This window comes from Pseudoflavonifractor sp. 60 (genome assembly GCF_009911645.1).
Classification (GTDB): Bacteria; Bacillota; Clostridia; order Oscillospirales; family Oscillospiraceae; genus Lawsonibacter.
This window is the reverse complement of record NZ_QWKI01000096.1, coordinates 1-46,952: the sequence shown is the minus strand read 5'-3', so window position 1 is coordinate 46,952 and position 46,952 is coordinate 1. Positions and strand designations below refer to the sequence as shown.

Genomic DNA, 46,952 nt, shown 5'->3' with positions numbered 1-46,952 from the left:
GTAATGCAGCCTCTTATAGCAGTGGCCATAGCGGCCATGGGAGAAAGCAAATAGGTGTGGCTGCCCTTGCCCACCTTACCGATAAAGTTGCGGTTGTTGGTGGCCACACCCACATCTCCAGCGGGGAGAGCCCCGTAGTGTTCAGCGGTACACAGGGCACAGGTGGGATTGGTGAACACCACACCAGCGGCCAGGAAGTCGAAGACCAGCCCCTCCTTTACGCATTGCATCTGCACCTCGGTAGTGCTTGGGGTAATGATAGTCCGGCAGGTAGGGCTCACCGTACCGCCGCCGGCCATCAGCACGGTATGGGCGGCCTTGATATCCTCGTAGCGGCCGTTGGAGCAGGAGCCGATATGTACCTGATCCACATGGGTCCCGGCTACCTCGGTGACCGGCTTGACATTGTCCGGGGCGTCGGGGCAGGAGGCCATGGGTGTCAGGTCGCTGACATCGTACTTCAGCACCTTGCAGTACTCCGCGTCCGGGTCGGCGGACAGGGCCTTCACCCGTTCCAGCACCTCATTGCCGGCCCGCTCCACTAGCCAGTCCAGTACTTCGCCGCTGGGCATGATGAGGGGGACCTTTCCGCTCATCTCGGTGACCATGGAGCACAGGGTGATCCGCTCGGCCAGGGAGGCGCTGTCGATGGTCTCGCCGGCAAACTCCACCGCCAGGTAGTCCATGCCGCCGGCCCCCAGGTCGCCCACGATCCTGGTCAGCAGGTCCCGCATACAGACGCCCTTCTGAAACTTGCCGGTTACCACGATCTTCATGGTCTCGGGAACTCGGAACCAGCTGGTGCCGTTGATATAGGCGGCGGCCACGTCGGAGTTGCCCACGCCGGTGGCGAAAGCGCCCACCGCGCCCAGAAGGTTCATGTGGCTGTCCGTCCCCAGCACCACATCGCCCGGCTTAATCAATCCTGCCTCCAGCATAACGTGCTGGCCGATGCCGTGGTTGATGTCGAAGACATGCTTGATTCCCTGGCGCTTGGCAAACTCCCGGATGATTTTCTGGTTGTTGGACACTTTCTCCGAATGGGAGGGGGCCTGAAGGTCAAAGGTATAGGCCACCTTGTCCGGATCCCAGACCTTGGCGTCCATCCCCATCTCCTTCTCGAACTGTAGCACGCAGTTGGCCCCGCCGAAGTCCCGGGCGGAGGCCAGGTCCACCTTGCACCAGACCCGTTCCCCCACCTGGACCGAGCGGCTGGCAGCCCGCTCCATAATTTTTACGATCGCTGTCTTCCCCATAATCATTCTCCTTTGTTTCGTCGTTTTAGAAAATTTTTAGGTTTGTACATGGTCAGCTTTCGTTCTTTTGCTCATATCAAAATATACTCTCATTATCCGCAATAGAAAAGCACTATATTTTTATATATATGAACATTTTAGTTGCAGAAAATCAGTGTTCAGCCCGCAACAATCAGTTGCAGGTTTTCGCAATATCTATGCTTTTCACGGACAATGCGAAATGATACAATGAAGGTATTATTTTAGCAGAAAGAGGTGCTTTTTATGGACTGTACAACCGTTTCTCTTCCGTTTGAAATGCCTGCTGACGCCTGTAACGTTCATCTGCACATCATTGATCCCGCCTTTCCTAATGACGGCAAGGCCGCCAGCCAGATCGGGACTGTGGAAACCTATCAGGCTCTGGTCAACAAGCTCCGCTTGCCTCGGGCTGTTTTTGTCCAGGCCAAGCCCTTTGCACTGGACAACGCCTGTCTGCTGGATGCTATCCAAAAATTCGGGCCGGACAACGCCCGCGGTATTGCGGTGGTAAACAACACCATTTCCGACCAGGGGCTGGAGCAGTTGCACAACGGCGGCGTCCGGGGCTTGCGCTTCAGCGTATGGAATCCTGACAACGCCGTGGTCTCCTTTGACGATTGCGCCCCCCTGAGCGAGCGGGTCAAGCACTTGGACTGGAACATGCAGCTGCACATGGGCGCCGCACAGCTGGTAAAGTGGGCCGATATCATCCGCAGGTTGGATTGCAAGGTGGTCATTGACCACATGGGCCGCCTGGACCCGGCGCTGGGCGTCAAGGACCCGGCCTACCCCTTCATCCAGGAGATGATCGACAAGGGCAATACCTGGGTCAAGCTGTCAGGCCCCTATCTCAACACCAAAACCGGCGAGCCCTGGGAGGACGCCACCCGGACCGCTGTCGCTATCGCCGAGTTTGCCCCTGAGCGGGTGGTGTGGGGCAGCGACTTCCCCCATGTTACCGAGAAGATCAAACCGGACGAGGTGGTCCTTACCGAAATGATTGCTACATGGCTTCCCACAAAAAAAGCCCGCCAACTGGCGCTGGCGGACAATCCGAAAGAACTGTATGGCTTTGTGTAAGAGGTCCCCGCTATGAGAGAAGAATATCGTGTGGCGCAACTCCAGCTGCAATATCCCCAGGATAAGGAACTTCTGGCTGCTTTTCTGGCGAAGAATCAACTGACCTATGAGGCGGATATCCGGGCCGCGTTCGGCGTTTTTGATGAAAATGACACACTGGTAGCCTGCGGCTGCGCCGCCGGTTCTCTTCTGAAATGCTTTGCGGTGGAGCCCAGTCTTCGGGGACAGAATATCCTGGGACTGCTGGTTTCCGCATTGGTTCAGAACCGCTTTGCCACTGGATTCTATGAGCTGTTCATTATCACTCGGGCCAAAAATGAGGCTATGTTTTCCAACTGCGGTTTCTCTCCCGTTGTGCGCACGGAACAACTTGTCCTTTTGGAGAACAGGCCCAATGGCCCCCAGGTCTTCACTGCTCCTATGCGGCAGCCCGGGGATGAGGAAAAAACAGCCGGCGCGATCGTAATGAACTGCAACCCCTTTACCCTTGGACACCGGGCGCTGGCGGAGTATGCCGCGTCTCACTGTGATATCCTGTACCTGTTTGTGGTAGAGGAGAATCGATCTGACTTCCCCACGGACGTCCGCCTGCGCCTTGTCCGCGAGGGAACTGCCCATCTGTCCAATGTACGGGTCCACCTCAGCGGACACTACATGATCTCCTCCGCCACCTTTCCCACCTACTTCCTGAAGGCTGGAGAGGATGCCGCCGCGTTGCAGAGTGAGTTGGACGTCACGCTTTTTGCGCAGTGTATCGCTCCCCCACTCCATATCACAAAACGCTTTGCGGGACAGGAACCCTTGGATCCAACCACAAATCGCTATAATCAGGCGATGAAACGGATATTGCCTCAATACGGCGTTGAGTTTTGTGAGATTCCTCGTATTTGTTTCGGAGAAGATGTGATCAGCGCTTCTCGGGTCCGTCGGCTTCTGCGGGAAAAGGGTGTATGTGAGGAGGTCCTGTCTCTGGTGCCTGAGACGACCGGAGCTTATTTGAAAACGGCATTTTAGGGGGCGCGATATGGAGCTTGAACGCATTTTTGACGGCACGGTTCTCACGGCGGAAGAAGTCCTGCAAAGTCGGACAGATCGGCGTCAACGCCAGCGGGAATTCCTGAAGCTGGGACATCCCTGCCTGATCAGCTTCACCATGAACATTCCAGGAGCTGTTAAACAGTTTTCTTTGGCTCATGCGGCCTTTCAGGTGGGACTTGAGCTTCTCCGGCAGGAATTGTGCGGTCATATCATTGACCAAAATCTGACAGAAAGCACTTCCGGAAACGAGGCACTGATCTGTGTAGATCTCCCCCCAAAACAGGTCAAGCAGTGTACCGTCGCGCTGGAAGAATATCACCCCCTTGGTCGTCTTTTTGACATCGACGTGTTAGACCATGAAGGCGTCTCGATTTCCAGGATCGCTTTAGGACTACCTCTACGCCGTTGCTTGTTGTGCGGCAAAAATGCAAAGCTGTGCGGTCGCAGTCAGGCTCATTCTCTGGAAGCAGTCCGTTTTGTTGTCGCCCAACTTCTCACAGACTTTTTTTGCAATCAAGCCGCAGACCGCTGTGCCGCGTGCGCTACTCGTGCTTTGCTCTATGAGGTATCCACTACACCCAAGCCTGGGTTGGTGGATCGAGCAAACTCCGGGTCCCACAAAGATATGAACTTCTTTACCTTTTTAGACAGCAGTGCAGCGCTGTCTCCCTGGTTTCGGGAGTTTTTCTGTATTGGATGGGCCAATGCCAGACAACAGGCATCAACATTATTCTTCCGCCTGCGTCTTGCAGGAAAACAGGCTGAACAAGCTATGTTCTCTGCAACAAAAGGCGTTAACACCCACAAAGGCCTGATTTTTTCTTTGGGAATATTATGCGGCGCACTTGGAGCTGTACATTCTGAAAACCCATTTCCGCTCCCAAGGGAACGCGTATTCCAGTTGTGTCAGGAGCTGGGGCAATGTGCTCTTTCCGACTTCAATGCCAACAACATACCAGAATCAAATGGTTTGTGGTGCTTCCGTATCCACCAGGTTGCCGGAGTACGGGGAGAGGCAGCACAGGGATTCCCAACCATAAGGAATATCGGCCTTCCCAGCTTACGCCGCCGGACCGCGCAAGGTTTCTCACTGAACGACGCTGGCGCAATGACCCTGATCGCCTTGCTGGCAAATACCACAGATACGAATATGATCCATCGCGGCGGAGTGAAAACGGCCCGAAAATGTCAGAACCAGGCTCAAGAATTGCTGAACCAAATAGACAAAGACGATCTCTATCCCCGGCTGAGTGCTCTGGATCAGCAGTATATCAAAGAAAACCTCAGTCCTGGCGGCTGTGCCGACTTATTGGCACTGAGCCTTATGATATTTTTCTTAGAACAGGAGGGATACCTTTCCTTATAAGCCCAAAATGTTAAGCTCACCGCAGTCTTTTCAGTGCTTCACAGTTAACGTTCTTATTTTTTGAAAGGGGGAAATAAAATGAAGAAAACCTGTCAATGTAAAGAAATAAAGGACCCGCGGGAGCAAAAATTGACAGAATGGATCATCCAGCACAAACAGGAACCTGGCGTTGCATTACCAGCACTTCAAAAGGCCCAAGAACTCTACGGCTTCCTGCCCGTGGAGGCCCAGCGAATCGTGGCGGGGGAGTTGGACAAGCCCCTGAGCGAGATCTACGGCATCGCCACCTTCTACTCCATGTTCAGTCTCACCCCCAAGGGCCGCAACCACATCAGCGTCTGCCTGGGTACCGCCTGCTATGTAAAGGGCGGCGGACACATCTATGAGCTGCTCCAGCAGAAGCTGGGCATTGAGGGCGGTGGCTGTACCCCCGACGGGCGGTTCAGCCTGGACGCCTGCCGGTGCCTGGGCTGCTGTGGTATGGCCCCGGTGATCATGGTGAACAGCGACGTGTACGGAAGCCTCACCGGAGACGAACTGGACGCGATTCTGGACAAGTATCAGTAGGAGGGCGGAAGAATGGATGAAAAGGGAATGGTTCAAAATTTTGATATGCTGCGGGCGGTCAAAGAGCGGGCTCTGCCCCGGCTGGACCCGGAGGTGGGCGGAAGTCCTCGGGTGGTGGTGGGCCTGGCCACCTGCGGCGTAGCTGCCGGGGCCCAAAGCGTCTACGATGCCATTGCAGCCGAGCTGGAGAAGCAGGGGCTGACAGACGTGCTGCTGGTCCGGACCGGCTGCGTCGGTATCTGTCAGTTTGAGCCGGTGGTGGAGGTCCATCTGCCCCATCAGGGCAAGACGACCTATGTGCGCATGACCCCGGAAAAGGCGGTGCGGATGGTAGACCAGCACCTTCTGGGCGGCAACGCCATCGCCGAGTACACCATCGGCGCCAGGCAGTAAGGGGGGAGAAGCATGTATCGCGGATATATCATGGTCTGCTCTGGCCCCAACTGCGGCGTTACCTCGGGCCGTCTGGCGGACGAATTTGAGGTGCAGATCAAGCTGGCCGGTCTGCGCAAGGAAATTCAGGTCATCCGGGGCGGCTGCCTGGGGCTGTGCGGCTCCGGGCCAAACGTTATTATTTTCCCCGAGGGAACCATCTACAGCCACGTCCAAAATGAGGACGCGGCCCGGATCGTCAGCGAGCACCTGCTCAAGGGCGGTCGGGTGGAAGACCTGCTTTACGACGAGAATCAGGCCGCTGGCGCGGTCCGGAGCCTGGAGGAGACGGACTTCTTCCAGAAACAGACCCGTATCGCCCTGCGCAACTGCGGCGTGATCGACCCTCAGAGTATCGAGGAGTACATCGCCCGGGACGGCTATGCCGCTCTGTACAAAGCGTTAACTGATATGACCCCGGACGATGTGATTGAAACCATTCTGGCCAGCGGACTGCGGGGCCGGGGCGGTGCGGGTTTTCCCACGGGCCTGAAGTGGAAATTTGCCAGTGGAAATCGGGGGAAGGTGCAGAAATATGTCTGCTGCAACGCGGACGAGGGCGATCCGGGGGCCTTTATGGACCGCAGTGTCCTGGAGGGCGACCCCCACAGCGTTATAGAGGCTATGGCCATTGCCGCCTATGCCATCGGCGCGGACAAGGGCTATGTGTATGTACGGGCGGAATACCCTGTGGCGGTAAAGCACTTGGGCATAGCCATCCGGCAGGCCGAGGAGCGCGGCCTGCTGGGCAGACATATTTTCAGCACCAACTTTTCCTTTGACCTGGAGATCAAGCTGGGTGCGGGTGCCTTCGTCTGCGGCGAGGAGACCGCCCTCATGACCTCCAGCAAGCGGGGCGAGCCCCACCCCCGCCCGCCCTTCCCGGCGGTAAAGGGGCTGTTTGAGAGCCCCACCATTCTGAACAACGTGGAGACCTATGCCAACATCTGTCCCATCATCCTCAACGGGGCGGAGTGGTTTGCCGCCATCGGCAGCGAGAAGAGCAAGGGCACCAAGGTATTCGCCCTGGGAGGCAAGATCAGGAACACCGGCCTGGTGGAGGTCCCCATGGGCACCACCCTGCGGGAGATCGTGGAGGACATCGGCGGCGGCATCCCCAAGGGGAAAAAGTTCAAGGCCGCCCAGACCGGCGGCCCCTCCGGCGGCTGTATCCCCGCCTCTCTCATCGACACCCCTATCGACTACGACAACCTCATCTCCATCGGTACCATGATGGGCTCCGGAGGGCTCATCGTCATGGATGAGGACACCTGTATGGTGGATATCGCCAAATTCTTCCTGGAGTTCACGGTGGATGAGAGCTGCGGCAAGTGTACCCCCTGCCGGGTGGGTACCAAGCGTCTGCTGGAGCTGCTGAACAAGATCACTGAGGGGCGGGGCACCATGGAGGACCTGGAGCGCATCGAGGAGCTGGCCGCCTTTATCAAGGAGAACAGCCTGTGCGGGCTGGGGCAGAGCGCCTGCATCAACTGCGGCCAGTGCATCGTGGCCTGTCCCACCGGGGCCATCACCACCGTGGTGGAGACCGACGAGGTGTGGGCCGCCATCGACAACCCCCAGAAGCACGTCATCATCCAGACCGCCCCCAGCGTCCGGGCCACTCTGGGCGAGTCCTTCGGGATGCCCGCCGGCACCAATGTGGAGGGCAAAATGGCCGCCGCCCCGCGGCGTCTGGGCTTCGACGGGGTGTACGACACCGACTTCGGTGCCGACATGACCATCATGGAGGAGGCCACCGAGTTTATGGAGCGGCTGAAAACCAGGGAGAACCTGCCCATCATCACCAGCTGCTGTCCCGGCTGGGTAAAGTACTGTGAGGAGTTCTACCCGGAGTTCCTGCCCAACCTATCCTCCTGCAAGAGCCCCCAGCAGATGTTCGGCGCTCTGGCCAAGACCTACTACGCCGAAAAGAAGGGCCTGGACCCCAGGGATATCGTCTGTATCTCCGTCATGCCCTGCACGGCCAAGAAGTTTGAGCTCAAACGGGACCACGAGTGCGCCGCCGGGGAGGGCATCCCCGATGTGGACATCGCCCTGACCACCCGGGCTCTGGGCAACATGATTAAGCGGGCCGGCCTGCTCTTCGAGCAAATGCCCGATGAGGCGTTTGACCCGGCCCTGGGCATCGCCAGCGGCGCGGGACACCTGTTCGGCGTCACAGGCGGAGTGATGGAAGCCGCTCTGCGCACCGCCGCTGAGACCCTCACCGGCAAGGAACTGGCCGACCCGGTGTTCCAGGCAGTCCGGGGCACGGACAGGGGCATCAAGGAGGCGGAGTACGAAATCGGCGGGGCGCTGGTCCGGGTGTGCTGCGCCAGCGGGATCAAAAATGCCTCCCAGGTGTTGGACGCGGTAAAATTCGGAGAGAAACACTATGACTTCATCGAGATCATGGCCTGTCCCGGTGGGTGCGTCAACGGCGGCGGACAGCCCTCCCAGCCGGCGGATATGCGCAACTTCACCGATTTGAAGGGGCTGCGGGCCAAGGCCCTCTACGACGAGGACGAGAGCATGACCCTGCGGAAGAGTCACGACAACCCGCTGGTAAAACAGGTGTATGAGGAGTATCTGGGCAGACCTGGCAGTGAAAAGGCCCATAAAATTCTCCATACCAGCTATATGGTGCGCAATTATGAATATTAAGAACATAGAGCAGTTAAAGGGTCTTAGTGTTCAGGATAAGCTGATTCGTGCGGCGGAAGTAATCGAGATGACACTTGGTATAATCATTTTGGTTTATTGCTTAATTTCCACCATCGGAATGATATTTGGTGTCAATGTGAAAAGTTTATTCCATAGTACCGCTTACTTACAATATCAGCTGTCCAATGTTTGTCTTATTATTATCGGAATTGAACTGATTATGATGATTACAAGCCACTCTGTTGATTCTGTGGTAGATGTAATACTTCTTGCGGTTTCCCGGCAGATGATTGTGGAGCACACTGCACCGCTAGAAAATCTGTTGACTGTCATTTCTGTCGGCCTGCTGTTCCTAATCCGCAAGTACCTGTATCTCTCTAAAGCAGATAAAAGTGATTTGCTTAGTTAGGGCTTTGTGCCAGAATAGGTGGTTTCTCGCTGAAACATTTACAAAATCTTGCAATTACGCTGATTTTTTGATCCTTTTGTGGTACAATAGATGAAATAAGGAGGTAAGCTTATGTTTTATAGCAAACTCCCCATCATGTTTCTATCTGAAATGGTCAGCAGCAAGCAGGATTCTACCAACGGTCGGATCGCCGCTTATATCTTGGAACACTTGGATGAAATCAAAAATGACTCAATTCGGGACTTGGCCGCAAAGACCTATGTGTCAATCAGCTCTATCAGCCGATTTTGCAGAGATATTGGACTAAGCGACTACACGGAGTTGAAGGAACTGATCGCATCTACCTCATTGAATTTCGAGGTGTGCTCACAGGCCACGACACCGCAGGGACAGAAAGAGGACTACATAGCGGCAGTGCAAGAAAGCCTGGAGAAAGTCCGAAGCAGTTTAGATATGGAGCTGTTGTACCGGCTGGCACAAGATATTTACGTCTACAAGAACGTTGCTATTTTTGGTATGCTAAAGGCCGAGACAGTGGCGATGAACCTACAGAGCGACCTGACTATGCTCGGGAAGGTTTCAACAACAAAGGTTCGTTTTTCTGAGCAGATTGACTATCTTTCTGCGGCAGACGCTGATGATCTCATTATCATTTTCAGCTTTACAGGAATCTACTATGATTATGGAATGCCTCAAAGCCATCTTAAGCGGCAAAGCAAACGACCAAAAATTTATTTTATCACCAGTGATATAGAGGCAAAACAAAGCGGCACCCATGACCAGGTGATTTGGTTTGATTCCAAGCAAGACCAGGCGTCTCACCCCTATCAACTCCAGCTGATCGGTGGGCTGATTGCCCAATGCTACGCCCATCTGCTCCAGCAAACGCAGGAACAATAGAACAGATAGAAATAAGGGTCCCGCTCCAACAGAAACCGGAGCGGGACTTTTCTTTATAATGGAAATGAGCAGTTACTTTAAGTTTAGGGCCACCTTGATCTTGCTGATAATGTGCGCGCCGATATTTCGGGCGGCATCTGTTGTTTGAGCACCCAAGTGAGGAGAGACAACAAAGTTGTCGCACTCGAACAGAGGGGAGTCGAAGCCCGCACCCTCAGTCAGCCCGCCGGCGGCCAGCTCGTTGGCCATGACGTCGGTGGCGAAGCCGCCCAGCTTGCCCGATTTCAGAGCCTCGTACATGTCTTCCTCATTGACAATGCCGCCCCGGGCCATGTTCAGCACCACCGCACCGTCCTTCATGGTGGCGATGGACTTGGCGTTGAACAGGTTTTTGGTCTCGGGAGTGAGGGGCATGTGGATGGTGACGAAGTCGGAAACCTTCAGCAGCTCCTCCACGGACACGCCCTTGGTGGCCTCCTGGTCAAAGATATACTCAGGGAGGTAGGGGTCGTAAGCGACCACATACATCTGGAATGCGTGGGCTAATTTGGCCACACGCTGACCCACACGGCCAAAGCCCAGAATGCCCAGAGTCTTGCCCCGCAGCTCCCGGCCCATGAACTTGTATTTATCCCAGTTCTTACCCACCTTTACATCGTTGCAGGCGTCGATGGTGTGGCGGGAGATATCCAGCATCTTGGAAATGGTCAACTCGGCCACGGCATTGTCGTTGAGGCCGGGAGCGTTGAAGACCTGGATTCCATTGGCCTTGGCGGTATCCATGTCGATGTGGTTCAGACCCACGGAGCACACGCCGATGACCTTCAGTTTCTCTGCGGCGTCCAGGATGGTCTTATTGATAGCAGGGTCCACCCGCATAATAAGGACCTCGTAGTCACCGATCATACCAGCCAATTCCTCCTGAGTGGGGAGGATCTTGGTGTCCACCTCCATATACTTTCCCAGTTCTTCAGCGATGGCAGGGGATACGACATCTATGATAAGACATTTCATAGGTAAATACACTCCTTACATAACAAAGTAGTTATTTAACAGTTTGCTCCAGCACAAGCCGGAGCAAGCTGTTTCTTAGAAGATTAGTAACGCTCAGGCTGCTTTTTCTTGTCGTTTACCTTATAGACCGTGACGCCGATCACAACAAGGAGCAAGGCGCCCGTAATGATATCTGCCGCGATGCAGCCGGCTTCCCAGGGGGCCAGGCCATACTTAATGACAGAGCCAGGTGCCACGCCGTTCATGGCATTGGAATTGGCGACCATATAGCACATATCTTTCGTGGCCTTCTGGAGGTACTTCACTGTGGTGGCACTGGGATTGTCCTGATCTACAAAATCTTTCCGGTTGGACTGGAGAATAGCGGTACCACCGTTGCGAATCAACTGATCCGGGTACATAAAATCGTGGAGAGCGTAGTCAGTCAGGGCAGTGCCGTGGAGGCCCCACTCGTCCCGGAGAATGGTTTGGAGCAGAGCATTGTTGCCGCCGGACCAAGTATTGCCCACGCAGTTGAATGCGGCCATTACACCGCTGGCAGCGCGGAAGTTTTCGATGGTGTGTACCTGGCCTTCGCTGTCCAGATAGGTCAAATCAGTGGTAGCTTCTTTAATTGCGATTTCGAATGCTTTCAGGTAAATCTCGCGCATGGACTGCTCGGTGGCCCAGGTCATCAGAATCCACTCTGGATTCTGGTAGCGATCCATAGACTCGTGCATATGGGTACCACAGTTCCAGGAACGAGCGAATGCCTCCTGGTCATTCATTGCAAAGTGCTTGATGTAGCAGAACACGCCATAATCGGCTGCCCCGGAAACCTCACAGGCACACAGCTTGCCGGCCAGGAACGGATCTTCGGAGAAATACTCAAAGTTACGTCCGCTGAAGGGGCTGCGATGGGTATTCAGACCGGGGGCGTACCAACCAGACATATCGTTGACAGCACCTTCTTTACCCACGGCCTGGCCAATCTCCTCCAACAGGTCTTCATTCCAGGTGCAGGCCAGCAGTACCTCGCAGGGGAAAGCGGTCATGTAGTAGGTGTCGATTCGAGCGTTCTCCTCCCCAAGAGCCTGGTGACGGAATGCCTGCGGGCCGTCGTTGTCCAAAGTAGAGGGCTTGCCATATTCAGGGAACGCTTCTGTCTGGAAGCCAGCCTTTCCCAAAAGCAGGGCCATTTCAGCGGGGGTCCACTGCTGGATGTAAGCATCCCAGGCGGGATCATCAAAGTCCACTCCCCGCAGGTCAATCAACTGGAGTCCGGAATTCACACCCGTGGCAGGCATATCAATATCCTCGTCGTGAAGCAGAGTCGCTTCTCTGGTGGAGTAGTCGTTATCAATCAGGATAGCTTCCAGTTCATCGGGCATCACACAGTCCTCGGGAGTAGGAGAGGTGGGCCAGGAGGCCTCAAAGCCAGCGGTGCGGTTCATAGTTTTGTCGCCATTGGCAACTTTCAAATTGCTGCCGGTCAGTTCCCGCTCAAAGGCATTAACAGCGGTAGTATAGCCAGTACCCTCACTGTTGTGAGCATAGCGTTCACTGTCCCGAGGGCCATCGTTCGCATCGTTGTAAATAATTGTCTTGCTGACGGCATTTGCCTGCGCAAAGATCACAGCGTTATCGCTACCGGATAGAGCCTGGGAATCGGCGGGTGTGGCATAGGCCCAGGCGTGACTGCCATAAACAGTCTCGTCCACAGTGCCCAGGTAGAAGGTATAGTCGCCCGCATCCAAAACATAACAGCAATTCACGGTGTCGTCATAGGAGGCGATGTCTTCCTGATCCACAGTAATGGTCATTGTTTCACTCTTACCAGGCTCCAGAATCTGTGTCTTGTCGAAGCCACACAGAATTACCTTTGCTTTCTCGATACCATTTTCATAGTAGGGAGCCTCCACATAGAGTTCCACGACATCCTTACCAGCAACAGAGCCAGTGTTGGTAACCTCCACATTAAAGGTAAATGTTCCGTCCTTGTATTCTGCCTGAGTAATTGCTTGGGAGAATGTAGTGTAGGACAGGCCATAGCCGAAGGGATAAATCACGCCATTGGTACGATTGTAGTAGGGATCGTTTTCCGGAGTCTGGGTACCAAAGTATCCATCTGCTGCCGCTGTCTCATAGAAACGGTAGCCCATATAGATACCTTCTTCATAACCTACAAACATGATGGGCCGTTCCTTAGCGCCATCAAGATAGGGGATCATGGTGTCGTACTGATTGTCGAACTCTCCATCAGCATCATAATAGACATCGCTGCCAAAGTTCATCATCACGGGGGAGGTAAGCAGATCGGCGGGATAAATATCTGCCAGACGGCCGGAGGGATTCACCGTGCCGCACAGCACATCGCCAATCGCATAAAAACCGTGCTGGCCAGGGCCGCCAACAAAAAGAATGGCGTCTACCATCGGATCATCCTGGAGATTGCCCAGCTCCATGGTATTGTTGGCGTTGATAATGACAACGATTTTACCGTCCTGTCCACGAAGTTCCTTCGCCTTGGCCAGTGCCGCCTCCTCTTCATCTGTGAGTTCCAGGTAGTGTTTATCGGGGTTGACGCCGTACTTATTGACACTGCCACCCTCTTTGGTCATAACACGGGGAGCGTCATGGTACTCACCTCCGCCCCGGCCCAGCCAAAGGATCTGTACCTTATTTTCGGAAGCATTAGAGCGGTCGCAGGCCTCTTCAATTTCCTGGGCATTGAGCTCGGGAACATCCCAGGATGCCCGGAACGTGTTGGTCATAGAAGGACGCTGGGGCTCAGTGTTGGTGTCATGATCTTCGGGATAACCGTTGGCCTTTGTGATTTGCCAATCGGTGTAATGGACCTTGGACCAGTCCATATAATAGTCGGAAAGTTCCTGGTTGATCAGAATATTGGAAGCAGCCAGAGCCTCTGTGGGAGAAACAAGATCATTGGATCCCACGGCACCAGAACCGGAGCCGCCTAAACTGGGATAGTAGAAAGACCAACCAAGTCCATTGACTGTAAGGGTATTGTTGCTGGAGAGGGGTGAGCCGTTGTTGGTCAGAGGAAGGGTGTTATTTTGGTTTTTCAGAAGGACAATGCCCTCACCCTCGGCTCGGCGGGCTACTTCCTGGCCATCCAGAGCGGTCTGCTCTTTGGGCATGCCCGCCGCATTCAGCTTGTAGTAATCGGTATCCCAGTTTTCTGTGCCAGTTGCGGGAGTAATGGAAATTTGGGCACTGCCAAATACCGCATCCATGACAGTACTCCAATACTGCATGACTCCGGTGGCTACAAGGGACAGCACCAGCAGGATACTACACAGAGGGATAAAGATGCCGCCGAATTTTTTGGGACTCATTTTCTTTTTCATGGTTCTGCTCCTCCTGTTGATATAGATTTAGGTGTTCGTCCGTCATTCTGTCCAGCAGCGGGACCGGTCCGCCGCTGCTTGACAGCCTTTGCACGAAAATAACAAAAGATCAGCATAAAAACAATAGATTTCCAAAAAATGAAACAAAAGCTCTGTTTCAAATTTTGAAACGGCCAAACTGTTTCAAGATTTGAAAATCCGTTGACCAAACGCCAATATTCTGGCAATATCGGGGCAGATAATTCGGAAAAACAACCAAATCAAATTTAGTAACAGAAAGGAAGCGAATATCATGGTCAAAAGAGTAATGGTTATCCTTGCGGACGGCTTTGAGGAGGGCGAAACCACGACCATTATCGACGTCCTGCGAAGGGCTGATTTTGAAACCGACGGCGTGAGCATCAATGGCGGGGAGATTGTCACCGGCACCCACGGTATGCGTCTGTTTGCGGACCGGGTAATGGGAGATAAGACGGAGGGGTTCTACGACTATGACATGATTGTCCTGCCCGGGGGCTGGGGCGCCGCGGACAATATGGCGGCCGACCAGCAACTGACTCAGCTCCTGCAATGGTATGATGCCCAGCCCGAGAAATATGTGGCCGCTATGTGCGCCGCTCCCGGCGTGCTGGCCAAGGCGGGTATCACAAAGGGCCGCAGAGTTACCTCCTACCCAGGTCCCAAGCTGGAACCGCTCTTTACCGAGGCCAACTATGTCACAGACACGGTAACCTTTGACGACCACATGGTCACCAGTAGGGGCCCCGCCACCGTGCTGCCTTTCGCCTTTGCCCTGGTGGATGTTCTGGGCGGCGACAGCGCGTTTATCAAAGAGCGTTTCCTTTACAATGCGCTGAAGGACTGGCCTGACCGGGTTTGATCTACTTCCCGTACTAATTTGAAATTGAAAATAAAGGAGATACTCGCTATGACAACACAAGTCGCGATACTGCTTGTTATTCTCTTAGCCATGTCGATCTGTTTTTTTACGGAATTACTGCCGATTTCGTTTACAGCCCTCATGGTTCCCGTCATGCTTCAGGCGACGGGTATCCTCACAGCCTCACAGGCATGGGCAGGCTTTGCAAACACCACGATCATCACATGGTACGGACTGTTTATTATTGGCGGTGCCTTTACAAAAACCTCTTTTACAAAAAAGATCAGAACCCTTGTCAATCGCTATGCGAAGGGCAGTTCAGTGCGTGTCACACTGATTGTTCTGCTCGCCTGCTCTGTCATTGGCATGATGACCAGCGCCGGCGGTACGATCGCACTGCTGAGTCCGCTACTGCTGGAGATCTGCAAAGATACTGGCATGGATGCCAAAAGGCTGCTTAAGCCCACGGCAGATGTGTGCAACTGGGCCTCGGTTCAGATGTTTCCCATCGGCGGTTCTATCGCCTACCTGATGTGGTTCAATTCCTATCTGGAGCAAGTCGGGACCGATCTGCGCTACGGCCCGTTCGACTTCACATTTATCAAGTTCCCTATGTGGCTGGTTCTGGTCGCTTACTATTTGTTTATGAGCCGCGGTCAGAAGCTCAAGAGCAATGCCGCTGTAGAAGAATTGAAGGATGACGCTCAGCCGTCACGTTACACACCCCAGCAGGAAAAGATCATTGTCGGGATTTTTTTTGTAAATGTTATTTTAATGGTCGTTGTTAGCATGACAAAGATCGTCGAGCCCTATCTGGTCAGCCTGTTCTTTGCGGCAGTGGTAGTCGGCATGGGATACCTCAACGAGAAAGAAGCATTCCAATCGATCAGCTGGCAAACGGTATTTCTGGTCGCCGGTACACTGCCCTTGGGGACGGCAATCAATTCCTCCGGCATGAGCGACTGGATCGTAAGCTTGGTGCAGTCCATGTTCCCGTCTCTGACGAATCCGGTCGTGCTTGCGACAGCTTTTGCGGTTCTCAGTATGGTCGTCACCCAGTTTATGAGCAACCTGGCTGTGTGGGCGGTGTTTGGTCCGATCGCCGCATCAATGGCCGTGTCACTGGGGATGGATCCCCGGCTCGTCCTTGCAGGCGTGGGCGTAGGCTCGGTGATCTGCTTCGCGACTCCGATGGCCGCTCCCGCACCCGCCTACGCTTATTCCGCCGCCGGTTTTACCATGAAAGAATACTTAAAAATGGGCTGGTTCCCCTGTGTGCTTATGACGATCGTTTTTGTCCTCTGGGCTCCACTTGTACTCAATTGGCTGTACTGATTTGATTGATTTGGGAGGACAGCAAAACATATTTCTGCCATAAAGCAAATAAAGGGATACAATGGACGGTTCGCCGCCGTTGTATCCCTTTGGGGTTAGAAGCGTCTATACTGCCCAGAAAAATCCGACAACATTTCATTTTGAGCACACAGAGAAAGTGGGGATGCAATATGGTTGATGAAAAGGCGGAAATCAAGTGGTACTCCTGGGTGGCCTTAGCCATTTTGATTCTGATGGTCTCGGGTCTGTTTAAGAATTCCGAGAGTCCTTTAAGGGCAATCGATTTTACCAACCTGACAGGCGCTTTCGGCGGAATTGCTGACGAAAAGAACTTTCTCGGTTCCGGTGGCACTGGCGCCAGAGACGGTTTCCTCCAGGCCCTGAATATTGCTCCTGTGGTTATTCTTTTTTGTGGAATTATGGACGTGTGTCAGGAGTTTGGAGTCATGGCTGCCTCCAGCAAACTGTTTCGGTTTGTCCTCAAGCCACTAATGGGTATTCCTGGCTCCGCCGGTCTGGCGCTGGTGGTTTCCTTCACCAGCGTGGATGTGGGTGCTGTTATGACACATGAGCTACTGGATAATGGTGCCATCAATGAGGATGAGACAGCCATTTTCGTCGCCTATCAAAACGCCGGCTCTGCGCTTATCGCCAACCTGATGACCACTGGTGCAGCCCTGATGACCGTCATTCCCTACTCCTTTGGATTTATGTTCATGATCTGCATGATTTGCAAGATCATAGGCGCTAATATTACCCGTGCGCTTGTTGCAATGTCAAGGAAAAGAGGCTGAGAACTTATGGCGGAGAAAAATTCAACGGTCCAAAAGAAGGGCCTGATAGAAGTCTTTACAGCAGGCTGTAGACGCGGCTTCAATATGTCCGTCAACTCTATCATGCCCGCTTTAGTCCTGGGCTATGTGATAATCCAGTTTCTGCAGCTCTCCGGGCTTATGGATGTCATCAGCACGGTGTTCCGTCCCTTTATGGGCATATTGGGCCTTCCCGGAGAGGCCGTAACCGTTTTGGTTGCCGCTTTTCTGGCTAAAGCCTCCGGTTGCGCTATGGCTGCCCTGATGTACTCCGAGGGTATCCTAACCCTGGGCCACTGCTCGATCCTGATGCCCGCCTGTATGCTGATGGGTACCCTGATCGGCGGCTATGCCCGTATCATCATCGTGTCCGGAGCCAACAGGAAGTGGCATACTTTCCTTTTTCTGCTTCCCCTTCTGGATGCGGCGATTGCCATGATTATCATGCGCTTTGTTGTCGCTACGGCGGGAATCTGAAAGCACAGATTGCTCCATACAAAAAACGGATGACCCAACATAACAAACAGAGGAATGGCTCGCCTGACAGGGCAGGCTACCCCTGTGTATAGAAAGAGGATGAGATTGTGAAGCATCAGGAAATTGTTTCCCAAATGACGCTGGAGGAAAAATGCTTTTTACTCTCTGGTAAGGACTTCTGGCAGACCAGGAGCGTGGAACGGCTGGGCATCCATAACATGGTGCTTTCAGACGGCCCTCATGGGGTGCGCCGGCAGGCCGGCTCCGGGGATCAGCTGGGGCTGAATCCCTCCCTGCCCGCCACCTGCTTCCCCACCGCCGCCACTATCGCCAACTCCTGGGACCCAGACCTGGGAGAGAAGATCGGTGAGTGCCTGGGTGAGGAGGCCGCTTCTCAGGGCGTAGGTGTCCTCCTGGGTCCTGGACTCAACATCAAACGCAGCCCCCTGTGCGGCCGGAACTTCGAGTATTTCTCCGAGGACCCCTACCTGGCCGGTAAGATGGCCGCCGGGTACATCCGGGGTATCCAGAAAAACGGCGTGGCCGCCTGTCCCAAGCACTTTGCCTGCAATTCCCAGGAGCTGCGCCGCATGGCCTCCGATTCAGTGGTGGACGAGCGGACCCTGCGGGAACTCTACCTCACCGGCTTTGAGATTGCTGTGAAAGAGGGGAAGGCGAAGTCCCTCATGTCCTCCTACAATCGGGTAAATGGCACCTACGCCAACGAGAACTACCATCTCTTGCAGGAGATCCTTCGAGATGAATGGGGCTTCGATGGCTTTGTAGTCTCAGACTGGGGCGGCTCCAACGAGCACATTGAGGGTGTCCGGGCGGGCTCCCACCTGGAGATGCCCACCACCGGCGGCGACTCCGACCTGGAGCTGGTTCAGGCCGTAAAGGACGGGAAAATCAGCGAGGAAATTATCAACCAGAGAGTGGATGAAATTCTGGACGTGATCCTGCCTGTTACTGCCGCCATCGTCCCGCTGGAGGGCAAGCCCTTCGATATCGAGGTCCACCACAAGATGGCCGCGAAAGCCGCCGGGGAGTCCATTGTCCTGCTGAAAAACGAGGGGAACATCCTGCCGTTGAAGAAATGCACAAAAGTCGCCGTCATCGGTGAGTTTGCCCAGAAAGCCCGATATCAGGGGGCGGGCTCCTCGGTGGTCAACGCCACGAAGGTGGACAACGCAATAGATGTAATTGGCAATTTCGACCTAGACGTGGTCGGCTTTGAGGCCGGTTACCCCCGTAGCGGCGAAGGGGACCCCACCATGCAGGTCAAGGCTGTAGAACTGGCAAAGAAAGCTGATATTATCCTGCTCTACATCGGCCTGGATGAGATCAGCGAGTCCGAGGGTCTGGACCGGCCCCACATGAAGCTGCCCCAGAGCCAGGTGGACTTGATTGAAGCTGTCGCTGCTGTTAACCCCAATGTGGTGACGGTGATGTCCGCCGGGTCAGCGGTGGAAATGTCCTGGCTGGACAAGTGTAAAGCCGTCATTCACGGTTATCTCTGCGGCCAGGCAGGGGCTGGGGCCATGCTCCAGGCTATCCTAGGCGAGATCAATCCCTCGGGCAAGCTGGCTGAGAGCTACCCCGTTAAGTATGAGGATGTATCCTCCGCCACCTATTTCCCCTCCAAGCAGCGAACGGCGGAGTACCGGGAGGGGCTCTATGTCGGTTACCGTTACTATGAAACGGCCAATGTCCCCGTCCTGTTCCCCTTCGGCTACGGCCTGAGCTACACCACCTTCGAGTACAGCAACCTCATTGTCACTGACAAAGAAGCGACATTCACCCTCAAGAATACCGGATCAATAGATGGTGCAGAGGTGGCTCAGCTCTATATCTCTAAGCTGTCCAGCGAGGTGTTCCGTCCTGCCAAGGAGCTGAAGGGTTTCCAAAAGGTATTTCTCAAGGCCGGTGAGAGCAAAACCGTCACTATTTCCCTGGACGACAAGGCATTCCGGTACTTCAACGTCAACACAAACAAATTTGAGGTGGAGGGTGGCGAGTATCAGGTGCTTATCGGCGCGTCTGTGACAGATATCAAGCTGTCCGGAAATGTGACCGTGGCGGGCACCAACGCCCCCAATCCCTCCGACAAAAAAATTCTCGCCGACTATTATACTGGTAATATCAAAGTCATCCCTGATGTGGAATTTGAAAATCTGCTTGGCCACCCCATCCCGGACGGAAGCTGGAGCGGCACCCTCACCATGAATGACGCCCTGTGCCAGATGTACTATGCCAAGAGCGGCCTGGCCCGGGTTGTCTGTCGGCGGCTGACCAGTATGATCAACAAGAGTATGGAGAAGGGCAAGCCCAATCTGAATCTGATGTTCAACTACAACATGCCCTTCCGAGGGATCGCTAAGATGACCGGCGGCATGTGTACCATGGAGATGGCTGAGGGCATCCTCATCATCGTCAATGGACACTTTTTCAAGGGCCTTGGACAGATCATCGGTGGCTTTTTCCGGGCCGGCAAGAAGCGCAAGGCCGCCAGCTCCCCCAACTACCGGATGGAGTACATGGCGGACTACAAAGAAGATAGATTCGAGAACAAATAAGGAGGTGCGGGAATGAATTTTATGAATCGTTTTGCGGAAAAGCACCCCAAGGCAGCGGAATGGATCCGCAAAGGCGGATTATTCCTCATTTTCAGTTGGGCAGTCACGGCACTGAAAGCAGTCATACTTATGTTCTTGCCCACTTTGTTCCACGGCATGGTGGGCGACAGGGAGTGGCTGTTCCCCGGCATCCCGGTGGAGCTGTTTGGGGTCGACTTCAAGTTGTCCATCATCGGCAACGCCCTTGAGGTTGGCACAGACGGTGCTTACTTGGTTAACAGTGGTCTGGCTTTTACCCTGGCCAACCTGACCGCTATCTTTTTCGGCGAGTGCATTAACTTTCCCCTCCAGCGCAATGTGACCTTTAAGAGCCACGGCCCCCTGGCTTCTCAAATTGGGCTGCACCTGCTGGCTACCATCGCGGTGTTCCTGGTGATGAATCTGTTTACCTGCGTGTGGAATCCCGTCACCGTAGCGCTCATCTCCAACGAGGCTGTACGCAACACGGTAAGCAGCATTGTTACCACTGTGGTCACTGGCGGCGTGGCTATGGTTATCATCTTTGCCGTAGACAACAAAATATTTGCTCCCAACTTCGGGAAGAAATGAGGAAGAATCCCTACACTCTACTGTGGAAAGAACAGAAGCTGAACGTGACTGTTACACCCAAGATAGTACAAATCACCGGAGAGAAGCAATAGGAACCTGTGACTTTGGAGGTCTGGAGGCGGGAATATGATTTTCGAGAGGAACTGATTGCTGTAAACAAAAACATTTGACTCAACGGGGGTGATCCATATAAAAAGACAGATATTAGTGGTAAATGAGGATTTGGCTGTAGGCCGGACTATATGTGACAGTATGGAGGATGAGGTTACAACTGTATGCTACATGACATCAGCAATGGAAGCCCTGGCCGACTACATAAAAAATGAGTATTGCCTTGTTATTCTGGATGTTCAGATCACAGATACGAATAGCGTGGAATTGCTCCGAACCATAAGGAACACAAAGCATACACCGATTTTAGTGCTGACTGATCCATTAACCTCAGGGGATATCGTCACTCTTTTCCATGCCGGGGCAGACGCCTGTCTGGAAAAGCCCCTAAACATAGAGGTCTGCGCCGCACAGGCAAACGCTATGATCAAACTTTATATTGAGTCGGATATCAACCATAATCAGTATAAACCAGTCGTCCATGGCTCGGAATTTATGATAAGTCCTCGATACCGGCAGGTCATGATTGATGGAAAACCACTGGCATTGACCAGAAGAGAGTTCGATTTACTCCATTGTCTTGCCAGTTCCCCGAAGCAAGTATTCACTTGCGAACAGTTATACAATCATGTCTGGGGAGATGATTCAGTGGTTGCGGTAGACGATATCGTAAAATCACAGATCAAAAGGTTGCGAAAAAAATTATCGCAAATCGGGAAAGATTACATACAGACTGAGTGGGGCGTAGGATATAAATTTGTTTTATCAGATTGCTAAGCACCACCCGAACTGGACAGCCGGCAGGATGCCGCATATTGTGGCAAATTCTGTCGGCTGTTTTTTGTAAATTGTGTCGAAAAAAGCAGAACGATGCCCGATTTTTGCCCTAGTTATGCCACGGGGGTGCCACTTTTACAGTCTATACTTCTGTCCAGTGGCAGTCCAGAAAAAAGAGTGATATTTGGCAAAAGAATAAACCACCCTTTGGCAGACGGCAGTGAATACTGCCACAGTTCCTTTTGGTAAGAGGAGACAAGCCGTCTGTGTGCCAGCCGTAAACGGAAGGAGTTCCTATGCGATGGACGATCCATCGTATTGAGGATATCTGCCGGTATGACGCGCCAGGACACACCGCTTACTTGAACGTATTTAGGCGCCCTTGTCTCGGTTTCTCCCGCAGGAACAAAAGAGAGCCGGTTAAAAAACCGACAGAACCTCCGCCTGCCCGATCAGTCACATCGGTGAAATACCCCAATGCGTACCAAGCGGCCGAGTATCCACGATTCTGTGGAGTCGGCCGCTCTTTTTCTACCTGTGGGTATTACCCCGGATGCCGTTCCCCTCCAATCAAAATTTCTCGTTTGCCCAGTGTAACGATAAACTTTGATTGGAAAGGAAATCTTATAATGGTTAACGATATGAAACTCCGTGTGACCTATCTCTTGGAAACCTACCAGGAGCGCCAGCGCAAAATCGCCCTGCCGCACTATGAATTGGATCACCCTGCCCATGCGTCTGAGACTGAGATGATCAGCGCGATGGCTCTGGGACATGGTGATGGCAGCGGCGGCGGACATATGGATGGCCGTATCTCCGACAAGACCCTCTACATCGCTCTCAACTACCAGAGCAAGGCCAACAAACTGAACGCTGATATCAAGGAGGAAATCGTGGTACAGTTGGTAGAGCTGGAGCAAGAACAGCGGCGCCTGGAATACTATGTTTCTCTGTTGGAAAAGCGGCAGGCCGAAGTAATCAGGCTCATCCATTTTGAAGGCCACACTCAGAATGAAGTGGCCACGGAATTGGCGGTAGTCCCCCGTACTGTGCGGCGGATCAGAAACGAGGCCTTGGACAAACTTGTTGATATGTTTTCCTTTGCAAAGGACTTTGCGGAGTAATGTAATCAGTTGTATACCCAGGCGTTGACGATGTCCGCAAATTGTCCGCATGATGGTACTTGCTTTGTCCAATCATTCTGTGCTATTATTAAGCTACCAAAAAAGAAGGCACTCCAGACGATCTGGGGTGCCTTCCCTTTATTGTATCTTGGGGGAATATTTGTGAAAAGTCAAACAAAGGAGCGGATGTTTTCTGAATATCCCGATGTTGTCAATGTCAAGCAGATGTGTGAAATGCTCGGTGGGATTGGGATGAAAACAGCGTATGGTCTTCTTCAGAGCGGCGAAATTCGCTACATAAAGATTGGAAAGTCGTTCAAGATTCCGAAAGTCAGCATTGTCGAATATCTGCTTGGCTAAAAAGTTTCGGCGCTGAGATATAAAAATAAAGTTTTCGGGGTGGTTGGAGAGAACAGCTAGGCATGGTATAATTGTACTGTCATTGGCAGGAAATACTATGCCGCTGCTCGTAAGGAGGCGTTCAATCTATGGTAGCGGGCCACCTGCAAATCAAAAAAGACTATTACTACATGGTACTCAACCTAAAGGATGAACAGGGACGCAGAAAATCAAAATGGCTTCCAACAGGTATCCAGGCAGTCGGGAAGAAAAAGGAAAAGAGAGCCCAGGATATGCTGCTGGAGACCCGCTGCAGTTACAAAGAGCCTGTGATCCGCTCTGCGGAACTGGAATCTGCCCGAATGAGCAACACAATTCTGTTTGCTGACTATATGCTGAACTGGTTGTCTATCATCAAAAACTCTGTGGAGGAAGTTACTTATGCGGGATACGAAGGTGTTGTAACCAAGCGGATCGTCCCATATTTCCGTAAAATGGGCGTGACATTGGGAAATCTGACCGCGCTGGATATTGAGCGATTCTACGAATACTGCTTCGACACTCTGGGAATCAAGGGGAGTACAGTACAGCATTACCACGCAAATCTTCATAAGGCATTAAAGTATGCTGTTAAACATAACCTGATTGATTCCAACCCAATGGAAAAAGTGGAGCGGCCCAAAAGTCAAAAGTTTGTCGGCTCATTCTACTCAGTTACTGAATTAGAGCAGCTTTTTCAAGTAGCAAAGGGCGACACAGTAGAGTTTCCTATCCTGATGGCAGCGTTTTATGGATTGCGCCGCAGCGAGATCATGGGCCTACGCTGGCAGGCTATCGACTTTGTGGGGAATACGATCATGATTGACCACACGGTTGTCCAGTTTCGCTCAAAAGGTAAGACCAGGGTTGTTCAGAAGGACCGGACAAAGAATGTGTCCAGCTGTCGATCCCTTCCTCTTGTTCCCCAGTATCGGGAGTTGTTGCTCCGGATGAAGGAACGACAGGAACAGTGCCGGAAACTGTGTGGAAACTGCTACATTGAAAGCGACTACATCTACGTCAATGACCTGGGTGCTCCCTACCAGCCCAATTTTGTCTCCCAGCATTTTAGGACGCTCCTGGAGAAAAACCGGCTTCGGGTCATTCGCTTTCATGATCTTCGCCACACTTGTGCCTCGTTACTGCTAAAAAACGGGGTATCTATGAAGGAGATTCAAGAGTGGCTGGGTCACAGCAACTTCTCTACGACAGCTAACACCTATGCACACCTGGATACGGCCGCAAAAAACACATCCGCAGCGAAGATGGACAAGGCAATTAGCATTGCTCCTGGGATTCAAGCCAGCCCATGGTAACAGGAGAGAACTCAGGAGAGAACTGGCCGAAAGCAAAGAAAAAACCGGGCCTCTCAAAACTGAGAAACCCAGTCATTCCAAGTGGTGCAGTTAAGCAATCCATATCCGAACCGGATTTTTCCGCAGCAGGGGAGGATTTGAGGTCATCAAATGTAATCGTGTCTGTCCCCTCCTTGTAGTTGAAGGTAATCACCATCTTGTCATCGTAGAGGAAAATCGCGTTGACGAACGTGTCAATCAACATTTTCCGATGGGACTTCTGCCGCGCGTCCAGCTTGCGGAAACGATGAAGCCAGAAGGTCATAAACTCAGCGCTGACCTTGGGCTTCGCCAGCTTCTCGCAGGCGATCTTTGTTTCCAGTTCTTCCTTCGTGGCCTCCAGTTCCTCCAGACGACCCTTCGTGGACTTGGTAAGGATACCCTGTTGGATGGCGTTGAGCAAATTCTGGATACCCTAGTCTGCCTCCCGCAGCTGCTGCTCGTACAGTGGCAGATTGACATTCTCCTGCTCCTGCAATTCCATGAGCATAGCGACAATGGCTTCGATGGCGCTATCGTCCATCACCATCTTCATGGTTTCGCTGACCACCAAATCCTCGATCCAGTCTTTCTTGACGGACTTTTTGTGGCAGTTCGTCCGCTTCTTTTTAACAGACACGCACTTGTAATAGCGGTGGGTAGTCCCGGTATGACTGGTGCCGCTTTCGCCGCAGAGGTAGGCCCCACAGTAGCCACAGAACAGCTTCGTTGTCAGAAGATAATCTTCCTCTGCCTTATGCCGGGCAGGGGCTTTTTTGTTCTTTGCCAAACGCTCCTGCACTCGCTCAAAGAGGTCTTGGGGAACAATGGCGGGGATGCCATCCGGCACAACAATGTCCCGGTAGGTATACTCCCCGATGTAACGGCGGTTGTTCAGAAGGTGCTGGACGCTGTTGTAGGTCAGCGGCTGGCCCCTTGTATTCTTCACACCCTGCTCGTTCAGATAGTCCCGAATTTCCTTCATAGTCGCACCCTCAGCGTACTGCTTGAAAGCCTCCAAAACAAAGGGAGCGGTCAGCGGGTCAAGCTGGAAATACTGCTCGCTGTCAATCATGTATCCGATGGGCAACGTCCCGCCGTTGTACTTAGATTTCAGAGCATTCTCGGTCATGCCCCGGACTACCTTTTCGGAGAGATCAGCAGAGTAATATTCGGCATACCCTTCCAGAACACTTTCCAGAATGATGCCCTCGGCTCCATCGGAGATCACCCCAGTGGCGGATACCACCTTGACCCCGTTCTTTTTCAGTGTGGCCTTGTATCGGGCGCTGTCATAGCGGTTCCGGGCAAACCTGTCTAGTTTCCAGACAATCACCATGTCAAAGAGCCGCTTGCCGCTGTCCCTTATCATATTCTGAAACTCCGGGCGGTTGTCGGTCTTGGCGGAGAAAGCCCGGTCAATGTAATGACGCAGGACGGTGATGCCGTTCTTCTCGGCAAAGGCGGTACACTCTCTGATCTGCCCTTCGATGCTTTCTTCACGCTGATTGTCGCTGGAGTACCGGGCGTAAATGACGGCTTTCATCCTCTCGCCTCCCCCAGCATTTCAAAGACTGTTTGCTTCAATTTTTCGTTCATGGCCGACCCAGGTTCGAAGCACATCTCCACAAATTTTTGCATTTCCGGGTCACTGGTAAGATCAGGTCTGTATTTGTATAGCTTACCCTGTGGTTCATCGCACCGCCCGAAAATGTAGTCCAACGATACATCGAAATAATCTGCGTAGCCTCGTAAAACCGAGAATGGTGCCGCCGTCTGCCCATGCTCATAACGATTGATTGCAGGTTGGCTTGCTCCCAACAGTTCTGCCATTTTTGCCTGTGTCAAATGAGCTTTCTCCCGTAAAAATTTAAGCCGCTGTCCAACTAAGACCATCTTTACCCTCCCCTTAAAGTTGATAAACATATCATAATTCAGAAAAGGGATTTTGTCAACTCTGTATTTGAATTTCATTGTTAAAAAGCGTCCCGCCAAGGGGACGCGCAGCCGCACAATTTATTGTGCGTTCCGGGGTTTGGGGCTGGCCCCAACAAGCGGCAAGCAGGCGTGTGGTCACACACGCCCTGCTTGCCAGTTTGCAAAGTGGGTACCACTTTGCCCTGCTTGCCGGTTTTGTTCACAGACAGTCAGAAATCATTTTTAGCGCAATCGGTTTTGCGTATTTGATCTGCATATCACTTATAAAAATTGTTCCGCCAGTTTTGTGCCTTGCCCACATCGCAGGATAGATATTGAGTTTCTTTTTTACTGATGAGCCTTTAACCCAGATGTTATCATTATCCATAAATAATTGTATACCAGATAGACGAAGGATTTGCGCCATAGGCATAATCAATCGGCTTTGCTCCTGGACAGAAAAGGTTTGAGTCCGAATATTTTCTTCTCCCCAATCCAATATACTTAGGGCTGCATTCCTATCCAAAACACTATGAACATACTGATTGCGATAGTGTTTCAGACATTTATAGCAAGCATTGTCACAAGAGCAATTTGTTAATAATTCTCGCGCTTTTTTTAGTAGTTGAGGAATAGAGTTCTCCATACTGACCGCATAACCAGCTCCGCTAGAAAGGCTGTCATACAGATAAATATCTATAAAATCGCCGGTATCACTCTCACGAATACGATAGCCAGTGACTAGCTCTGTAAATTCGATATCCATCTCTTGACAGGCTGACAAGCGTAAGGCTTCAGCCAAAGACTGCCCTGCACGATTGATCCACGACCCGCCTTGTGTATCTACATCAACCAGATTGCGATCCAGTCGAAATTCCAAGACCAACATGTCAGTTACAAAATCATATCCTAAATTCACATTGAGTGCATCCGTATGTTTGCACCGCGCTTTATTGAAGCGTGAGCGGTAGGGACGCATTAGATTTTTAAGTACACTCTCATCATCTCCGGGCATTGCCGCTCCACAGTCACAGCATACCATAAAGCCTTTGCCGCCAATTCCTTTATTGAGCATAATGATCCTCTGGTTAGGCCGGACAGCCATTCGTATATTGGCGCATCCATCTACACTGGATACATCATCGGCTTCTGGTAATGTTGAGTAAAGCGGTTGCTGTGCAGCGGTATACTCTTCATCTAATTGAGCAGTTTCTATAGATGTGGCATTCCTAGGCGCAAACCCCCATGGCCGAAGCATAGGAAGCATAGCACGTAAAGAAGAATTTCCGCAGAAGGGACAAGAATTATAGTTATCTTCACTCAGTCCAAACCAACCGCATCGATCACATGCCAGGATGCTTTTTCGATAATTTGCATCTTGAATAAACGCTCTTGCTGGTGAGGCAGCTGTCCGTTCGCTGCGCTCCGTACCAGGATAGAAAAGACCTCCAATCTGATAGGTTGTCTTATCAACAACAATAGACCGACCAGGAGCATATTCACCAATCGCAACATCCAATCCTCGTTCGACTTGATATCTGATCTTTCCGTTTGTTCCTGAAATGTATGTACTTACAACATTTTTGGGGAATGAGTATGTTGGAATAATCCCCTCCTCATAGAGGGCGTCTAAAAGTGTTTTTTGTCCAGAACTGTTGCTGTTATCTGCATCGAAAAGTTCAGGATGGTCATCCCGTTTTTTCTTTAATTCTCCAAGCGCTTTTTGCAGAGCAGGTTTATATGTTTTCAAAGTTGCTGTTGCATGTGCTGGAACAAGAATATCATCATTGGCAATGGTAAAAGAATTTAAGTATTCAAAGAATGGGGCAAGATGCTCATCCAAAAACACTGCTGCCGGGATTGCATCCAGGCTAAAAGATTTTAACCGAAGGTAGGATTGCATTGCAACCATACCAAGGTGTCTTTGAACAATTTTCTCGCTATTGATATCCACCCATGGTCTGCGGGGATCGCCGCGAAACATAGGGACAGGATTAGAAAAGTACAACGAGTCGTGGGGACCATCTTCACAAAATGTAACAATAGTTGATAAACTTGAACCACGGCGGCCAGCACGCTGCTGGTAGTTTTCCCTCATGGGAGGAATATTGCGAAGGCCAACAGCAACGAGAGAGCCAATGTCAATGCCAACTTCCATTGTAGTTGTGCTGCTCAAGATATCAACAGGTGTTTCACCAGCTTGGAGAAAATCTTGAAACCGTAGCTCGTATTGCTCAGTTTTGGACCAAAGTTCATCGCGCTGATCTTTATGAGATAGCTGTGCAGTGTGTTCTTCTGTGTCAATCACCCGAATAGGTTCGCCTTGCAGAGCATCATCAATTGGTTTGCGCCAAAAGTCCAGTGCGTTAATTTCATCCTGTGTTAAGGGATGGATATGCTCATGTCCGCAGCTGGGACATCTGCTTTTCAATAGATATGGGGTCAGTTCTGAACAACGCTCACAGCGATACCACGTATGGCTCAAATCAAAGCACGGCTTAACTCGTGACAAATCAATATAATACTTCTCGTTAGCAGATTGGCCCTCATCCATGAAGGTTTCCCGCAAAATGCGAGTCCATTTCTGAACAATTACATCGTTATCACTCCACCCCAGGACATCTTTTATAACCGTAGAAAACTTCCAGTCCTTCTGCATTCCATACCCGGCATAATTGGGACGTACTTTTAATCTGATATCATCAGAAATCGTATGGCCTAAAACAACAGAAGTATCACAGGCAGAAAGAACCCAGGCATTGAAAATTTCCATAAATTCATCTTCGCTTACTTCTATGCCGTCATCCTCTAATGCATCAATAGCCTCCCACTTTTTTGTGTTGATTGGCTCAATCCAACTAAGCGCAGCGTCAATCAGTGTATTGTATCCCCCGCAATAAAATCGCAGTAACTGTTCCTTCATCTGGTTGGGTGCATTATCCATTGTCCTAGGCGAATAAGCAAAGCCTCGACGTTTACTTCTTTGGTAGCTTTTGAGTTCAGCTGAACCATCCTCCAACAGTTTTGTCCTTTGCTGATCGTGAAAAATTTGGACGTGATGCTCTGCTGCGGACATGGCAAAAAATCCATACAGCGCATTAAGTGATTGCTCAGTAGGTTCCTGCTCCATCTTCTGAATAGCAAGTATCGCTAACTGTCTTGCCGCTGTCATATCGGATGCTTCAGACATATCTCTAGCTAATTTGGCGGCCCGCTGGCGGCTATCAGAAAACAACAGCACTTTCCGTCCCTCGTTGGGCAGTCGTTCTGGATCGTTTGATTTTTCTGGGACAGCCGGTTGTGAATCAAACTGTGCCTTAATTAGATTGAAGAATGATTGATTGCCACGAGTGCTGAAAGACGTCAATTGAGTTTTAGAAAATTCACACATACAATGGGGACAGGTAGAAAAGGTCAAAATACTTGAGGACTTTCCTGTTTTTTTAAGATTTTTTTCAGGGAAGGAGTAATATAGTGTCCTAACCCCTGGTGTTCCAGATAGAGAATCATCTCCAAAATCAACAAATCCACTTTGTACGTCCATGTAGCAAGGGAGGATTTTGTTTTCACCTTTGCTCTTGGGTAAGGAGTCCTTTTCCGATGGAATGAACAAATGAATTTCCTTAACTTCATCATCATTTACACGGCCAGAATAGTGCCATAAATATGTGCGTTTATGTTGCTCAAAGTCCTTACTTAAAACATATCCTTTAAAGTAAATAGCACCACAACGTCGATCATTATATAATTCATAAACAGAACTGCCACATTCACAACATACCATTCGACCGTCAGAAAAATAAATTTCGCCTAATGTCAGTCCATTGGCTGTATGGGAGTGGCTACAATCAGAATTTGTACATGCGTAGACACCCTTAATCCCTCGAAATAGCATGTGCATACGTGCAGGGAAAAGAACACTGCCGTTGCTGCTTCTGGCTAATGGAGCAATCGCCAGCATTACTTCAACGGCGTGAAGTGCATCGTCCAAAGCCACGGCAGGAAAAATAGTTTCTGCCAATTCTTGCAATGATACAGCGGTCCCCCGGCACTGTTGAAACATCAGGCCAAAAGGAGTATACTCGGCAAGATGGTCGTAAAGCCATTGATATGCGTTTTCTGAGGAAGAAAATGGTGCATCACTGCCAAATATGTCAGCCCAAAAGGCATTGATTGCATTTAATCGTGCAGGGTCATCACCTTCAAACTGCTCAGGCATGGCTTGAGAAAATTTAGCAAGAGGAATATCAGTTGTGTTCGTTGTTTCAATTTCCTCGCGCTCACCTCTCAGGTATATAAACGGACGAATGTCATCAGAAGCAGTAAGCGTGTTGGCAAATAGATGTACAGCTTGTTTATCTGCTTCATCATTGTTGGGCATACTTGCAGTAGTTAGGATAAATTGCACACGATTGCGGTCAATGCCAAGGCGATGAAACAACCGGCGAATTAAAAGCGAAACTTCCCCACCGGAAGAACCGCGATACATATGTGCTTCATCAATAATGAATAGAAGTTTGTTTGCTGGATCAGCGTTGAGCCAATCCTTCGTATCCGCCCATATCTTATTTTCTCTGGGTCGCAAAAGCATATATTCCAGCATTGAGTAGTTTGTAATTAGGATATCCGGACAAAATTGCTGCATTTCAAAGCGTGTTACTAACTCAGCATCTTCTTCGTCTGGAATGTGCTTACTATTATGCAGCTTTTCAAGAAAAGCCGGGTAATTCTCTTTGGCTGGAAATTTTCCATCTGCAATCAATTTTCGGAGGAAAACTTGCTTCTCTTCGGTTTCTGGATTGAGCATATCGGCATATTTCTCTTCAAGCTGCCGATCATCGTCACGTCTAGGCTCTTTACCGGCATATGGCGTTCTCCCTGTGTACATTCCAAACTGTGGACGCCTTACATTTTGACCGCATATGTTTCTAAAAATACGTATAAATTTATGCTCTGGATCGCCAATCAAACGGCGCAAACGGCTGATTTGATCTGAAACAAGGGCGTTCATGGGGTACATAACAATCGCCCTTACGCCTCGCATCTGCCAGCTTTCTGGCTGATTGCGCGCTTCAGATGCAAGCTTTGCCATCAGCGGCCACATAAAACATTCGGTTTTGCCTGATCCTGTGCCAGTTGACACAAACAAATCGTTTCCACCATATGCTTCTTCCAGTGCGGACACCTGATGACAAAAAGGCGCTGGATACACGCCCAGTTTAGCTTCAGAGAGTGCCTGAAAATAGTCTTTTATCCATTGAGGTAATTTGGAGGAGTTTTGGATACCATCGGGGGCAGTCTTATACGCTGGAGAGGACTCAATATATGGTCTCTGGTAGAGAACTCCCTCTTGGTCAAGCTGTCCTTCCATAGCTGAAAGAAGGATAGGCGTCTTTCCGAAATATTGTGATTTGATATAATTTGATAACGCCTCTCGCAACTGAATATGAACTGAATTTGCACCAGTTGCCATATTGATTATTCCTCCTCAAATTGATATCCGATAGCTTCCAAATGTTGCCGAAATGCCAGATATACCGGCGCAGACATTCTCCTGGAAAAAACCTGCGACGAGGTATAATATTCGTTGGGCCAGCTATAGAGCTTGAAAAAATCCTCTTCTGTTGGGGGCAGCCGGTAGCCTAATCGAACTTGTATAGTCATCCCGTCTGACTTCACGCGGATAGATGGTAACACTGCATAATAGTCAAGAAGAGCTGCAGCAATCCGGCGGTATTCGCTGAAGTCGTTGGGGATGTTAAGGCTGCTGGAACGAATATCTCTAATTCGCCATTCTGGTAAATTTTTTTGCAATACTCTGCTTTGTCTGGACTGATAGAAAGAATATAGCTTATTGGGACTTCCATATCTCATCAGAGAAATTCTTCCATCTTTATGGGGTGTTTCCTGCCAATATCCTTTGGAAAAAGGCGGCTCTAATCGAAGAAATTCTGCATCTGAAGGCCACTCGATTTCTGTCCAGTTATCATCGTGTAATAATTCTTTCAAATATTCGCTTAATGTCTGTGTTTGCAAACCAAACATTTCGGCCATTGAAAGAGCGTTTTCCGCTTTTGCCGTTTTGGGGTGGAGGGAATAAAATCCCAGTCCGCTCATAGAAAATTTTGCATTTGGGGATACCCCACGATACAAGCTAACATTTTCAGATACAGACTGCATGAAAGAAGCTGGAGAAATCTTGTAGGGGGAGTGATAAATATGGCCTGTGCGCAAATAAACAGCGTAAATATCTTCTATCAAGTCATTTTGATTAGCAGGAAACAAGCTGAGTGTTTGCGGGTAAACAGTAGTATACGCTGTAAAAATCTGTTCTGCTCTTTGCTTGAAATGTTGAGGAGAAACAAAATTTTTGCTCTCATCATGGTCCCATAGTGAAGCAAGCGCCATTTTTCCGGCCAAACTGTAAATGGCATGACAAATCCAAGCGTCATCGTCACTCTTTGCAATATGTAGCTGTTGTCCAATCGTGGCAATAAGGTGGTCTTTCATCTGCATTAAACTTCACCCAAGTAATGCTTAATTTCGGCTTTTACAGTATTTGAAATATTCTTCTCGGTATCAAGAATTTCTCCAAGGAAATCCTTTTGTCCAGTTAAAACAGCAAAGGGCAGTATTGCAAATAGGAACTCTAAATCTTTATTCCTCAAATCAATCATAACCGATGCGTTAGATAAAACCATATGCAAGCGGCTTGCTGCTAACTTACTCACTCCTAGTTGCTGCAATACCTTGGTTCTGTTGAAGGAAGTTTTTTGAAGTTTGTATTGGAAAAACTTCTTCGAGTGCATACCAGGGATAAATTGATTGGTTGGCTTTGTTTCAACAAAGTGTTCTGTGAATAGAGGCAGTGCATAATTGTAGAGTCCTTTCGGCTCAATCAGTAAATCTTCTGTATAGGGACGTGTCCAAATAATAAACTTGTTCAAACGCATCAGCGATTGAAGGAGATTGTCATCCCAATCTTTTCCGAAGACGTTTTGGACAACGATCACGGTATCATCACTGGTTTCTAAGTGTTTGATGATGTCTGTATCACATCGACCATCCAGTGCTAAGATACCGGCATGGCGTCCGGCAACAGATAACGAAACCGCATCTGCAAATTCATGTGCATAAGGCCCCGCTATGAGCAGAGGGATATTTTGAACATAGGCCGCATAAAGGAATGCGGAAAGCAGTTTATTCAAAGCTCTGCTTTCATCAGAGGCAAAGGACATGAAACTTAAATTTCCTTGCAAAAGAGCAAGTTCATCCTTCCAACTCTCACAAATTTCTGGTTCATCTTCTTCAGATACAGAAGTTCCCATTTTATAATGACACAGCGAACTTACAGTTGAGGCCGCAACAGTGGATTGCGGCAAAAACATCGACAGCTCAGCAATAAAACCTGCCGCATCCTCTTGTGCATCAGCTATTTTCTTTTGTACGGCCTGCAATGTATCATTTCCCAACGCCTCATAGTGAGCAATGTCAGACTTCAATTTTTCCAACCGCGATTGTGCGGAAGTAATCTGGTCTTGGAAATTCTTTAATTCTCGCTCAATCTGTGATTTCTTTTCTTCAGCTTCCTGCAATTCAGACTGTGCTAATGAAAGTTCAATTTGATGACTTTGCTTCCATTGTTCAGCGGCAATTTCTTCGCACTGAGATCGCAGGCCATCGTGGTATGTTACGATTTGAGAGAGTATTTCTAAGTCAATATCGCCTTGGTCGATTAAATCATTTGCGTGTGCACAGAATTCTGAAACTGCTTGCTTCGCTTGTTCTAAAGAACATGCTGCTTTTATCGACACTTCTTCGTATATTGACTCGGAACAGACCCGCTCTAAAAGCAGTTGACAATCTTTCCATTCTCTTCTTGTACGGTTCAAAGTTTCCCTATATGTAGGCCAGGTGATTTTGGATAGAATAATTGAACGAATTATGTCATCAACACTATTGATCGATACATAACATTCAGGGCTTTCCACATGAAGAGACTTTAGGAACTGAACGGGGATAGTTGAACAAATAAAAATATCCTGATCAGTAAATGTATACTGAGGAAGGGAACATATACTATCCCTGATTGTTACTGAGCTTCCAGAAAAAATCAGGTCATTTTTGGTGCATAGCAACCCACAAAAATATTTCAAAGAACCCATTTTTTTCCTGAGGCAAAAAAACAGGTCACAGTTGAAGGGCGATTCTACTTGAATTCCAGCCATTAATTTTTCGAGAATATATTCAATGGTTTTTGCCTCTGGAATAGTGATAACCCGAACTGGATAACTGTCTGGAACGTAGTACGATTCAATAAAGTCAACACTGGAATCATTTTTGCTGGGAGAAGTGAACCAATCCCAAATGCCGATTTCGCCTTTTTGGGTAGGGCCATCGTTCCAGAAGATACGAACCCGATTTTCAAAATACTTTGTGGGCCGTTCCGACTTGCGCGGTGATACCAATTTCTCGTCTTCTACATCAGCAATTCTACTTAACCAAGGGTTCCCCTTTTGATCGAGTTCGCCAGAAATATAGCATATGATGTAAAGTCCATACGGTCAGCAAACATTTTCAGTTTCTCCTTTCCATCGTTTCTGCGTATCTAATAAGAAGGTTATACGCTGTGCGAGGCAATGCTCCTTTGTGGATTGCTTTATATATCCAATGCTTTGTTTTAGGATAGTTTCTCAGCTTTTCCGCAATGGCTCCAAATGAATGCGAAACGGAAATTGGGGTGTCATGGCAAGCACTCAGTTTTTCAATCAACTCTTGATCTGCAATGCGACTATCACAAGATAGAGTTTCTTTTTGAAAAGTAACTGTGCGAACGCAATCACAGCCCTGATAAATTTTTATCTCCATGCCAAGAGAAATGGGATATACAGTCGTTGCGCCTTCCCCGGCAAGCAGAAGTTCCTTTTGAACTTTCCCATTTTGTAAAAGGATGACCTTTCCATCGAAAGGAGCTGAAATAGAAACACCTTTCTTTTTGGGAATGTTGGTGTAAAGGTCTTGCTCTAGTATGTTTTCCTCAAAATCTTTAACTGTTACTAAGGGAACCGTCCCACGCATATTCAAGTCTTGCTGAAGTAAATATGAAAAGCCCAATGCACCAGAAACACCTAAAGACAATAACTGTTCTCTGCTAGATGCAAATATTTTGACTAATCTCCCGTCTTCGATAGGTTCAGATTTTGGTGCGGGATATTCAGATGTGATAGGATAGGACTTCAAATCTGCATAAGTCCCGGCCAGGTAGAAGAATATCTCTTCTTGATCGTGGTAAATGAAATATGGGTCCGCCACATAGGCAGGCCAAATAGGATAAAAATCTAACGGAGTTTCACTGAGAAAAATTGACCGTTGTAAGAAAAATTGGGCGGCTCGCTCAGAAAAACGCTGGCTGCTGATTTCATAAAGATACCACCACTCAAATGTCCCTACCTGAAAACGCCTGACTTCTTTTACATTGATATCAGTAAAATTCCATTAGAGAACATTTAGCAGATACCCCCATATCCAGAGATATGAGGGTATCTCAATATTACCCGGCCCGATATTTTTCTATTACCGCCTTTATCTTCTCCCTGGCCCGAATGACCGAGTGCATGATTGATTGCGGCCTACAATGCTCCATCTCTCCAATCTGACGGTAATTGAAGTCATACTCATGGTAGAGCAGGAATCGCCGTCGCTGGATTTCAGGGAGGGCGGCAATAGCTTTGTTGATTAGTTCCCGCTGTTCTGCGTCAAAGATCAACTCCTCAACGCTTTTGGGCACTCTGAACGCCCGCTTATAGAGCGTTTCATCCCACAAATCTGACGCTTCCTGGTGCCGCCAATCGGATTGCTGGAGGTTACGGTTTTTGCGCTCCATCTGCCGAAATTCTATATAGAACGCTTCCGATACCTCCAAATTGTAAAACTCGCCTTGCCCATCCGTAAAGCTAATAAAATATGCCGTTTTACCATCGCCACGGACTTCTGTCCGAAGCGTGTAGACCTTATCCATGAACGTCATACGCCCGTCCTCCTACGAAAAAGCTGGGTGAGAGGACTTGACCTCTCACCCAGCAGCCCGTGGGGACGTGCAATTCTGGAGCTACCTTTGAAATTTCTTCAATTTCTTTTTCAGTACAGCTATCCGCTTATAAATGGCATCCGTGGTCAGGTGAACAAGTACAGCTATTTCATTGGTAGAATACCCGTTCATTTTTAAAACAGAGATTTGCAAGGTGAGCTTGTCCACTGTCAGCAGGGTTTTAAGCAATTCCGCATTTTCAATATCGTTCAGCAGATTTTCCACTGTATAAATCTCGGGTGGCGTTTCGTTCCCGGTGACACTATCAAGATATGTACCCGTGTCCTGCAACTTCTCATAAAAGCGCCTGTCTGAATTGAACATAGCCCTGTCCCAAAGATGGAGCTGTTCAATCGTGCTTTCATCCATGCCGCAGGCCCGCAGTACCTTTTCTTCAGCCAGTTTCCAACGCTGCCATTTGCGTTCTTCCTTGCCATGATTGTATGACATGGCCGTTTCCTCCCATCTGAATTTTTTTGAAATTCAGATGGGAGGGCTGCGGCAACCCGCTGAAAAACAACTAACTGCACCTATCTTCAGAGGGAAGATAGGTGCAGTTGTTTCACCAGAGGTATCAATGTGATTTGACAGTTCATAGCTATGATCCGAATGCTCTCTCGTATCGGTCAGGGTTTTTTTGATAAATCAATCCTCATTGGGTATGGCGGAAACATTCTTTGCTCCACAGCGGCTACCTCCTAAGAGCCGCCAGCAGTAATTCAATAAATAGACGGCGGCACTTGTCAAAGTACCGCCGCCATGTGGAACCTATATAAAGCCAATATGGAACCTGTGTGAAACGGGAATTTTTGTTACTCCCTTGGTGTGACTACAATGCCGTCAGCATTATCCGGGTCTTTGAAACTGTATGTGTAGCCGTCTGGCAGGGAAACACTGTCAGAGTTGTCCTCGGCACCCGGCTTTGTTTCGGCGTCAACATCAATATCCGTATCATCAATTTCTATGGAGTTTCCCACGTTCGTGTCCTGATCGACATCCTTTTTCTGATTGGTACAGCCGGTGAACAGCGAGAAACAGATCAGCACGCACGCCAAAATAGCAGTAATTTTCTTCATCACATTTCCCTCTCTTTCAAATGTCCCCTTTTGATTTCCAGCACCACATCCGCCTGTTTTGCCACCTCGCCAGAGTGGGTCACGACCACCACGCACTTCCCGAACGTATGGGCGCTCTCTTTCAAAATTGCCGTGATTTCCTCGGCCGTGTCGGCGTCCAAGTTCCCGGTCGGCTCGTCCGCCAGAATGACTGGGGCATTGGAGGCCAGCGCCCGCGCAATCGCCACCCGCTGCTGCTGTCCGCCGGACAGTTTCAGCACATTCCGGGTGATCTCGTCCTGCTCCAGCCCCAACCGCTCCAAAATAGGGGCGGCGTCCAGCTTGGCGGTAAGCCGTACATTCTCGATGGGCGTCATGTAGTCGATCAGGTTATAGCTTTGGAAAATCAGCGAGATATGGTTCCTGCGGTGGTGTTCCAGGCCCTTTGTCGTAATGTCCTCACCGTCAAACAAAACGCTTCCCTGCGTTGGCACATCCAGCCCGCCCAGCAGGGACAGCAGCGTGGTCTTGCCCGACCCGGACGGGCCGAGGATGGCGTACAGCTTCCCGGTTTCCAGTTCCGCGCTGACGTTCTGCAAAACCGCCTTGCCCTTTTTGTAGGCGTAAGAAACATTTTTTAATTCCAGTTTAGGCATGATCGTACCTCCTTTAGCTCATTTTGGACAGGATTTCGCGGGGTTTCAGCCGCATGACCGTGATGGACGATGCGCTGACGGCCACAATGATAATAGCAAGGCCAATCAAATAGAGTTGGGCGAGGTTATCCAGCCCAACGGACACTTGGATGCTGTTCTCCGTAGGCAGGGGCTTTTCAATCAGATTGTCCGCACCCACATCAACCGCAGCGGCGGCAACTACAACATCATTATCGTCCTCCGGCTCGGTCTGCATACTCTGCTCCAACAGGTGGTTGCCGATCTGCCCCGCTATGGCGTTGCTGGTGAAGTAGGACAGGCCAAAGGCGAGGACGGCAATCAGCAGCACCTCAATCAAATACTGCCCGATGATGGCCGATTTCCTGATACCCACGGACAGGAATACGCCGATTTCGTGAATACGGGTCTTTGTCCAAAGGGTCAATATCAGGGCCAGAATGATGGCGCTGACAACGATGATCACCACCAGCAGGGCCACGACCAATTCATTCAGCGTAGCCAACGGAGCGGCGGCGTTTTCGTAGGTTTCATTGTCCACCTCCACGGTAAAGGCTTTCCAGTCGATTCCCGGCAGGGCCTTGACTTCGGCCACCACCCGCGCCATGTCCTGCGGGTCGTCTATGGTAACGTGGAGTGCGGAAAAGCCGTAGTTGATTTCTCCGCCGTCAAATTCTTTTGAGGACTGCAAATCTACAAATACACGGTTCTGGATTTTGTCGTAGGTGGTGACAGTTTCCCCAAACTGCTCCACCGCATGAGGGATAAACAGTCCAATAATTTGTACCCTGATTTCCGGCCCGGTAAAGCCCTGATCTTCCACGCTGTAACTGTGGGCGGTGAGGTAGTCCCCGATCTTCAACTCGTTCCGCTCCGCCAAGTCCTGGCTGATGATTGCCACATGGGTATCATCGGTGGAAATATGCCGCCCCTCTGTCAGCGTCAGTGTGCCAGTGGTGAAAAGTTCATCGTCCTCCGTGTTGCAGACGCCCAGCGTCTTTGTGTAGCCCTGATACTTCGCATCGGTTGAGATCGTTCCAGGGAACAGGGAAAGCCCGTCAAATGGGAGAAGATTGTCCTGCCTTGCGCTGCAATACTTGACCCCGGAAACGCCTTTGATGGCGGCGATGTTCTCCGGGGTAAATTGTACGGTGGAATACATAAGAAAGCTGCTTGATGTTTTGCCGGTTTCCGCGTCCACTTCGTCTTTGACGGGTTCTTTCACGACATAGGGGCTATTGCTCCAATCTACAAAAACATCAAATTTGCCGCCCAAACTCTGCCGCAGGTCAAGCTGCGCGGCCTCCGACGCCTTCCAGATAGAAAGGCCCGTCAGGACAAAGGTTGCCATAATCAGCAGGATGGCGAACAGGAGAATGGTTTTCCCCCGTTTTCGCGTGACGTATAAAAACGCCCTTTTGAAAATGCTCACGGTTGATACCTCCATATCGTTATGCTGTTCTTCCGAACGCACTCGCAGAATAGCATCCCAATGTGGAATGGGTATGAAACGTATATGGAATTTGAGCAGAAATGAAAAACTCCCCGGCTGGGGAGTTTTCCACATTTCACATTTATAGTTGAATGGTAAAACACATCCCAGGCGGGGACTTCATGGGAGCAAAGGAATAGGGGATGTTCATAGAGGTCAAGAGCGTGTCCACGATATAGAGGCCCAGGCCGTTGCCGCCGCTCTCCCGGCTCCGGGAGAAGTCTGGACGGTAGAATGGTTCAAACAGGCGGCGGATTTCATCGTCAGGGATAGGGACACATTCGTTTTCAATGATTAGACGGTTTTCATCCATATAGACAGCAACGGTTTTCCCGGCCTCCGTATAAGCGACAGCATTTGCGAGGACATTAGACACCGCCTTACTGAACGGACCAACAGGCAGTACAGCGGGAAATTGTTCCGGCAGGTCAAGAGAGAACGTAATTTGATGTGCCGCCGCAATCAGTTGATATGGTTCACACAGTTCCGCCAGCAGTTCAGACACATCAACCTGTTTTGTCGGTTCGGCGGTCAAATTCAGCTTGGAGGTTTCCAGAATTTCATGTATCATCCCGGAAAGCTGCTCGACCATTTCCTTGCACTCCGGGAGATAGGCAGCGTAGTCCTGATACTTTCCAACGCCTAAAATCATGTTTTCCAGTGTGACGTTCAATGCGGTCACAGGTGTTTTCAGTTCATGAGACGCCGCCCGCAGGAAGTCCACCTTGGCCCGCTCCATATCTCGCACAGCGTCCTTTTCCCGCTCTAAATGTTCAATGGTGGAAAGAAGATTGGAATATAGGTCGTTGACATTCTGCGCCAGCGTACCAATTTCGTCCTTTGCATGAATAGGACAATTCGCCCCGTGGTCTAATTTCATCATCTGCTCGGTTGACGCAGAAATTTTCTTGATAGGGTCGGCAATCGCCTTGGAAAATAGGAGTGAGCAGACAACGGAGATCAGCAGGGAACAGCTTAACGAGATGGGCAGGGCTTTTTCTACTGCCTCGGTCACAAACTGCTCCTGTCTGATGCTGACAACAACATCATCTTGGGCACTCAATGCAAGCTGCATCTGTGGGGCAAGCAGATAGATCAGCCCATGCGTGACAACAACGACAAAGAGCATGATGCTCATGGTATAGAGAAATATTTTCGGAAACAGTTTTAATCGTTTCATGGCTGTACCTCGTATTTGTAGCCGATGCCCTTGACTGTCACGATACAGTCAAGCCGCAGCTTCTTCCGCAGATTTTTGATGTAGGTGTCTACGGTTCGGTCAATGATTGGATAGTCAGCGCCCCACAGCTCGTCCAAAATCTGCGAACGGGTCAGCACCAGCCCCCTATGCTCCACCAGCAGCCGGAGCAGATCAATCTCCTTGGGCATGATGTCGATTTTCCCGGCGCTGTCGCTGGCGGTATAGCCAGAGAAGTCAACAGTCACGTCGCCAAAGGCGATCGTTTGGGGTAACGGGGCCTGCCCGCTCCGCCGCAGGAGGGCGGTGATCCGCCTCCCCAGCAATACCATAGAAAAGGGCTTTGTCATGTAATCGTCGGCCTGCTCGTCAAAGCTCCTGACTTGGGTGTACTCGTCCTCAATGGCCGTAAGCATCAAAACGGGTGTCGTGCTTGTCCGCCGTATCTCATGCAAAATGGACAGACCGCTGACATGGGGCAGCATGATGTCCAGCACAACAAGGTCGATGCTGTTCTCACGGAAAAGCTGTAACGCCTCCCCGCCATCATAGGCCGGGATAACCTTGTGGCCTGCGGGCTTTAGGTATTCACAAATCGCATCGTTGGTCTTGCGGTCGTCCTCAACAATTAGTAATGTTGCCATTAGCCCACCTCCTTGGGGAGCATTGTAACATACAAATGTGGAATGTATATGAAATTCTAACAGTGAAAATATGTACAGTCAAATAAATGTGGTTAGGGTCATTCATCCAGCAGTAGGAATTATTTAAGCAATCAAATAGAATTGTATAGACATATTCAAACGGGGAGATGAACTGTAAAATGTAATAGGGTGATATGAATATGGCAAAAAGGCCCGTACCACGATATGATTTTAAGGCTTTTGGGGCGACAATCAAGGCGGCGCGGCTGGGACGTAAGGAGAGCCGGAAAAAAAGTATGTGATGAAATGTACTTATCCCCGCGCTATCTTGCCAACATTGAGAACAAGGGCCAGCACCCAAGCCTACAAATCTTCTTTGAGCTAATGCTGCGCTACAACATATCCGTTGATCAATTCCTTTTGGAACGGCCCACAGGGAAGAACACCCAGCGCCGCCAGCTTGATGTTTTACTGGATGATATGGGTGATGATGGGATACGGGTCATTACCGCAGCGGCAAAAGAAATCGTGCAGATTGAGCAAGCCCAATCAAACGGACAGGAGGACGCTTGACCGCGCCCTCCTGTTTCGCTCTGCCGCTATTTGCTCATGCACTTGGCCCGGAGCAAATCACATTGCCTTTTTACCTCGGCGGTTTCCTGTTCGGTCAAATCCCGCTCATTGTCAGTTATCTGATCTTCCATAAAGTTTGCGTAGGTGTCCAACAGGCTATCCATTAAAATTTTCGGGGTCGCCATATGTCTTGCCTTATACCAGTCATTTCTTCTCGGTTCCCAGGCCATCAGCGTATAGCCGTGGCTGGTGGTAACGACCTCATAAAGCGGGTCTTGCTGAAGATAGTCCCCGAAAACCTCTAATACCTTTTCAAATGTCAACATAACTCCCCCCCTAAACACAAATCAATTCCGCCATAATAACTTCCTCCGCCTGGGCCTTGCAGTTATTCATCCGCCCCACCCATTCCATCTGATTTTCGGCCTTTAACCGCTCTGTTATGCCCTGCTGCCGGGCGTAATCTTTTACCAGCTGAAAGAACATTTCCTCCGCCTGCTGGTCAATGTCGGTAAGGTAATCATTCAGCCTGCCTCCCATCCAGAGGGCGGTGTAGAGGGCCTTGCGGTGCTGCCTGATGTACCGCAGGTGCCGCTGGCCCCATATCCCTGCCGGCTTTTTTTCAGCCGGTAGAGCAAGGCAGGGGAGCCGGTAATCGCCTCGCATTTCGTATGTACCGCCCATCTGCTCAAAGATAGATTTTTCCATTGTGAATACCTCCATCATCGTATTTTCACAGCTTTTGCGTTGACTGTCTTTACCAATAATTCATCCACGCAGTCAGTATAGCGGCCTTGGGCGATCAGCTTGTTGCGGAACTCATTCAGATAGAACACCAACCGCCGCCACTCCGCTTCATCAAGATACAAGTAACGCTTTTTCATTGCTCGCCCCTTTCCGTCTGTGCCCACCATGCTTCATAGCCTTTGCCCTGAAACACCGCTCTCCTATGTAACCGCCGAAGCGGTAACAGATACGGATGGTCTGCTCCACTCCGTCATCTGTTGCCGCCCGGTCAAAAACCTCAATACGCTCCACAAGGAGATTGAGGTTTTCGGCGGTCAATTCCTGGATACCGGCGTACCCCGCCATCAGGTCGGCCCACTGTACGGCATTCTGCCGGGTGTCCCTGACCTCCTGCATAGCCCGCTCCAGCGCGTCGATCTGCTCCAAAAGCTGGGCTTACTCCGCCTGATACTTGTCCACCAGCCGGGTGAAGTTGTCGTTGGAGATACGCCCGGACAGGGAATCCTCATACAGACGGTCAAACATCCTGGTCACTTCATCGTAGCGTTTCCGGGCCTGTTTCAGCTTGCCCTCGCTGCTTTTCGCCCTGCTGCCCTCCGCTTTGTCGTTCATCCTGATTGCCAGGGCAACGGCCTTGTCCCTGTCCTCATAGGCAAGTTGGGCGTGGTACTGAATGTCGGCCAGAACCGCATCGTACAGATCGTCGTAAAAAATGCGGTGGTCGGTACAGCGTTGGGTGTTCTTTGCGTAGGTGTTGCAGACAAAGATACGGTGCCTGTCCCTCCCCCAATAACGCTGACACATAGCTTTGCCGCAGGTGCCGCACTTGATAAGGCCGGAGAAGATAGACACATTCCCGCTGGTGTCCTCCCGCTTCCTGCTCAGGATTTTGGCGTTGGCGTTGTCGAACATTTCTTGCGATACCAACGGCTTATGGGTGTTATCTACCCTGATACGGTCAGCGTCAGGGGTTTTCTTCAAAAGCCCCACCTTGAACACCGTTTCATGCTTGCACATGATGGTGTGGCCGAGATAGACCGGGTTCCCGATGATTCCCCGAATCACAGTATGCGACCATTCATATTTATTGGTGGGGTCGGAAAACCGCTGGGAATAGTCTTTCTCGCCACGGGTGTACTGCCACCAGGAGGGGCAGGGGACTTGCTCTTTCCGCAAGGAAGACGCGATTTTATGCGACCCCATGCCAGCGTTAGCATACTCGAATATCCGCTTGATTATCCATGCCGTTTCCTCGTCCACAATCAGCTTATTGTGGTTATCCGGGGCCTTGCGATACCCCAATGGAGCATAGGAACAGCGATAAAGCCCCGCCTTTGCCCTGGCCCGTATGGACGAACGGATTTTGCGGGAATTGTCCCGGCTGTAAAATTCGTTCATAACATTTTTCAGCGCCGCTATGTCGTTGTTTTTGTTGGCGGTGTCCACGCAGTCATTGACCGCGATATAGCGGACATTCTTCATTGGAAAGTAAATTTCACTGATATGGACAAGACCACAAATTAAATTGTGAAGCGGGCTGCTGACATTTTGCACTTGCACTATGAAATAACAGAAAAAGGGGCAGGAAACCACAATAATGCGTGGTTTCCTGCCCCTTTTGCGCATTTGAGAATTAGCCTCTAAAATCGCTTTTTCAATTCCTCAATCCAAATTCCGATCGTTTCAGCCAAGACAAATTGCTGACGCAAAACCGCCATACCGATTTCCGGAACCTCCGGCGCATTTTCTTTTTCCCGAAGGTTTTCTTCCAGATATGTTTTCAAATCCTGCACATTTTTTTCAATGCTGTCAATGCAAGTTTTTTGCATTTCCAAAGGAACACTGTCCAGATTTACAATCACAGCATTAAAGTCCAGAAACATACGGATAGGCTGGGCGGAAAGCTCTCTCATGAGCCGTTCAAATTCCTGTTCACCGCTGTCTGTCAGCGAGTAAACCGCCTTTTCCGGCATATTATTCTCCCGCACAAGGACACTCTGGAGCAGACCCTTTTCTTCTAACTGAATGACCTTTTTATAGATGGAAGGTGTGCTGATTTTTACCCATTTTGAAATGTTGCGGTATTCCACCAGCTTTTGAATGTCGTAGGCACTCAACGGTTGCTTTTTAAGCATCCCAAGGACAATCAAATCTATTGTTGCCATGAAGATTTCCCCTTTCGCACTTGACAAGTACTATAAATTATAGTAGTATGTGTTGACTGGCAGTTACTATAAAGTATACTACTTCGCATTACACTGGCTGTCAAGAGAAAGGAGCAATTTATGGACGGAAACAAAAAAATGGCGCTTCTGGGGAGTGCGCCAATTCCCAAAGCTCTCCTGGCGCTGGGCATCCCAACGATGATTGGTATGCTCATTAACGCCCTTTACAATCTGGTAGATACCTATTTTGTAGGCGGGCTGGGAACCGACCAGATGGGCGCGGTCACGGTTGCCTTTCCCCTGGGACAGATTGTTGTTGGCCTGGGCCTGCTGTTCGGAAATGGCGCTGCCGCCTATCTATCCAGGCTGCTGGGCCGGGGCGATAAGGACACGGCGAACAAGGTAGCAAGTACAGCCATATACAGCGGCGTTTCCATTGGGGCAGTCATGATCCTGTTCTCTATTATCTTTCTGGAACCGATTTTGGAACAAGCTGGCGCAATCGAAAGTGTGATGCCTTATGCAATCACTTACACACGAATCTATATCGTGTTCTCCATTTTTAATGTGTTCAATGTCACCATGAACAACATCGTTTCCAGCGAGGGGGCGGCGAAAACGGCTATGTGTGCGCTAATGGCTGGCGCGGTGCTGAATGTGATATTAGACCCTGTTTTCATCTACGCGCTGAACCTCGGCGTAGCTGGCGCGGCGATTGCAACAGCGATTTCCCAAATCGTTTCCACATTGGTTTATGTGTGTTACATACTCCGGAAAAAGAGCGTGTTCAGCTTCAGCATTAAAGAATGTTGCTTTGCAAAAGAGATTATGTCCGAAATTTTGAAAATCGGTATTCCTACGCTGATTTTCCAACTTCTGACCAGCCTTTCCATCAGCATGATAAACAGTGCCGCTAAGGATTACGGAGGCTCCGCACTGGCCGCAATGGGGCCGGTCACAAAAATCATGTCCATGGGGACACTGATAGTCTTTGGCTTTCTGAAAGGATTTCAGCCAATCGCCGGATTTAGCTATGGGGCAAAAAAATTTGACCGGCTGCAAGAGGCTATCAAAACTGCTATCCTCTGGTCTACTGCCTTTTGTGTTATTTTTGGTGTTATTGCCGCTGTATTCTCTACGCAGATTGTATCCCTTTTCACAAAGGAAGATGCGGAGATGGTTCGTGTCGGTTCTATTGCGCTACGGGCAAACGGCCTCTCTTTTGTCCTTTTTGGTTTTTACACAGTCTATACCTTCCTGTTCCTTGTGATGGGAAAAGCCACAGAGGGCTGCATCCTCGGCGCTTGCCGTCAGGGGATTTGTTTTGTCCCCGCTATTCTGATACTTCCAACGGTTTGGGGATTAAGTGGCATTCTCTACGCACAGCCGATGGCAGACATTATTTCAGCTATTGTCACCGCAGTTATGGCGGTTCGGCTACACAGAGAATTGCGGATAACAGGAACCCATATTTCCATTCCATCCCAGGAGCATTGATAACATAAGGTGGCGCAAATGAACGCAACACAAAATTGTTCTCACTGGATATGCTGTCCTGCTTGTGGCGGAAAGACCCGAATAAAAGTATACGAAGATACGGTTCTTGAAAGGTTTCCGCTGTATTGTCCCAAGTGCAAGCAGGAAATGTTAATCAGTGTCCGAGAATTGAATACGTCAATCATAGAGCCAGACGCACAGACGCAGAGCCGATAACATATGGGAACCTTCCCTACAGTTATCGGCTTTGCATTTGAAAAGTCGTGGCTAAGTCAAATAAGGAGCGGCGGCTTTGAGAAATCAGAGCCGCCGCTCTTTTGCGCTTGGGCGGCAACAGGAGGATGCCACCATGCGATTGCAAATAGATAGGTACATATCAAAAAAAGCCTAATT

The 46,952-nt window shown here is 50.2% G+C and carries 41 protein-coding genes and 3 pseudogenes; 22 read left to right on the top strand and 22 right to left on the bottom strand.

Annotated features, from left to right (window positions below):
• On the bottom strand, positions 1–1,256 hold a 1,256-nt coding region (locus tag D1646_RS11085; RefSeq protein WP_160636518.1), incomplete at its 3' end, for an aconitase/3-isopropylmalate dehydratase large subunit family protein.
• Positions 1,257–1,520: 264 nt separating this feature from the next.
• On the opposite strand from D1646_RS11085, the gene D1646_RS11080 reads away from it, so the two are divergent.
• The 9 genes and pseudogenes from D1646_RS11080 to D1646_RS11045 all read left to right on the top strand — a co-directional run bounded on the left by D1646_RS11080 (position 1,521) and on the right by D1646_RS11045 (position 9,733).
• Positions 1,521–2,357 (top strand): amidohydrolase family protein, encoded by an 837-nt coding sequence (locus D1646_RS11080; RefSeq protein ID WP_160636517.1) that lies wholly within the window; start codon positions 1,521–1,523, stop codon positions 2,355–2,357.
• A 12-nt stretch (positions 2,358–2,369) separates the two neighbouring features.
• Positions 2,370–3,371, top strand: a complete 1,002-nt coding sequence (gene citC, locus D1646_RS11075) for a [citrate (pro-3S)-lyase] ligase (protein ID WP_160636516.1) — start codon at positions 2,370–2,372, stop codon at positions 3,369–3,371.
• Between the two features lie 10 nt (positions 3,372–3,381).
• Positions 3,382–4,761, top strand: a complete 1,380-nt coding sequence (gene citG / locus D1646_RS11070; RefSeq protein WP_160636515.1) for a triphosphoribosyl-dephospho-CoA synthase CitG — start codon at positions 3,382–3,384, stop codon at positions 4,759–4,761.
• Positions 4,762–4,839: 78 nt separating this feature from the next.
• Positions 4,840–5,328: an NAD(P)H-dependent oxidoreductase subunit E gene (locus D1646_RS11065; protein WP_160636514.1), complete on the top strand. Its 489-nt coding sequence runs from the start codon at positions 4,840–4,842 to the stop codon at positions 5,326–5,328.
• Positions 5,329–5,340: 12 nt separating this feature from the next.
• Positions 5,341–5,721 (top strand): (2Fe-2S) ferredoxin domain-containing protein, encoded by a 381-nt coding sequence (locus D1646_RS11060; RefSeq protein ID WP_243154130.1) that lies wholly within the window; start codon positions 5,341–5,343, stop codon positions 5,719–5,721.
• 12 nt (positions 5,722–5,733) lie between these two features.
• A pseudogene (locus D1646_RS11055) lies at positions 5,734–8,205 on the top strand ([FeFe] hydrogenase, group A); the annotation flags it as partial.
• A gap of 24 nt (positions 8,206–8,229) precedes the next feature.
• Positions 8,230–8,424 carry an iron hydrogenase small subunit gene (locus D1646_RS23235; RefSeq protein ID WP_279279938.1) on the top strand — a complete coding sequence of 65 codons (195 nt, stop codon included), beginning with the start codon at positions 8,230–8,232 and terminating at the stop codon, positions 8,422–8,424.
• Entirely contained in the window at positions 8,414–8,833 is a 420-nt protein-coding gene (locus D1646_RS11050; RefSeq protein WP_160636512.1) for a hypothetical protein, read from the top strand. Before D1646_RS23235 ends, D1646_RS11050 begins: the two co-directional genes overlap by 11 nt.
• A 111-nt stretch (positions 8,834–8,944) precedes the next feature.
• Positions 8,945–9,733: a MurR/RpiR family transcriptional regulator gene (locus D1646_RS11045; RefSeq protein WP_160636511.1), complete on the top strand. Its 789-nt coding sequence runs from the start codon at positions 8,945–8,947 to the stop codon at positions 9,731–9,733.
• Between the two features lie 72 nt (positions 9,734–9,805).
• On the opposite strand, the gene D1646_RS11040 is transcribed toward D1646_RS11045, so the two are convergent.
• On the bottom strand, positions 9,806–10,747 hold the full coding sequence (locus D1646_RS11040; RefSeq protein ID WP_160636510.1) for a D-2-hydroxyacid dehydrogenase: 942 nt from the start codon (positions 10,745–10,747) through the stop codon (positions 9,806–9,808).
• An 83-nt stretch (positions 10,748–10,830) separates the two neighbouring features.
• On the bottom strand, positions 10,831–14,097 hold the full coding sequence (locus D1646_RS11035) for a glycoside hydrolase family 3 C-terminal domain-containing protein (protein ID WP_160636509.1): 3,267 nt from the start codon (positions 14,095–14,097) through the stop codon (positions 10,831–10,833).
• Between the two features lie 292 nt (positions 14,098–14,389).
• Between D1646_RS11035 and D1646_RS11030 the strand changes: the two genes are divergently transcribed.
• From D1646_RS11030 to D1646_RS10985, 10 genes are all read left to right on the top strand, one after another.
• The gene (locus tag D1646_RS11030; protein WP_160636508.1) at positions 14,390–14,977 is read left to right on the top strand and encodes a DJ-1 family glyoxalase III; all 588 of its coding nucleotides are present in this window, start codon (positions 14,390–14,392) and stop codon (positions 14,975–14,977) included.
• A gap of 48 nt (positions 14,978–15,025) precedes the next feature.
• Entirely contained in the window at positions 15,026–16,312 is a 1,287-nt protein-coding gene (locus D1646_RS11025) for an SLC13 family permease (RefSeq protein ID WP_160636507.1), read from the top strand.
• A 170-nt stretch (positions 16,313–16,482) separates the two neighbouring features.
• A complete protein-coding gene (locus D1646_RS11020) occupies positions 16,483–17,106 on the top strand; it encodes a nucleoside recognition domain-containing protein (protein WP_160636506.1) in 624 nt (207 codons plus the stop codon).
• Between the two features lie 6 nt (positions 17,107–17,112).
• The gene (locus D1646_RS11015) at positions 17,113–17,601 is read left to right on the top strand and encodes a nucleoside recognition domain-containing protein (protein ID WP_160636505.1); all 489 of its coding nucleotides are present in this window, start codon (positions 17,113–17,115) and stop codon (positions 17,599–17,601) included.
• A 107-nt stretch (positions 17,602–17,708) separates the two neighbouring features.
• Complete coding sequence (locus D1646_RS11010; protein ID WP_347565197.1) at positions 17,709–20,177, top strand: glycoside hydrolase family 3 C-terminal domain-containing protein; 2,469 nt, start codon at positions 17,709–17,711, stop codon at positions 20,175–20,177.
• A gap of 12 nt (positions 20,178–20,189) precedes the next feature.
• A complete protein-coding gene (locus D1646_RS11005; RefSeq protein WP_160636504.1) occupies positions 20,190–20,786 on the top strand; it encodes a hypothetical protein in 597 nt (198 codons plus the stop codon).
• Positions 20,787–20,966: 180 nt separating this feature from the next.
• Positions 20,967–21,674: a response regulator transcription factor gene (locus D1646_RS23960; protein ID WP_347565196.1), complete on the top strand. Its 708-nt coding sequence runs from the start codon at positions 20,967–20,969 to the stop codon at positions 21,672–21,674.
• A 629-nt stretch (positions 21,675–22,303) separates the two neighbouring features.
• Positions 22,304–22,798: a sigma factor-like helix-turn-helix DNA-binding protein gene (locus tag D1646_RS10995; protein ID WP_160636502.1), complete on the top strand. Its 495-nt coding sequence runs from the start codon at positions 22,304–22,306 to the stop codon at positions 22,796–22,798.
• Positions 22,799–22,960: 162 nt separating this feature from the next.
• Positions 22,961–23,158, top strand: a complete 198-nt coding sequence (locus tag D1646_RS10990; protein ID WP_347565195.1) for a helix-turn-helix domain-containing protein — start codon at positions 22,961–22,963, stop codon at positions 23,156–23,158.
• A gap of 128 nt (positions 23,159–23,286) precedes the next feature.
• The gene (locus D1646_RS10985; RefSeq protein ID WP_160636501.1) at positions 23,287–24,492 is read left to right on the top strand and encodes a site-specific integrase; all 1,206 of its coding nucleotides are present in this window, start codon (positions 23,287–23,289) and stop codon (positions 24,490–24,492) included.
• Here D1646_RS10985 and D1646_RS10980 read toward each other — a convergent pair.
• From D1646_RS10980 to D1646_RS10920, 13 genes and pseudogenes are all read right to left on the bottom strand, one after another.
• Positions 24,455–26,056, bottom strand: a pseudogene (locus D1646_RS10980) (recombinase family protein). The gene D1646_RS10985 and the pseudogene D1646_RS10980 overlap by 38 nt on opposite strands.
• On the bottom strand, positions 26,053–26,406 hold the full coding sequence (locus tag D1646_RS10975) for a helix-turn-helix transcriptional regulator (protein ID WP_160636500.1): 354 nt from the start codon (positions 26,404–26,406) through the stop codon (positions 26,053–26,055). The pseudogene D1646_RS10980 and the gene D1646_RS10975 overlap by 4 nt, the downstream one beginning before the upstream one ends.
• Before the next feature lie 241 nt (positions 26,407–26,647).
• Positions 26,648–31,900: a DEAD/DEAH box helicase gene (locus tag D1646_RS10970; RefSeq protein WP_160636499.1), complete on the bottom strand. Its 5,253-nt coding sequence runs from the start codon at positions 31,898–31,900 to the stop codon at positions 26,648–26,650.
• Positions 31,901–31,905: 5 nt separating this feature from the next.
• Positions 31,906–32,943 carry a hypothetical protein gene (locus tag D1646_RS10965; protein WP_160636498.1) on the bottom strand — a complete coding sequence of 346 codons (1,038 nt, stop codon included), beginning with the start codon at positions 32,941–32,943 and terminating at the stop codon, positions 31,906–31,908.
• Positions 32,943–34,895: a hypothetical protein gene (locus D1646_RS10960; protein ID WP_160636497.1), complete on the bottom strand. Its 1,953-nt coding sequence runs from the start codon at positions 34,893–34,895 to the stop codon at positions 32,943–32,945. Before D1646_RS10960 ends, D1646_RS10965 begins: the two co-directional genes overlap by 1 nt.
• A 109-nt stretch (positions 34,896–35,004) precedes the next feature.
• Positions 35,005–35,667, bottom strand: a complete 663-nt coding sequence (locus tag D1646_RS10955; protein ID WP_160636496.1) for a hypothetical protein — start codon at positions 35,665–35,667, stop codon at positions 35,005–35,007.
• A 310-nt stretch (positions 35,668–35,977) separates the two neighbouring features.
• The gene (locus tag D1646_RS10950) at positions 35,978–36,454 is read right to left on the bottom strand and encodes a sigma factor-like helix-turn-helix DNA-binding protein (protein WP_160636495.1); all 477 of its coding nucleotides are present in this window, start codon (positions 36,452–36,454) and stop codon (positions 35,978–35,980) included.
• Between the two features lie 81 nt (positions 36,455–36,535).
• On the bottom strand, positions 36,536–36,964 hold the full coding sequence (locus tag D1646_RS10945; protein WP_160636494.1) for a sigma-70 family RNA polymerase sigma factor: 429 nt from the start codon (positions 36,962–36,964) through the stop codon (positions 36,536–36,538).
• A gap of 362 nt (positions 36,965–37,326) precedes the next feature.
• Complete coding sequence (locus tag D1646_RS10940; protein WP_160636493.1) at positions 37,327–37,593, bottom strand: hypothetical protein; 267 nt, start codon at positions 37,591–37,593, stop codon at positions 37,327–37,329.
• Entirely contained in the window at positions 37,590–38,225 is a 636-nt protein-coding gene (locus tag D1646_RS10935; protein ID WP_160636492.1) for an ABC transporter ATP-binding protein, read from the bottom strand. The genes D1646_RS10940 and D1646_RS10935 overlap by 4 nt, the downstream gene beginning before the upstream one ends.
• Before the next feature lie 13 nt (positions 38,226–38,238).
• A complete protein-coding gene (locus D1646_RS10930; protein WP_160636491.1) occupies positions 38,239–39,675 on the bottom strand; it encodes an ABC transporter permease in 1,437 nt (478 codons plus the stop codon).
• 142 nt (positions 39,676–39,817) lie between these two features.
• Positions 39,818–40,915 (bottom strand): HAMP domain-containing sensor histidine kinase, encoded by a 1,098-nt coding sequence (locus tag D1646_RS10925; protein WP_160636490.1) that lies wholly within the window; start codon positions 40,913–40,915, stop codon positions 39,818–39,820.
• Positions 40,912–41,577, bottom strand: coding sequence for a response regulator transcription factor (locus D1646_RS10920; protein WP_160636489.1), 666 nt, complete (start codon positions 41,575–41,577; stop codon positions 40,912–40,914). The genes D1646_RS10925 and D1646_RS10920 overlap by 4 nt, the downstream gene beginning before the upstream one ends.
• A gap of 200 nt (positions 41,578–41,777) precedes the next feature.
• Here D1646_RS10920 and D1646_RS10915 point away from each other — a divergent pair.
• A pseudogene (locus D1646_RS10915) lies at positions 41,778–42,150 on the top strand (helix-turn-helix domain-containing protein).
• 26 nt (positions 42,151–42,176) lie between these two features.
• Here the strand turns inward: D1646_RS10915 and D1646_RS10910 are convergent.
• From D1646_RS10910 to D1646_RS10895, 6 genes are all read right to left on the bottom strand, one after another.
• Positions 42,177–42,476 carry a hypothetical protein gene (locus D1646_RS10910; RefSeq protein WP_160636488.1) on the bottom strand — a complete coding sequence of 100 codons (300 nt, stop codon included), beginning with the start codon at positions 42,474–42,476 and terminating at the stop codon, positions 42,177–42,179.
• A 10-nt stretch (positions 42,477–42,486) separates the two neighbouring features.
• Positions 42,487–42,858, bottom strand: coding sequence for a TnpV protein (locus D1646_RS10905; RefSeq protein WP_160636487.1), 372 nt, complete (start codon positions 42,856–42,858; stop codon positions 42,487–42,489).
• Between the two features lie 14 nt (positions 42,859–42,872).
• Complete coding sequence (locus D1646_RS22695; RefSeq protein WP_201754639.1) at positions 42,873–43,034, bottom strand: hypothetical protein; 162 nt, start codon at positions 43,032–43,034, stop codon at positions 42,873–42,875.
• The gene (locus D1646_RS23230; RefSeq protein WP_243154128.1) at positions 43,009–43,323 is read right to left on the bottom strand and encodes a DUF4368 domain-containing protein; all 315 of its coding nucleotides are present in this window, start codon (positions 43,321–43,323) and stop codon (positions 43,009–43,011) included. Before D1646_RS23230 ends, D1646_RS22695 begins: the two co-directional genes overlap by 26 nt.
• Positions 43,324–43,332: 9 nt before the next feature.
• Entirely contained in the window at positions 43,333–44,379 is a 1,047-nt protein-coding gene (locus tag D1646_RS10900; RefSeq protein ID WP_243154127.1) for a recombinase family protein, read from the bottom strand.
• Positions 44,380–44,537: 158 nt separating this feature from the next.
• Positions 44,538–45,062 carry a PadR family transcriptional regulator gene (locus tag D1646_RS10895; RefSeq protein WP_160636486.1) on the bottom strand — a complete coding sequence of 175 codons (525 nt, stop codon included), beginning with the start codon at positions 45,060–45,062 and terminating at the stop codon, positions 44,538–44,540.
• A gap of 120 nt (positions 45,063–45,182) precedes the next feature.
• Between D1646_RS10895 and D1646_RS10890 the strand changes: the two genes are divergently transcribed.
• Positions 45,183–46,559 (top strand): MATE family efflux transporter, encoded by a 1,377-nt coding sequence (locus D1646_RS10890; RefSeq protein WP_160636485.1) that lies wholly within the window; start codon positions 45,183–45,185, stop codon positions 46,557–46,559.
• An 18-nt stretch (positions 46,560–46,577) separates the two neighbouring features.
• Positions 46,578–46,775 (top strand): cysteine-rich KTR domain-containing protein, encoded by a 198-nt coding sequence (locus tag D1646_RS10885; protein ID WP_160636484.1) that lies wholly within the window; start codon positions 46,578–46,580, stop codon positions 46,773–46,775.
• Positions 46,776–46,952: the final 177 nt, after the last annotated feature.

What these genes read in the sequence shown, in the direction of transcription:
- D1646_RS11080 (WP_160636517.1), top strand. Translation starts at nt 1,521, where the DNA reads ATGGACTGTACAACCGTTTCTCTTCCGTTTGAAATGCCTGCTGACGCC.
- citC (WP_160636516.1), top strand. Translation starts at nt 2,370, where the DNA reads ATGAGAGAAGAATATCGTGTGGCGCAACTCCAGCTGCAATATCCCCAG.
- citG (WP_160636515.1), top strand. Translation starts at nt 3,382, where the DNA reads ATGGAGCTTGAACGCATTTTTGACGGCACGGTTCTCACGGCGGAAGAA.
- D1646_RS11065 (WP_160636514.1), top strand. Translation starts at nt 4,840, where the DNA reads ATGAAGAAAACCTGTCAATGTAAAGAAATAAAGGACCCGCGGGAGCAA.
- D1646_RS11060 (WP_243154130.1), top strand. Translation starts at nt 5,341, where the DNA reads ATGGATGAAAAGGGAATGGTTCAAAATTTTGATATGCTGCGGGCGGTC.
- D1646_RS23235 (WP_279279938.1), top strand. Translation starts at nt 8,230, where the DNA reads ATGCGCAACTTCACCGATTTGAAGGGGCTGCGGGCCAAGGCCCTCTAC.
- D1646_RS11050 (WP_160636512.1), top strand. Translation starts at nt 8,414, where the DNA reads ATGAATATTAAGAACATAGAGCAGTTAAAGGGTCTTAGTGTTCAGGAT.
- D1646_RS11045 (WP_160636511.1), top strand. Translation starts at nt 8,945, where the DNA reads ATGTTTTATAGCAAACTCCCCATCATGTTTCTATCTGAAATGGTCAGC.
- D1646_RS11040 (WP_160636510.1), bottom strand. Translation starts at nt 10,747, where the DNA reads ATGAAATGTCTTATCATAGATGTCGTATCCCCTGCCATCGCTGAAGAA.
- D1646_RS11035 (WP_160636509.1), bottom strand. Translation starts at nt 14,097, where the DNA reads ATGAAAAAGAAAATGAGTCCCAAAAAATTCGGCGGCATCTTTATCCCT.
- D1646_RS11030 (WP_160636508.1), top strand. Translation starts at nt 14,390, where the DNA reads ATGGTCAAAAGAGTAATGGTTATCCTTGCGGACGGCTTTGAGGAGGGC.
- D1646_RS11025 (WP_160636507.1), top strand. Translation starts at nt 15,026, where the DNA reads ATGACAACACAAGTCGCGATACTGCTTGTTATTCTCTTAGCCATGTCG.
- D1646_RS11020 (WP_160636506.1), top strand. Translation starts at nt 16,483, where the DNA reads ATGGTTGATGAAAAGGCGGAAATCAAGTGGTACTCCTGGGTGGCCTTA.
- D1646_RS11015 (WP_160636505.1), top strand. Translation starts at nt 17,113, where the DNA reads ATGGCGGAGAAAAATTCAACGGTCCAAAAGAAGGGCCTGATAGAAGTC.
- D1646_RS11005 (WP_160636504.1), top strand. Translation starts at nt 20,190, where the DNA reads ATGAATTTTATGAATCGTTTTGCGGAAAAGCACCCCAAGGCAGCGGAA.
- D1646_RS10995 (WP_160636502.1), top strand. Translation starts at nt 22,304, where the DNA reads ATGGTTAACGATATGAAACTCCGTGTGACCTATCTCTTGGAAACCTAC.
- D1646_RS10985 (WP_160636501.1), top strand. Translation starts at nt 23,287, where the DNA reads ATGGTAGCGGGCCACCTGCAAATCAAAAAAGACTATTACTACATGGTA.
- D1646_RS10975 (WP_160636500.1), bottom strand. Translation starts at nt 26,406, where the DNA reads ATGGTCTTAGTTGGACAGCGGCTTAAATTTTTACGGGAGAAAGCTCAT.
- D1646_RS10970 (WP_160636499.1), bottom strand. Translation starts at nt 31,900, where the DNA reads ATGGCAACTGGTGCAAATTCAGTTCATATTCAGTTGCGAGAGGCGTTA.
- D1646_RS10965 (WP_160636498.1), bottom strand. Translation starts at nt 32,943, where the DNA reads ATGCAGATGAAAGACCACCTTATTGCCACGATTGGACAACAGCTACAT.
- D1646_RS10950 (WP_160636495.1), bottom strand. Translation starts at nt 36,454, where the DNA reads ATGACGTTCATGGATAAGGTCTACACGCTTCGGACAGAAGTCCGTGGC.
- D1646_RS10945 (WP_160636494.1), bottom strand. Translation starts at nt 36,964, where the DNA reads ATGTCATACAATCATGGCAAGGAAGAACGCAAATGGCAGCGTTGGAAA.
- D1646_RS10935 (WP_160636492.1), bottom strand. Translation starts at nt 38,225, where the DNA reads ATGCCTAAACTGGAATTAAAAAATGTTTCTTACGCCTACAAAAAGGGC.
- D1646_RS10925 (WP_160636490.1), bottom strand. Translation starts at nt 40,915, where the DNA reads ATGAAACGATTAAAACTGTTTCCGAAAATATTTCTCTATACCATGAGC.
- D1646_RS10920 (WP_160636489.1), bottom strand. Translation starts at nt 41,577, where the DNA reads ATGGCAACATTACTAATTGTTGAGGACGACCGCAAGACCAACGATGCG.
- D1646_RS10910 (WP_160636488.1), bottom strand. Translation starts at nt 42,476, where the DNA reads ATGTTGACATTTGAAAAGGTATTAGAGGTTTTCGGGGACTATCTTCAG.
- D1646_RS10905 (WP_160636487.1), bottom strand. Translation starts at nt 42,858, where the DNA reads ATGGAAAAATCTATCTTTGAGCAGATGGGCGGTACATACGAAATGCGA.
- D1646_RS22695 (WP_201754639.1), bottom strand. Translation starts at nt 43,034, where the DNA reads ATGAAAAAGCGTTACTTGTATCTTGATGAAGCGGAGTGGCGGCGGTTG.
- D1646_RS10900 (WP_243154127.1), bottom strand. Translation starts at nt 44,379, where the DNA reads ATGAAGAATGTCCGCTATATCGCGGTCAATGACTGCGTGGACACCGCC.
- D1646_RS10895 (WP_160636486.1), bottom strand. Translation starts at nt 45,062, where the DNA reads ATGGCAACAATAGATTTGATTGTCCTTGGGATGCTTAAAAAGCAACCG.
- D1646_RS10890 (WP_160636485.1), top strand. Translation starts at nt 45,183, where the DNA reads ATGGACGGAAACAAAAAAATGGCGCTTCTGGGGAGTGCGCCAATTCCC.
- D1646_RS10885 (WP_160636484.1), top strand. Translation starts at nt 46,578, where the DNA reads ATGAACGCAACACAAAATTGTTCTCACTGGATATGCTGTCCTGCTTGT.